Source organism: Cytobacillus spongiae (assembly GCF_021390075.1).
This window is the reverse complement of record NZ_CP089997.1, coordinates 2,190,485-2,248,155: the sequence shown is the minus strand read 5'-3', so window position 1 is coordinate 2,248,155 and position 57,671 is coordinate 2,190,485. Positions and strand designations below refer to the sequence as shown.

The window sequence follows — 57,671 nt, the reverse complement described above, 5'->3', positions numbered from 1 at the left end:
CAAACATTGGCCACAAGTGCAGAAAATGAAAAAATCTCGCTTACCGCAATTGTCTTAAAGGCAGATCATAAAAAAGGAATCTATCAAGATACCCAGCTCCTTTTGGAATATGGCTTTGCCCGCTTCCAAACAAGCTTGCTAGAGCCGTCTGAAGTTAAGCATAATAAATACTACTTACCAAACGAAACTTTTATTACAGAGGATCTCCAAGAGGGCCGTCAAACCGTTCTTGATAACGGGGAATTACTCATTGAAACAGGTTCTGGTGAGACCATTCAGACCATACAGCTTGAGAAGCACGAAAGAGAACCCGTCGAATCGAAGGTAGAGCAGACAAAACAGGAGCATGAGGAAGACCATGCAACCGTCATTTACGGCGCAGCTGTTTTTGTGTTAGCCGGATTGTTAGTTGGCATGAAAAATAAAATATTCAAATACCTTAGAAGGTGACAAAAGCAAGGCGGTTAAAGGTGAATGATGAGGGGACTTGGAATTCACATAGAATAGACTTTGCCGTAAACGCGAAAAGCCAAGAATCATGAGATTCTTGGCTTTTCATTTACTTGATTCTTGATGTAAGAAGGAGCATAAGAAAAGAGATCCCCACCATTGATATGGCCCATAGCCAAGCTAAATTCATTTCCCCTGATTCCAGTGCCACATAGATAGCAGTTGGGATCGTCTGTGTCTTACCAGGGAGATTCCCAGCAAACATTAAGGTAGCGCCAAATTCTCCTAACGCTCTAGCAAAGCTTAATATTCCACCAGCTATAAGTGCTTTTCCAGCTAAAGGAAGTGAGATATATACGAACAGCTTCCATTCACTTGCTCCATCCATTCGAGCGGCTTCTTCAATTCCTCTATCCACACTTAAAAATCCGGTCTTTGCCGATTGATACATGAGAGGGAATGCGACAACCGTCGATGCGATAACAGCTGCCGCCATCGTAAACATGATGGATTGATGAAATAATAGATCGATCCACTTCCCAATAACCCCATTTTTTCCGAATAAGACAATAAGTAAAAAACCTACCACTGTTGGAGGCAAGACGAGGGGAAGTAATAACAGATTCTCAAGCAATAGCTTCCCTTTGAAATTCTTGATCGCCATCCAGCGAGCTATAAGCGTGCCAAAAAGGATGACAATGAATACGGATATACTAGCTATTTCAATTGATAAACGAATAGGTGACCAAAAATCATGACTCATTAAACATCATTCCAATACGAGAAATCCAGATTTCTTAAAGATGGTTGCGGCTTCTTCGGTTTGTAGATAATTGGCAAATGCCTTTGCCTCATCATAATGCTTCGATTCTTTCATGACTCCAACAGGGTAGATAATTGGCTCATGTAGGGAGCTATCGATCCTATCCACAATTGTGACCTTTTTTGATTCAATGGCATCCGTTCCATATACAAATCCTGCTTCCACATTACCTGTTTCTACATATGTTAGAACCTGTCTTACGTCTTTGGTCATGACGATCTGCTTTTCAATCTTGTCCCAAATATTTGTAGCTTGTAATGCTTGCATCGCATATTGGCCAGCTGGGACAGATGCAGGAGTGCCAATGGCGACTTTAAGTGAGCTATACTTTGGAATCTCCTTTAGAGAAGTGAGCTTTGTATGTAAATCTCTTGGAATAATAAGCACTAGTTCATTTTTCAGTAGATCCTTATGGTCGTTTGGGAGGATCACTCCCTTTTGCACGAGCTCATCTAGCTTGTCTTCTGCTGCGGAAAAAAATAAGTCTACCGGTGCACCTTGAATGATTTGCTGCTGTAACGACCCGGAGCCACCGAAATTATACACAATATCAATTTGGTGATTCTCTTTTTCATAATGCTCTTCAATTTCGGACAGTGAACCTTGTAAGCTGGCAGCAGCAGAAATGGTTATTTGAACTTTTTCATTCTTTTCGTTGTCCGTAGTGGAGCACCCGCTCATTAAGGACAGGAAAGAAATAAGCAATAATATTAATAGCCTTTGAATCACAATAATCCTCCACTCATTTGTATAACCTAATAATCAAATTATATCGGAATCTAAAGGGTTAGGACAGTAACAATTTTCACAACCTTGTGACAGGAATGGTCGTGCACGATGACCGTATAAAGTGCATTGATTTTTCGAAAAATAAAGAGGGAGGTGTTCGAATGAAGAAACGAAAGAAAGATCCTTCAACAATTGGGTTAAACTCTCCTCAAGTGGAAGGACAAGGCACAACTACTACAGAGTTCGATGGAAAAAGCGCTTCATCCGCACGTAGGAAAACGAAGAAACAAGACGTATAATGGAGCACTCTCCTTAAGGGAAATTCAACATTTTTCTCGTAGATACCGAGGCAAGATGGGACCGAGTGAACGAGCTTGGTCCTTTTGTAATCACTTGTAATAAAGGATTACCTGCGGGTGTACCCTAGCAAATCGCCAATTATGAAAAAAGACTATGAGCAAACTCATATTTCTACGAGATTGTCCATAGTCTATAAAAAGTGTGTGATTCTATGCTTGATACATTGCTGCAATTTGCTTTTGTAGCTCACCATTTTCTAGATACTCATCATATGTCATTTCTTTGTCGACTAGACCTGATGGTGTAATCTCCATAATTCTATTCGCAATCGTTTGAACAAATTGATGGTCATGTGACGCGAAAATCATCGAGCCTTTGTAATTAATTAATCCGTTGTTTAATGCGGTGATGGACTCTAAGTCTAAATGGTTTGTTGGTTCATCTAATAGAAGAACATTCGCACCGCTTAGCATCATTTTAGAAAGCATACAACGAACTTTCTCTCCTCCAGAAAGAACACTGGATTTTTTCATTACTTCTTCACCAGAGAATAACATACGACCTAAGAAACCTCTTAAGAAGCTTTCACTATCATCCTTAGGAGAAAACTGACGTAACCAATCTACTAATGTTAAGTCACTATTTTCAAAGAACTCCGAGTTGTCCTTTGGAAAATACGCTTGAGAAGTAGTGACACCCCATTTAAATGAACCACTATCTGGCTCTAATTCCCCTGTAAGGATTTTGAATAGAGTCGTCTTTGCTAATTCGTTTGTTCCTACTAATGCAATTTTGTCATCCTTGTTCATTGTGAAACTAATGTTGTCTAGTACTTGAACGCCTTCAATCGTCTTAGAAATTCCTTCCACTCTTAATAAGTCATTTCCAATTTCACGATCAGGAGAAAAAGCTACATATGGATAACGTCTAGAAGAAGGACGAATGTCATCTAATGTGATTTTATCAAGTGACTTTTTACGAGAAGTTGCTTGCTTCGACTTGGATGCATTTGCACTAAAACGAGCTATAAAGTTTTGTAGCTCTTTAATTTTTTCTTCTTTTTTACGGTTCGCATCCTGTGCCATTCTTTGAGCTAACTGGCTAGATTCGTACCAGAAATCATAGTTCCCAACATAGACTTGAATTTTTCCAAAGTCTAAGTCTGCGATATGCGTACATACTTTGTTTAAGAAGTATCGATCATGGGATACAACAATTACAGTGTTTTCAAAGTTAATTAAGAATTCCTCTAACCATTGAATAGCTTTCATATCCAAATGGTTCGTAGGCTCATCAAGTAACAAGACGTCAGGCTTTCCAAAAAGAGCTTGAGCAAGTAGAACTTTCACTTTCTCTCCACCACTTAAGTCAGCCATTTTCTTCGAATGAAGCTCTTCTTCAATCCCTAATCCTTTTAAAAGGATAGCAGCTTCAGATTCAGCTTCCCATCCATTCAATTCAGCAAATTCACCTTCAAGCTCTGCAGCGCGCATCCCATCCTCATCGGAGAAGTCAGCCTTCATATAGATGGCATCCTTTTCCTGCATGACTTCCCAAAGGCGAGAATGTCCCATAATGACTACACTAAGAACTTCAATTTCTTCGTATTCAAAATGGTTCTGCTTTAAGACTGCTAAACGTTCACCAGGTCCTAAATGAACAGAGCCTTGCTGAGCTTCAATTTCACCAGATAAAATTTTCAGGAAAGTGGACTTACCAGCACCATTCGCCCCAATTAAGCCGTAACAATTTCCTGGTGTGAATTTAATATTTACATCTTCAAACAGCTTTCGATCACCATATCTTAAGCCAACATTCGTTACCGTTATCATCTAATTAATAGCCTCCAAAAAAACAATATCTAAGAAATTATAACATTTTCTAGCTCGTGGAGCGAATTTTTTCAGTAGGAGGTTCATCACTAATGAAAAGTGTCCAGAATTTGTCCATTTCTTCCACACTTCCAATTGAACACTGTACAAAAAATGAACAGGTACTTGCTTATACATATGGGAATACATGCTCTTTCAAACTGGCATCAATCTTGCACCAAATTGGGAACTAATATGGAGGACTGGTTAATAGAATAAGACGAAGGGAAAGGAGCAGTGGGAAAAGCCAAGGGGAAGGATGTTTGGGTTCAAAGGTAGATGAAGACCAAGATGATTGATTTGAATAGGAATTTTCATAGTCATCATAGGCCCGATGAAGACCAAAACAGCAAAGACGAGAGGGGAAAATAGCCATCATAAACTGGATGAAGACCAATACAGTTTGGAAAATAAAGAAAAAGAGTCATCATAAGCTCGATGAAGACCAACAAAGCCAAGAAAATAAAGAAAAAGAGTCATCATACGATGAAGGCCAAAACAGCTAGAAACACCCTCATCATAACCTCATTGAAGATCCAAAAAGCTACTAAAATTATTCAACTGGACATCGTAAATAAACCTACAAACGAATATACTCACAGAAAACAGAGATTTTTTAGGAGGGGAAGCAATTCATGGAAGCGGTTATTGAAAAACAGCCGAAGCCAAGGAAGAATTGGCTAAAAATCCTTATTGGGGGGTTCATTCTTTTAGTTACAATTGCATTTATCATTTTTACGAGTTTAAATGCATATACAGCGAGGTCATTACCGAAGATTGCCGGTGAAATAAAGCTAGATGGACTGCAGGACCATGTGACCGTTCTTCGTGATGTGCACGGTGTTCCGCATATTCAAGCTGCAAATGATCAGGATCTATACATCGCGCAGGGTTATGTACAAGCGCAGGATCGCTTGTTTCAAATGGATTTGAGCAGAAGACAAGCATCTGGCACATTGAGTGAAGTAATTGGTGAAGCAACGGTGGACAATGATAAATATTTTCGCACACTCGGCTTAAGAAGAGCGGCTGAAGCTTCCTTTACACAATATTCGCCTGAGGCTAAACAGGTTTTAGAATGGTTTGCATTCGGTATTAACACTTATATTCAAGAGCTAAAGCAAACAGGAAGGTGGCCAGTGGAGTTTACTTTACTTGGCTATGAGCCTGATGAATGGTCGCCAATTGATTCCTTAACAATCGGAAAGTATATGGCATTTGACTTAGGGGGACACTGGCAGGATCAAGCGTTTCGGTATTATCTTTTACAAACATTCCCTCTAAACAAGGCATATGAGCTCTTTCCTTCTTACCCGAAAGATGCTCCAACCATTATTAGCAAGCAAGAGCTCGATATTGAAAACAGTTTTGTCCATGCAGTCATTCCACATGAATTTAACGGGAGCAACAACTGGGTAGTAAGCGGTGAGAAATCTGAATCTGGAAAGCCTTTATTAGCAGATGACCCCCATCTATCGTTAGCGACCCCATCCATTTGGTATCAAAGCCACCTAGAGTCTCCAAACGTAAATGTAAGCGGTGTTATTTTTGCTGGCATTCCAGGGATTATTCTTGGCCATAACGAACATATTGCATGGGGTGTCACAAATACAGGCCCAGATGTTCAGGATTTGTATATTGAAAAAAGAAATCCAGAGAACCCGGAAGAATTTCTTTATAATGATCAATGGGAACAAGCTTCCATTATTCAAGAGCCGATTACCGTAAAAGGGGGTAAAAAGATAGACTATGAGGTGATAATTACCCGTCATGGGCCTGTTATCTCAGACTTTGCTGAAGAAATGGGAGAAGAGACAGTTCTTTCATTACAATGGACGGCATTGGAACCATCAAATGAGCTTGAAGCGGTTTTAAACATGAATCAAGCGGCAAACTGGAATGAATTTGAAAAAGCGTTAGAAAAATTCCACACTCCAGCACAAAATTTTGTTTTTGCTTCAAATGATGGAACGATTGCGTACAAAGCGAACGGCCATATTCCAATTCGAAAAAAAGGAGATGGCTTGCTTCCTGTACCTGGTTGGACAGATGAATATGGCTGGGAAGGGTTTATTCCTTATGATGAGCTTCCTAGAATCGTGAATCCAGCAGAAGGTTTTATTTCAACGGCTAATAATAAAGTCATTGGAGATGATTATCCATATCATATTAGTCATAACTGGGCTCAGCCTTTTCGCCAAATGCGCATTCAAGAAGTACTGAGTTCGAAGGAGATTTTTTCAGTGGAAGATATGATGGAATTACAGATGGACCCAATGAATTTGCAAGCGAGGGAGTTTGTTCCATTATTCATTGAGCATTTACCAAAGTCACTTTCAGAAAAGGAACGAAAAGCGATCGAAGTGCTTTCGGAATGGAATTATCTAGATTCTCCTGACGAAAGTGCACCTATTATTTTTCACATATGGATGAAGAACATTAAGGAAGTTCTCTTTGAAAATGAAATTTCACCAGAAATGATGGACTTATTTAATGGACAAAAACAAGCAGTAGATCAGTTGATTCGAAGGGCAGCTGAAGGGGAAGCAAGCGAATGGATGAGTGAAAAAGGCGGGCTTTCTGAGGTTCTAGCAGAATCGCTAATTAGAGCGATTAAGGAGATTACAGAAGTTCAAGGGAAGAATATAGAGAACTGGCAGTGGGGCGAATACCACCAAATTCAGTTTTCCCATCCATTATCTGTGCAAAAACCACTAAACTACTTATTTAATAGAAAGAAAGCGATGCCAGTAGGTGGAAGTAGTGTAACCGTGCAGGCAGCAGCATTTCGAGAGGATGGAACGGTCAATCATGGAGGTTCCTGGAGGTTTGTGATTGATACAGCTGATTTATCGTTAGGATATCACCTAGTTGGTCCTGGTCAATCAGGCCACGTCCAAAGTAAATGGTATCAGGATCAAATGGATGACTGGGTGAATGGAGATTATCACGAAACGAAGCTAAATGAATCAGATGGATTTAAACTCATACTAAAGCCATTAGCTAACTGACTCTAATAAAAATTTTAAATTTTTCTATAGTAAAAGGGACCGAAAAAGTATTCGGTCCCTTATGGAAGAAGAGACACAAGATACCCAGTGTCTCTTTTTCTATCAATCTCTGTATTTGACCCAATGCGTTCCACTTATGACCGAACGATTTCTTTAACAGGCTGACAAGAATCGCGTTCGATTAATTCGGTTGGAATGGTTATTCTTTTCGCAGGCAAAGTGGGGTCTTTTATTTTTTCAATTAGACAATTGGATGCAACTAACCCTAAATCGTAAATATTAATATCTACAGATGTCAGTGGGGGCTTGGAATGCTCCGATAAGGTTAAGTTGTTAAAGCTGATTACAGATATATCGTCTGGAACCTTAATATTCAGCTTTTCTAAATGGCTAATCATCTCATATGCCATCAAGTCATCCTGCGTAACAAGCGCTGTTGGAGGAGAGGGAAGGGACATCAGAAACTCGATAGCCTCTTTTCCGCTTTCCTTTAACATTCTTTCTTCTACATAATACTGCTTATCAAATGTTAAGCCTGCTTCTTCAAGCGCCATTTTATATCCATTCAAACGGTCATTGGTTACGACAAAGCCAAGATTGCCACCAATAAAGGCAATCCGTTCATGCCCTAGCTCAATTAGATAATTCGTAACTCTTTTCGTCGTGTTGATATTATCGTTGTCGACATGCGTGATTCCTTTATCATTGCAATAGGGTGTACCTACAATGGTGAAAGGGAAGTCGGCATCATATAAGAAATGCAACGCACGGTCGTTTATTCGAGAGTACAGGAGAATGATTCCATCCACTCGTTTTCCATTCACCATGGAAATGACCTCTTCAAAGATTTCATCTTCCGTAGTTCCGGTTGTTAAGTACAGACCATATTTGTGATCATGGGCACTTGTGCTAATTCCTCTTAGAACCTCAGGAAAAAAGGGGTTTTGGAATGAAAAGAAAGCCGAATTAGGCATCACGACACCAATTGTTTGTGAGCTTCTCGCTGCGAGGCTTCTAGCTTGCAAATTGGGGTGATAACCTAATTCTTTCATTACTTCCCGAACGCGTTTCTTCGTTTTCTCACTAATTCTAGGATGATTAGCAATTACTCTGGAAACTGTGGATGGTGCAACATTGGCCTGTTTAGCGACGTCTTTTATTGTAATCACCATTGTTTCCTCCATCTTGAATTCGTAAAAACGGTCTGAAAGGAGCTATTTAACGGCCCCTTCAGACACACCTTTAATAATTTGACGCTGTGCGAAGAAATAGAAGATGATAACTGGTAAAATCGCTATTGTTAAACCAGCAAGTGCTAAATGCCACTGCTTCGTATATTCTCCAAAGAAGAAGAACATCTTAAGTGGAATTGTCTGCATGCCTTCTTGGTTAACAACTAATGATGGAAGTAAGTAATCGTTCCAAATCCAAATGGTGTTTAGAATCGCTACAGTTACAGTTATCGGTTTTAACATTGGGAAGATGATGTACCAAAATACCTGAAACTTATTCGCTCCATCAATAATGGCTGCTTCATCAAGCGATTTTGGAATACTGTTTAACGTACCATGGTATAAGAAAATCGATAAACTACTTCCAAAGCCTAAGTACATGAAGATCAAGCCCGCACGATTTAACATTTCCGCTTGACCGAAGATTGAAATCAACGGAATCATAACCGATTGGAAGGGAACAAGCATTGCTGCTACAAAGACAAAGAATAATACGGTACTTACTTTACCTTTTGCACGTGAAAGGGCATAAGCAGCCATTGATGAAAAGAAAATAATGACAGCTACACTTATTACGGTAATAAGAATAGAGTTAAAGAATGTTTTCATAAAATCTAGCTGCTCGAAAGCGGTACGATAATTTTCTAGATTAAAGGTCTCAGGTAAGCGTAATGTATCTGAAAATATCTCTTTCTTGGTTTTAAAAGAGTTAACGATCATAAGGTAAAAAGGAGAGAGCCATAAAAGGGCAAGGATGATGCCGAGTATTTCTAGTGGAAACCTTTTTTTTCTGCCCATTACATTTCTACCTCCCTTTTCTTATTAATATATACTTGTGTTAACGAAATGACAGTAACAATAATGAAGAAGATAACCGCTTTTGCTGACGCATAGGCCATATCATTATTAGAGAAAGCCGTTTTGAAAATTTCCATTGCCACCATCTGTGTGGAATCGTATGGACCACCGGCTGTAAGTGATAAGTTCTGGTCATAAAGCTTAAATGTATTCGATAGTGTTAAGAATAAACTAACTGTAAAGGCAGGTGCTACTAATGGGAAAATGATGTAACGGAATCGTTGAAAAGTGCTTGCACCGTCAATTTCCGCAGCCTCTAATAATTCAGTAGGAAGTCCTTCTAAATAAGCAATATAGATAACCATGATATAACCAGCTAATTGCCAGCTCATCAGAATCGTTAATCCCCAGAAGCCAGTTTCAGTCGTAGATAACCAGCCTTGAAGACTTTCAATCCCAAATAATTTTCCAATTCCATCAAATACTTTCATGAAGATAAATTGCCAGATGAATCCTAGAATTAATCCACCGATTAAGTTAGGCATAAAGAATACAGTTCTTAAGAAATTGCTTGTCTTTAATTTAGCAGTAACAAGAAGTGCAAGTGAAAGACCAATAAAATTAATTAAGATAATGGATACAATTGAAAACAATGTTGTAAATTTAAGTGAGTCTAAGAATTTTTTGTCTTGGAATAAGTCAATATAGTGCTGTAGCCCAACAAATTCGCCTGCTTCTATTCCATTCCAGTTTGTAAAAGAGTAGTACACCCCAAACAGTAATGGAATAATAACAACCAATGTAAGTGCTATGAGGGTGGGGGCTAAAAATAACCAGTAGGATAAGTCACGTGTTCGCATGTTGATACCTCCCGAATTCCCAATCTTAAAAATGGTGAAAATATTCACAAATAAGGAAGAAAAACAAAGTAGCGGAGGGCTACTTTGTTTTTCTGTTTAGTTAGAATCTTACTTTCTTTCTTTTTCCCACTCGGATTTCGCTAATTCAATTACTTCATCCCAGCTAGCTTCGTCGCTTAGGTATTTTTGAATCTCAACACCTAATACGTTCTGTCCCCAACCAGTTGGGTAGCCCATGAATACCCAGCCCATTGTCTTACCGTCTTGAGAATATTCGTATACAGCTTTAGAAATAGGATCAGAAATTTTGTCTACATCATAATCTTTATAAGCAGGAATGAATTTGAAGTCTTCTAGAACTTTTTGCTTACCTTCGTCAGTAGTGTATAACCAATCTAAGAAAGCTTTTGCTTCTTTTACAACTGCTTCGTCTTTATTGCTGTTAACTCCCCAATACATAGGAACACCAACAGGAATGACATCACCTTTAAAACCTTCAACTGGGATCGGAAGTAGACCTACGTTATTGTTTGCCATTTCTTCATCAATTCCAGCGATGGAACCATAAACCCAGTTACCTTGTTGGATAATCGCAACTTTACCAAGAGAGAATAACTCTTCTACTTGTTTTGAATAATCAAGGCTCACTGTTGGTTGAGCAGAGAAATCATTTTGAAGATCTAAAACCTTTTTAAATGCATCTGCATATTTAAATTCTAAAGCAGGTGCTTCAAAAGCGTTAAGAACATTGCTGTCAAATTCTGGAGCAATAAATGCGTTAGATAAGTGTAACCCAGTTACCCAAGTTTCTTTACCAGGTAGAGCAAATACAGCTTCAAGACCTAAATCAGCTTTTTTCGAATCAAGCGTCTTTACCGCTGCTTCTAAGCTTGCAAAGTCTTTAATATCATCAGGATTGATTCCTGCTTTTTCAAAGATTTCTTTATTATAAATTAGTCCATAACCTTCTTGGTTGTATGGTAGACCTAAGACTTTATCTTCTTTTGTTACGCCATCAAGCGTTCCTTCTAGTGCTTGAGCAGCGGATTCTGTATCTGAAAGATCAGCTAATTTATCTTTCCAATCTTCCACATCTTGTGGTCCACCCACATTATAAATAGCAGGCTCGTTACCAGATGCAAACTTAGATTTTAATGCAGCACCATAATCTTCACCGCCACCGACAGTAGTGATATTGATGTCAACATTGCCGTGTTCTTTTTCATATTCTTCAGCTAGCGTTTCGAATTGATCCTTAAATTCAACTTTGAATTGGAAGATATCAAGTGTTACTTTATCCTTGCTGTCTTTTTCGCCGCCATCACCTGATGAACATCCAGCTAGAATGGCACTTGAAAGTACTACTGACGTAAGAATGCCAGAGAATAACTTATTCTTTTTCATGTGAAAAGCCCCCTAAATAGTTTTAATTATTTTTTAACAGAGAAAACGTTTGCACAAAATAGTTTACTGATTCAATAGCAAACTATGTTTACTATGTAAGATTTTAATATATTCTCTTTTAGAAACTCACTCCCCCTTTTGGTAAAATCTATCGAGTTGTGTGAAACCGTTTGCATAACTCGTAACTAAATATTATCATATCTGAAATTTATGTACAATAAAAAATTTGAAGAAATTATTTAACTTCCATATAATCCAGAATACAATTGATATAAAAAAAAATGTCCATCCTTATCTGAAGTTTAGTGAGAAGTTCATAAAAAATACGATGGGAATGAGGATCATAGGTTAGATTCGAGAGAGGATAGGGTATATAGATTCTATCAATTAAAAATGTGTGATTTGAAAAAAAATTGATAAAAGTGATTTTGTTCATATTTATTTCATATTTGTGGTGTACAATGATTGTAATAGCAGAGAGAAGGAGTTTTTTATATGCCTAAAAAACAATTAGTTGACCTAGTAGCTCGCTTGAAAAAGTCTGGAATTAACGTAAGCTTTACCAAGCCGAAAGAGAACTATTTCGCTTCATTAAAGCAAAATAAAAATGCATATTCTTCTTCTAATTAAGTAGAACTGTCATTCAAATAAACATCCTATTCAGTAAACAGATATTGAATCAAAAAGGCGATGAATTTGCCATCTATCGTTCCAGGCTATAGATAAACTTAAGTATTGTAGAGTTTAACTATAGCCTTTTTATTTGTTTCAACAATTCACCGAACCCGTTACATTGTAACGGTTCATCAATTACTTCCTGTCATTTTTTACACAATCTACACCTTTCAAATCGTTTGTCTCCATTATAGACCAAAGTTGTGAGCGGAAGGGGCATGACGCATGGGGGATATGAGTGATAGCTAAGACCCCGCAAGCGGAAACAAAGGATACCTCCGGCAAGCAAGCGCCTGTAGCAGAAATCATCTAACATAAATAACAAAAGGGACCGAGAATAACATCTCGATCCCTTTTTTCATTTCTTTTAATCAATTTCCTTCATTATATTAGCAAAGGCATCATCTTTATCGAACTCTTCTCCCATTGGGAACTTTTTAAGATACTTATTATCTTCACTTAATAAGTAGACGAAGGTACTGTGAACATAAAATCCATCGCCTGGGTCCCTATATTGAAACTGGAATGTATTAGCTAATTCTCTAATCTCTGCTTGGTCTTGTTTTAGGTTGTCATGATCTCCAGTTAGGAGCAACCAATTGCCATCATCCTCAATATCAAAGGTATCCATATATCTTTTGAGCACCTCTGGAGTGTCGCGATAAGGGTCAATAGAAACCGTAATAAACTGAACGTTTTTTCCAAAAACGCCCTCTTTTTCAAGATCTCTTTTTAACATATTCATTTTATTCGTTGTCGTTGGACAGATATCCGGGCAATGGGTATACAAAAACTCCAAGACCTTTAGTTTCTTTTCAGACTTCGAGAAATCATATACTTCATTATTCATTGTTACAAGCGTCGTTCCTTCTGGAATAGTGGCCGTTTTATCTCTGATGATAAAGTAACCGATTCCTGAGGAGATTCCAAGAACTAAGATGATTATGGATGTTAGATAAATTTTCTTCATTTCGTTCCCTCCCATATTAAAGATAATGAAAATGGCTGAAAAATCCTATGGATATTATGTGAACAATTCAAGTAACGTTAATAATTTAATAATAATGTAAAGTTATAATAGATAGGCATTTGACTAATTTTGAATAAGACAAGATGAACAACCATACATTTGGCCTTTCCTTGAATATGATGCTAAGGAATTAAACTTTAAGGAGGAATTCTAAATGAGTGCAGGTTGCGGATACGGTTCAGGATTTGCGTTAATTGTTGTTCTGTTCATTTTATTAATTATTGTTGGTGCTGCATACGTTGGTGGCGGTTTCGGCTATTAATTAGCTGAAATGAGTGCTTTTTCAGCATTCTCTTTTAAGTATGTAATAGAAAGCTTGAGAAGAAGCAGGAGACATTCTGCTTCTTTTCTTTTTTTGAATGACTGTTTTCGTATACAGTGTTGCTTTTGAAACATGGGTAATTTTCCGCCAGGATGCTCGCATGGCACAAGGCGTGCGGCGAGTATCATCGGCTTCGCCTGTTGGATCTCAACTGTCCTACTGCTACCAGTGGCATTTCGCGTCCTCCCGCTCCAAACGATAGCCTTCGTTTATAGACGGGAATCTTCCCTCGTATATAACACCAATCTGTTAGAATATCACCTTATTAAGGGAGAATGGCTGTCTTTCAAAAAAAAAGGGGGGGAGGGAACCTGTTCTTCGATCGCATTAATCAATATTACATAATTCAATCGGGCAGTTTTCACAATCTATTTCTTTCTTTAAATAAGCAAGGTTATGGATGATAAGGTGTTTTCGATCCATTGAAATAATGCCTTCATTTTTTAAAACAGTAAGCATTCGACTGATACTTTCTCGAGCCGTTCCACAGAAATTTGCCAGGTCTTGATTCGTTAATGGTACAGTAATAAAAATTCCATCTTCTCTTTTTACTCCATAGCTATTACAAAGTCTAATAATGGTTGAATATAAGGCCCCTTTTTTTCCATTAAGTACAAGGTCTCGAAATTTGGTCATAGTTTTTCTCATATGATCATTCATCCATACTAAAAATTGAAAAGAAACCGCACTATTTTGAAAGAGAGTTGCTTCTAGGTCACAAATATTAATAACAGCTACTTGGCAATTTTCGATCGCCTTTGCGTTGAAAATGTAACTAGGATTCTCGGTGAATAGTGTTAATTCCCCAACAATATCATTTACTTGGCATAAACGTAAGTATAGCTCGTTTCCTTCAGCGTTCATTTTTGACACTTGTATTTTCCCTGAAAGTACGATGTATAATTCCTTCGCTTCTTGTCCCTCTTGAAATAAGTACTGACCTTTATGAATTTCTATTATTCTATTAGCAGATTTTAATAATAAATCGATTTCGTAATTCAAAGGTAGCTGATTAATCGCTTCCATGACTATTTCCTCCTTTCTATTTTGGACTATTCCGACCTAAACAAACAAAGGATGCCTACTCAGCAATCATGTCAGTGCCATCTTAAAGAATAAGAGCCCCCTAAGTCCATAGGTATTAGAAAAAAATTTAGATGATTATGTGACAATTTCCTATTTATAGATGATAAATCCCTATTTTAGTAGATATTGGATAAATGTTATAGGCAGAAGAGTGGAGGAAGTTAGGATAGTAGGAAGAATCATAAGAATTTTGTTTATTTAAATTATTGTGAATTTGTGAACGATTTTCCATTTGTGGAATTCATCACAGAATAAAGGGATGGAAGCGTTTACGATAGGGGTATCATCTCTAATGAAAGAAGGCTGGTTCATTGAAAGGCATCGGGTTTCTTAAAGTACTAGCTGGAGGTCTCGTAGCATATGAGCTCTTAAACTTAATGAATACAGGAAATAAAGCCGTGTTAAGGCCACCTGGTGCAGCAGATGAGGATGAATTTCTCGCTTTATGTGTAAGGTGCGGAAAGTGCATACAAGCATGTCCCTATCATTCAGTTCAAATGGGGAATGAGCAGCTTGGTTTAGGCATCGGCACGCCATATATCCATGCTCGAGAAAACCCATGCCGGTTATGTGCAGATTTTCCTTGCGTACAGGTTTGCCCTACAGAGGCATTATCAAATGTCTCGGATGTGTACGATGTGGAGATGGGGAGTGCAGTAATCGATCAAGAAGCATGTATTGCCTATCAAGGAACGCGCTGTGAAGTTTGTTATCGTGAGTGTCCGTTAATTGATGAAGCGATTCAATTAAATATTTACATAAAACCGGATGATCCGACCCATGCCGTCTTTGCACCCATTATCAATAAACAGAAATGTGTGGGCTGCGGGATATGTGAGGAGCGTTGTGTGGTCGATCATCCAGTTGCGATTCGCGTTAAGCCTAGAGAGATAAAAGGGTTATTTTAGTTTGGATGTTGGATGATTATTGTCATCCAGTTCAATAGATTTCATTTTCTTCATTAAGATGGGAGGAAAGTAAGCGATGGATTTAACAAGAAGATCGTTGTTAAAAGCGACCGCTATATCGATGACGATGGCTGTTGCTGGATGTAAAAAGAAGGAAGCTACACCTGCAACAGGTAGTATGAATCAGCAACCTGAAACGGCTGAACCAGACGAATGGAAATCAACAGTATGTCGTTTTTGTGGTACCGGGTGTGGAGTGTTAGTAGGGATTAAAGATGGAAAAGTCGTAGCAACAAAAGGAGACCCTGATAACCGTTCAAGTAAAGGCTTGAATTGTATTAAAGGATTTTACGTAGGGAAAATCTTATTTGGAGAAGACCGTTTAACCAAGCCTTTGATACGAGAGGATCAATCAAAGAAAGGCACAATGGAAGGATTTAGAGAAGCATCATGGGAAGAAGCGTTAGATCTTGTCGCAAGCAAGCTGATAGAAGCCAATAAAAAAGACCCAAAGTCGATTGCATTTTGGGGTTCGGGACAGCAAACCATTATGGAAGGATATGCTTCCGTAAAGCTATGGAAAGCCGGATTGTTAAATAATAATATTGATCCAAATGCTAGGCTTTGTATGGCAAGTGCAGTTGCGGGTTTTATGACCACCTTTCAATCGGATGAACCAATGGGCTCCTATCGGGATCTAGATGAAGCAGATGTATTTGTAACATGGGGAGCAAATATGGCAGAAATGCACCCTGTCTTGTACTCTCGCTTAACTGCGAGAAAGCTAAGCACGGCTGGAGTAAAGCATTATGACTTAACAACAAGACGTTCGCGTACATCTGAAACGGCTGATTTCGTATACGAGTTTAGACCACAAACCGATCTAGCCATTGCAAATGCGATAGCAAACTATTTAATCCAAAATAACTTATACGATCAACAATTTGCTGAAGAACATTTACAATTTAAAGCCGGCACGGAGAATTTAGGTCATACCTACGATGATCAATATGAAGCATCAGAAGTTGGAAAAGTTGCGGATCAGGTATGGAATATTTCTTTTGATGAATTTAAAAAAATGGTCAGTTTCTATACATTTGCAAAGGCTGAAGAAATTTCAGGGGTTGCAGCTAGTGATATTGAACAGCTTGCTAAGGAATTTGCTGATCCAAACAAGAAGATTATGTCCCTTTGGACGATGGGAATGAATCAGCATACCCGAGGCACATGGATCAACAACCTTGTTTACAACATTCACTTATTGGCTGGGAAAATTAGCAAGCCTGGAAACGGACCTTTCTCATTAACTGGACAACCGAGTGCATGTGGAACTGCTCGGGAGGTAGGAGTCTTTTCTCATCGTTTACCTGCGGATCTAGTAGTGAATAACCCTGAACATAGGCGATATTCAGAGCTGATTTGGAATTTGCCGAAGGGGTATTTAGAGCCAATTGAGAAGCCTGGTTATCATACAGTAAAAATGTTCCGTGAATTAGGGAACGGAAATGTGAAGTTTTTATGGAGCATGTCAAATAACTGGGGTCAAACGATGCCCAAATTAAATCGATTCCGAGGAAATGATGAAAATGGAAAAGGTGTAATTGATGGGTTTATCGTTGTTTCTGAGGTATATCCAACCCGTTCTACTGAAATGGCAGATGTTGTTTTCCCTGCTGCCATGTGGGTGGAAAGAGAAGGTCAGTTTGGTAATGCCGAGCGCAGGACGAATGTGTTTGAAAAATGTACAGAACCGCCAGGAGAAGCAAAGTGGGATCTTTGGGCAATCGTTCAAATTGCGAAAAGAGTTTTAGCGGATAAACAGATAGGAAATCAGCCTGCTTTTGATGTGTTATTCGGTTCGATTTGGGACTATGAAAATAACGATTTAATCAAAGATGAGCATGAAGTTAATAAGCTGCTTTGGGAGGAATATCGAGCATTTTCGAATCCCCATGAGAGTAAAAACGTTGAAATTCAAGAGCTTGGAAAAAAACTGAAATTGAAAGCAAAGCAAATGGCACCATACGATGAATACTTTAAGCAACACGGAATATGCTGGCCAGTCCGAAATGTAAATGGTAAATGGATTGAAACGAGCTGGCGCTATGCATATGGGAAGCAGGAGGAAGGCTATGATCAGTATGGAGTTGAGGAATTTGGCCAGGTAGGGAAATACATGGATATAGATTTCTATAAATCTGCTGATCATCGTCCAAGTGTGATCCATCGTCCTTTTGAGGATGCAGCAGAAATACCCGATCAAGAATATCCATTTTGGCTTTGTACGGGCCGTGTGTTAGAGCATTGGCATAGCGGTTCAATGACAAGAAGAGTGCCAGAGCTGCACAGAGCCGTTCCAGAAGCACTTTGTGAGATCCATCCCGAAGATGCAGAGAAAATGGGCGTTCAAACGGGCGATATGGTGAAAATTATCTCAAGGCGCGGTGAAGTGTTAGTTAAAGCAACAACAAAAGGAAGAGGAAATCCGCCTAAGGGGCTTGTGTATGTTCCATTTTTTGCAGAAGAAATATTAATCAATTTAGTTACACTAGATTGCTATTGTCCAATTTCTAAGCAACCTGATTATAAAAAATGCGCAGTTAAAGTGGTTAAAGCATAAGGACGGGGGTGTAGGTGAATGAAGAAGGAACTGTTATTTGTATTCGTATTTTTCCTTATCGTTAGCGTTGCTATAGGAACTCAACAGCTTCAGAATATTAACACAAATCATTCGAGTCCAATTGAGAAAGCATCCGCGATTGCTATTCCACAGCTTTCAGAGGAAGGGAGAGAGAAATCAGCCACGATGGTATTACTTGGAGCTCCACCTATGCAACCAGGAGACCATATTGATAGATGGAATTCAGAGCTTCATCATGAAAGCTGTATGAGCTGCCATGGGAACGCTTCAACAGGTGCTCCTATTCCACCTGAGAATCACTACTATGAAAATAATCGAAATGAGGCTGTATTCCGAGATAATTGCATTCAATGTCATGCTACCCAAAATGATAACAAGCCTGCATTTAATAGCGAAGAATAATCGATGAAGTCCCCTTGTGGAAATGTTAAGGGGAAAGTCAACTTTAGAATAACGCAACCAACTGAGTAAAAAGAAAGAGGGAAGATAATGGTTATATCTGGTATTTTCATTGAATCTATTCAAGGATTAGCCACTCAAACGGCAAAAGACTTGGAAGCCTTTAAGGGAGTAGAAGTCCATCATATTGAAGATGAATACAAAATTGTGCTCACATTAGAGGCTCCCTCTGTAAATGAAAGTTATGAAATTGCAGAACAATTTAAGCAAGTAGCTGGTGTATTAACCATTTGTCTAGTCTATACAAATTTTGAAAACGATCCTTTCTATCAAGAGGCAGTTGTTCCCATATGAACGAAAAGGTAACAAGAAGGAAGTTCTTTGCTTTACATGTAGATGCTTCCGTAAGTTTTCTAGGAAACTTTTTGGCGCAGCAAATCGATACAGATCCATCTATATTTCGGCCTCCAGGTGCACGTGATGAAATTGAGTTTCTAACCATGTGCGATCGATGTGGTAAATGTGAGCAAGTGTGTCCAGAGAAGAGCATTAAATTGTTTACTGCCTCAGATGGAGCAAAACTGTGGAATACACCTTACTTGAATCCAAACGAATCACCATGTACTTTTTGCAGTAAATGCTTGGAGGTTTGTTCAACAGATGCATTAACTCATGCGCAATTCAGTTCACACCCACGAGTGGGGCTTGCTGTTGTTAACAAGAGATTTTGTCTAACTGAAAAGGATGTTATGTGTGATTACTGTGCTCGAGCTTGTCCGCAAAACGCAATAGCCATTCGTAATGAAAAACCGGTCATAGATACGAATGAATGTAATGGATGTGGACTATGTGTTTCTAGCTGTATGGTTTATCCGAAAGGAATCAACATCAATTCGTGTAAAGAGAATCTAAATTAATGTTAAGGAACATAGGAATTCCCCAAATTAGGACGTATGATCTTTGGATCACGTAAGTTACAAGAGTTTGAAAGGTGTTGTTACGATCACAAAGGAAAAAGGGTTACTTATAAAATAGTATATTTACTAGATATGAAGGAAGCAAAGCAATAGATTAAAAGGGTGAAGATGATGGCCCAAAAAAGACAGTTTTCAAAAAAGTGGACAATCGCGAGGCGGGCTGTTCAACTTCTCGTGATTGTACTGTTTCTTTCTCCCGTTATCGTAGCTGAAATTGAAGGAGAGCCCTTCTTCTTTGGTTCTTTGGCCTCCTCTTCTTTCCTAGGAATCGTTTTATCTGACCCATTTGCAGCGTTGCAAATTATTGCCGCTTCTAAAATCATTCATTGGACCTATCTTGGCGGGGCGTGTATTATTTTTATCTTTTATACGGTAATTAGGGGAAGAGTATTTTGTAGTTGGGTATGTCCTGTAAATACGCTTTTAGAAGGAGTTGATAAGATCCGTTCGTACGTCCCATTGCCGGATCAACCGATGAACAGGCGACTAAAGGTATATCTTGCTGCTGTGATCTTAATTCTCTCCTTTTTTACTGGTGTACCCGTTTTTGAGTTGATTTCTCCCATCGCTATCCTAATGAGGAATCTTCTTTTCATCATAGGAATTGGTGGCTGGTTTCTGCTAGCCATTCTTATAATGGAGGTTTTCATATCTAGAAGAGGCTGGTGTCGATCACTTTGTCCATTGGGTGGCTTCTATCAATCGATCGGTCGATTTGGAAGGTTTCAAGTTCAAATTAATCACGAACAGTGTACGGGTTGTGATGTCTGTCGGGCAGTATGTCTAGCAGACCCAATCATATTAGAACCAGCCATAACAAGGGAAAGTGAATTTGTTATTGCAGGGGATTGTAGTCTTTGTGGAGAATGTGTCGATCATTGTCCTTTTCAAGCAATCACTATAGAAAAAAAGAAGAATCGTTTATTTACTGATGTGAAGGTTGATTTGACAAATTTTCAAAAAGAGAATAGGATATAATTAATTAAAGGGAATAAAAGGAGTATGTTTTATGTTAGGTGTCGTTCTTAACTAATCCGTTAATTTCATACGGTCATTCCAAGAGTTGCTTTTCACATTTGTTCGAAAAATGAATCGGTGAAGGCTTATTTAGTTATACACTTGGATTGAATGTTAAGAACAATTATCATAGCTAAAACCGTACTTCAGAAAAATTTGTGCGTAGTAGCTGTGTTCATTGAACACAGCTTTTTCTATTTTTCTGACGACATTTTTATGCAATTTTAAGCCGTGATGAACTTTGTTCAGCTCGGCTTTTTTTAGTGCTGTTGACTAAGGTGAAGCAGCAGCAAGCAAATATCCCTTTAATTAGTTCAAAACGAATGAAAGATTCCATCGATTGGCTGTTTGTAGAAGCTTATTTGAATGTATCACCAGGTGCATACAGCTAATGAGATAAGTCAATATTTTATACTATAAAAAGGAGGAACTGAAGTTGAAAACAGATACAACTCAAGTTCTTGGATTTGACCAAATAAAAGAAGAAATTGCCACATATGCATTAACGGATTCAGGAAAGGATCGCGTGCTACAACTACGAATCTCTACAAACCGTAAGCAAATTGAAGCGTGGCAGGATGAGGTTAATGAAGCAGTAATGATTCTAGAGAAAAGTGCAAGTGTTCCATTGCATGGGTTAAATGGGATCCAGCTATTATTGGGTATGTTAAACAAAGGTGTGCCCATACGGCCAGATCAATTCTTGCTATTACATGATTTTCTTGATTGTTGCGGGAAAATGAGAAGGTATATGAAGGATAAGGAATACATGGCACCGAGAGTTTCATCCTATGTGTATTCTATTGAAGAATTGCCAAGTCTCGCTGACGAAATTAATCGTTGTATTCGCAATGGGCAAGTGGATGATTATGCTAGCAAGGAGCTTCTGAAGGTTAGAAAGCAAATCGCGATCCAAGAGGAACGCTTGAAGGAAAAGCTAAACCAAATCATTCGCTCTAATAAATACAAAACCTATCTACAAGAGGCTGTTATCAGTCAGCGGAATGGAAGATATGTTATTCCGGTGAAGATCGAATATAAAAATAAACTAAAAGGGTCTGTTCTCGATCGATCTGCCTCTGGATCTACTTTATATATTGAGCCGGAAGATATTACCGCTCAGCAAGAGCAGTTAGACTGGTTACTTGCAGAGGAAGAATTAGAGGTAGAAAAAATTCTACTTTATTTAACGGGCTTAGTGGAAGGGAAAGAAAGGGAGCTTCATCTCGCTGTTGAAACGATGATTCATTATGATTTTCTATTCGCTAAGGCAAAGTATAGTCGTTCAATTGAAGGACAGCCAGTGAATGTAAATGAATCACACTTTGTACATTTGATACAAGCAAAACACCCCCTTTTAGGTGCGAATGCCGTTCCTCTTACAATCAAACTGGGTCAAGACGGACAGCATGCATTAATTATCACAGGCCCAAATACAGGTGGTAAAACAGTCACCATCAAAACGGTTGGATTATTAACGATGATGGTTCAAGCAGGACTCCATATTCCTGTCGAAAAGGGAAGTGAAATTAGTATCTTTCAACATATTTTAGTAGATATTGGAGACGGCCAAAGTATTGAACAGAATTTAAGTACCTTTAGCTCTCGAATTACCAATATCATAGAAATTTTAAAAGAAACAAATGATCGAAGTCTTGTGTTATTAGATGAGCTTGGATCAGGTACAGACCCAGGAGAAGGAATGGGGCTAGCTACTGCCATATTAGAACAGCTTTATCAGAAAGGGGCTACACTTCTAGCTACTACACACTATAGTGAAATTAAAGGGTTTGCTGAAGATACAGATGGTTTTATGAATGGGTCGATGGAGTTCGACCTAGAAACGCTTAAGCCGACCTATCGATTATTGATCGGAAAAGGTGGAGAAAGCCAAGCATTTGCCATTGCATTAAAGTTAGGTGTTCACCCACAAATCATTGAAAGAGCCCATCAAATAACGTATAAAACAAAGAAAACATTTGCAATGGAAGAAGCAGATTATTATCAAAGAAAGGAGGCGGAAAAGCAACTAGCCAATAATCGATACGTCAAAAGGTCTCGAGATCCGAAGGAAATCAAAACCATACTTCAGCACTTCTCACAAGGAGATAATGTTCAAATTACGATAACCGGTGAGTATGGAATTATCTATCAAGGACCTGATGAAACGGGAAATTATATCGTACAAGTAAAGGGTGAAAAACAACTCTATAACCAAAAACGCTTAAAAATGTATATTCAGGCTAAAGAATTGTATCCAGAGGATTACGATTTTGATGTCATTTTTGAATCAAAAGAAAATCGAAAAATCCGTCATCAAATGGGACGAAAGCATGTAAGTGAAACAATCGTGGAGGAAGAGGGAAACAAATAGGAAATAACGAAGCTTCAATTTCAATGCTAAAAACCATTCATCTTGTGGATTTGGAGCGAACGGATAATCGGTTCGCTTCAAATCCATAGGATAAAAAAGTTTACATAACAATATTATTATAAACTAATTTCTGATAATACGAGAGAGAATGCAATTCCAACAGAAGCAATGAAGCCAATAACTGGGCCTCCTTCCTCGAATGCTTCTGGAAGCATTGTAGAGCATACCATAGCAATCAAACCTCCAGCACCAAACGCACCGATTGCAGCGATTAATGTTTTAGGACTATCTTTTAAGAAGGTAAATCCAATTACCGAGCAAATGGAGGAGAGAACGACAACACTAAACCAAAGAAAAAGAACTTTTTTCTTCGAATAACCGTCTTTCCTTAATCCAATTGTACTTGACAAAGATTCAGGGAAATTACTAATAAAGATGGCTAAGATAAATAGCCAATTTATTTGGTAGTTATGTAATAAACTAATCCCTATAATAATGGATTCAGGAATGGCATCCATTAGAGTTCCGAAATAAATCGCTAATCCAGAATGACCAGCAGGATTTTTTTGTGATCGCTTTCGACTACTCCCGCCTTTTTTATACAAGAAAAGTTCCAAAAGAGTAAAGACAAAAGCGCCTGCTAGAAAAGAAGAAATCGCAATGGGAATCCCGCTTGCTTTGACCGCTTCAAGGAGTAGCTCAAAAGTGGATGCCCCAAGTAATACACCTGTACCAAATGCCATAATATATGCAATGATTTTTTTCGGGATGGAATAGTAGATGCCAACGATGGAGCCGATAAAAAGGGAAAAGCTAGCTACTGCTCCCCAAAGTGCAGCTTGTACCATGAGAATCACTCCCTTGGTGAGAATTTTTACCGATGTAGTTTACCCAGAATCTTGACTAATCATCATAAGTATCCTTGATTAGGAGTAAATGATATTTCGATTGACGAAAATAGATATATCTCCTTTGAACGAAAGATGGTAGAATGGAGAGTGTTACATTATTTGGGAGGATACATCATGAATACGGAAGTTAAAAAAAATATAATCACTCTTAAAGGTTATTATTTATTTGTGTTTTTAGGAATGGGAAGCCTATTCCCATTATTAAGTGTTTATTTAAGTGAAGTGGAAAATTTAAATGGCTATCAAATTGGGACGATTATGTCTGTAAGTCCGATTGTGATGATCTTCTTCCAACCGCTATGGGGAATGATTTCAGATCGAACGAATGCACCGATTAAAGTACTGGCATTAACTACATTAATGGCTGGAATTTTCGCTTTAGGCTATGTTTCATTTAGTGGCTATACGATGTTTTTAATCGTGGCGATTATGGTAGCGGTTTTTCAAAGTGCTATCGTGCCTGTTTCTGACAGTATTTCATTAAAGTATACAAGTAAAGTCCGAGTGAATTATGGAAGCATAAGACTATACGGATCACTAGGGTTTGGATTAGCGGTATTTTTTATGGGGAGAGCTTCTGAGTGGGATCCTAAAGTAATTTTTTATGCATTTTTCGCTTTTTTAACAGTTGCTAGCCTACTTGCCTGGAGATTGCCAAAAGAACAAGCTAAGCCAAATAAGAACCTTTTAGGTGGGGTTAAGGAAGTTCTATTACAAAAGAGATTTCTTCTATTCTTAGGAATTACCTTTTTATTATTCGGCCCAAATTTAGCAAATAATGTGTATTTTGGTCTGTTTATAGAAGATAGCGGAGGAACGTATACGGGAATTGGAATCGCCTTTTTAATTGCCGTTCTCTCTGAAATTCCATTTATGAGAGTAGCTGGTGCTTGGATTCAACGGCTAGGGTTATTACAAATTACCGTAATTGCAGGGTGTGCTTCACTTGTAAGATGGGGATTTTATTTCACTGAGCCTAGTCTCTGGATTGTCTATGCATCTTCAGTTATCCAAGGATTTTCAATTGGATTATTTATTCCTGCAGGCTTACAATATATCCGTGATATCACCCCTCCACATATCACCGCTACAGCTGTTACGTTGTATTCAGCTATAGGAAACGGACTAGGCAATTGGTTTAGTACGTTCTTTGGAGGAATACTTTACGAAAATAACAATATTTATATGGTCTATCTTTTCTTTGCTGTCTTGGCCTTTATAGGGATACTACTAAATATATGGCTTATAAAGGAAGAGAAACGAGCATCAGTCAAGGCCGTTATCTCAAATTAACAACCATTCGTCGAGGATTATATCTTCGGCGATTTTTTTATGTAAATTTAGTTGATGGGAGGGGCTGAGCTGATTCTCCTTAGAATTTGTAAAAGGACACATCAATAGGTGAAATTGGCTGCCCATTCTTTCAAAAAATGGTTGTCCTAGTTAAATATCCGCAAGCGCCCTCAACGATTGTCCATATTCATTCCTTGGCATTCGCATAGAATGTAAGTGAAATACAAGTTGGGGGTGATTAAAGTGTCTTATTATCAACAGTGTTTCAAAGGCGTTGGAAAATACGCCACGATTCGCACAAATGATGGGGGAGTCCATCGGGGAGTCATTCACAGGGTAACACCATCAAAAGTATATATTCGTCCTCTAGGTGGACAGCGAAGAAATTATGGTGGGTTTGGTTATGGGTACGGTTATGGCTATGGATATAGAGGATTTGGACCTGGTTATGGGATTGCTTTAGGAGCAATTATCGGTTTAGCAGTTGGTGCAGCATTCTTCTGGTAGTTTCTTTTAACAATCGGTAAAGAGCCCATTCCAATCAACTCGTCCCAACATACGATATTTATATGTGTTAGTGGGGAGGTGGAAAAATGGGTGCAGGTGCTGGATGCGGCGGCTACGGCGGTGGATTTGCTTTAATCGTCGTATTATTCATTCTTCTCATCATTGTAGGTTCTGCTTATATTGGTTGGGGTTACTAAAAATTTTGGAAATAGAATAAAAAGGAGGTGATACTATGGGCTACGGTTACGGATGTGGTGGCTACGGTGGTGGCTATGGAAATACTTTTGTATTAATCGTTGTTCTGTTCATCCTTTTAATCATTGTAGGTGCTGCTTGGTACTAATTACGAAAGAACCTGCCAGAAATTGTGAGGCAGGTTCTTTACATGTGGATCCCTTTACTGAGAAATTTTTTTGGCTAGAAGCATTTTCACCTCGTTATAGGAAAGCCCTGATTTTGCATTTAACTGCTTAACCTCATCAATATCGGTTCCAACAATCGTTCGTTTTGTGGAATCTTTTTTCATTTTCTTATCACCCTCTCTAGCATATTGTCTGTAACAAAGGTATAATTCAGACAAGGCAATCTTGATAATTTCCGTTAAAATTGAAAAATATTAGTAAATCCATTTTAATTTGGTGAAAATTGCCCATACTAATAAAAAAAGGGGGCGGCTTTCATGTTTTTTAACCGAAAAAATCAAGAAGATAAATTAGAGAATATTATGGTGGATACAGAAGTATATTCCTGTAACCATGATGACTGTAATGGATGGATGAGAAAAGATTTCGCTTCTGATGATCTGAAGTGTCCAATATGTGGGCACGAAACAACGATGGAAGTTCGAGAACTCCCTAAGATTTAAATAAAGACAACAAAGGAAAAAAGCTAGCTCAGTTGAGTTAGCTTTTTTTATGGTTCATTTCTTGAAGTCCTTACTTTAATTATTGAATGAACACGATTTATACCGAATCCTTTTAAACAATTACTCCAAAGTGGTATCCGTATATAGCTGCTCAAATGCTTGCTCTGCGTCTTGTTCTGATGAAAATAACGCATCATCATCCTCAATTACATGAAATGTTTCATTTAAGAATAATGCAACTGCATTCGGATCTTTTGGGTGCTGCACAATTTCAGCTGCGCGAATATTAGAAACTGTCGGTGTATGGGGATTATTATAAATAACAAAAACTTCATCTCCAGCTTTTATTTCTCTAGGGTCAATTGTATTCATCATGTATATCTCCTTTACAAATTCTCATTTTGCTGTTTTATTTCTTCTCCAGCAAGAATCGTGTTTGCAATCTTTATTTCTTCATTTACATTTACTGAATCACCTGGATTTTGCTTTGTGTTATTTTCAATTGAAGTTGTCACTTCTTTTTCTATTGGAGCGGTTGTTACATAGTTATTCGTACGAATTTTCAAACACAAATCACCTCATTACCCAAGATGTTATTCCTATTTAAATGTTTCTCTATTTGTTACGTACTTATTCACAACCATATTTGTAGCTCTGTACTACAACAACAAACCCTAGGAAAAGAAAGAGCCAGGAGCATCTAACTCCTGGCTTTATATTTGGACTATTCAACTTTCTTTGATAAACAGCGATCACATTCCATTAAATAGGATTCTGCTTGCTCCTCTACATGTTGACCACACTCAGGACATACCTTCTTTGGTAAACTACGGAAAAACTCAACTGGACTCTTCATCATTTTGTATTCCTCCTTTTTATATTACAGTTACTATTGTTATCTTCTGTTATAGTACAGTATACACCGTTCTCTCTAAAATGTGTAGTCTTTTTTTGAAAAAATTTTTAGAATTTTGAAAATAGTCAACTGTCTTGTTCATACTAAATGTAAAGATTTCGGAATAAGTCTTTTCACACACTTAAGTTTCCATTACAATCATATGAGAAACATTTGTTAATAGGAGGGGATTAACATTATGGAAGAGCTATTGATATCGTACAATCCAATCCTGATTATTGTCGCCATTTTGTTAAACATCATGGCTTCTTACACAGCTTTAGATATGTTTACGTTAATGAAATCAAATGAAAAGAATAATCGCTTCTTGTTTATTGGTGGGACATTCTCTTTAGGTATAGGCATTTGGATCATGAATTTTATCGGGATGCTTGCGATTAATATGACAGGAGCAGGGACGTATCAAATTCCAATAACTCTACTTTCGATGTTAATCGGAATTTGCTTTACGGGAGTAGCGTTTTATTTAGTAACGGGGCGAACGATTACTATTAATCAGCTCCTTATTGGAAGCTTTTTCTTAACATTAGCTGTTTTTTCTGTTCATGTGATTGGAATGTATGCCATGAATATGGGAATTCACTTTAATAGGGTTATTCTATTTATTTCTCTAGTCCTAATCTTCTTCTCATTCTTGTTTGCATTATGGATGTTATTCTATTCGAAAAATTTCACTGTAACGAACCAAATATGGTTAAAACCTTTAAGTTCAATAATTATTACCGGCGCAGTTGTCGAAGGGTATTTTTTATTGAATAAAGCCTCTTCGTTTTATATCGAGGATCCTAGCTCTTTAGGGGGCGAGACTCAAGACGGCTTCCTCAATTACCTAGTTGTTTTCGTTTCGCTACTTATTTTAGCGGGATTAATTGGATCAAGTACCTTTATCAGTAAAAAGTTAGCTGTAAGTGATACGAACTTAAAAGATATCACCTCTGCTTTAGATGCCTCTTCAATTGTGGCGATTACAGATCCTAAAGGGATTATCACCTATGTGAATGATAAATTCGTTGAAATCTCTAAATACGAAGAACATGAATTAATTGGGGAGGATCACAGAATATTAAATTCTGGCACCCATTCGAAGGAATTTTTTAAAAATTTATGGAAAACGATTGGACAAGGCGAGATATGGAAAGGTGAAGTCCAAAACCGTGCAAAAGATGGAAGTCTTTATTGGGTAGATACGACAATTGTTCCTTTCTTAAATAAGAAGGGGAAGCCATATCAATACGTATCCATTCGCTCAGATATCACTCCAAGGAAAGAAGCGCTCCTTCATTTAAAAAAGTCACTTAAAGCAAATAGTGATATTAATTTTGCCTTAGATCAATCGTCTATAGTTGCATTTACAGATGAAAAGGGAATTATTACCAGTGTAAATGAGAAATTTTGTGAAATCTCTAAGTATGAAGAGCATGAGCTCATCGGGCAATCGCATAGCCTCTTAAATTCAGGTCTTCATTCGAAAGAATTCTTCAAAGATCTTTGGAAAACGATTGGCTCTGGATCGGTTTGGAAGGGTGAAATTCGAAACCGTGCAAAAGATGGAAATTATTATTGGGTAGATACGACAATTGTTCCGTTTTTAAATGAGAGCGGGAAGCCGTACCAATATCTTGCGATTCGAAACGATATAACCGAAAAGAAGAAAACGGAAGAAATCCTCCATCGTCAAGACAAGCTAGCTGCTGTTGGACAATTAGCTGCAGGAGTAGCCCATGAAATTCGGAACCCGCTGACCTCGATGAGAGGCTATGCAGAGTTTCTATCGGAAGATGAAGCCGATCCACAGAGAAAGGAATTTATCGAAATTATCTTAGATGAAATTAATCGTGTGAATACCATTGTGGAGGACTTTATGGTGTTGGCAAAACCTAAAGCAGCCCAATTAGAAGAAAAAAATATCATTCCGATTATCAAGAATGTCCTTTCTTTATTAGAATTTGAAGCAAGAAAGAAGAAGGTAGCTCTCCACTACGAATGCCCTTTAGACATTATTCAAATTGAATGTGACGAGGACCGATTGAAGCAAGTATTCTTGAATTTCGTTAAAAATGGGATTGAAGCAATGCCAAACGGCGGTGATTTAACTGTAAAAATCACGTTGAGAGACGGGCAGTGTCAAGTATCCATTCAAGATACTGGCGTGGGTATTCCTGAAGAAAAGCTGAAGAAAATAGGAGAACCTTTTTATACGACTAAAAAGGATGGGAATGGTTTAGGCTTAATGGTTAGCTTTAAAATCATAGAAAGCCATAATGGAAAAGTATACATTGAAAGTGAGCTAAATAAAGGGACAGTCTTCAACATTGTGTTACCTTCCAAGCTAGCATAGAGAACCCCCCATCCAGTTGGATGCGGGGGGTTCTTTATGCATTTAATTTATTTATATAGCGTTCTGGGACGTTTTGTAGAAATTCAATCGTATGATTATTAAAATGATCCGGTTGATCAATATTACATACGTGGCCAGCATCCTCAATAGTGACTAAGTGCAGGTTCTCATTTTTTGATACGAGGTTTTCAACACCTGGGAGGAAAAGGTAATCCTCTCTTCCCATGATAAAAAGAGTGGGAATTTGGAAAAAATCCGCTTGCAGCTTTCGCAAATATGGATTTATCGACCTTGTTAAATTAAACCAGCGGATAAATTCCTTTTGGCACATTTTTTTCGCTTGCTCGACAAATGCTGAGCGGGATTCCAAATGATTGCTTTTGGGCATAATAATCCAAGCAAATAATCGATATAACATCATGTAGGGCAGAATAAACCTGCCAAGCTTACCGATTGCCAACAAAAAATTGGTTCGTAAATTGAGCTTTATTATGGCTCCACCTAGCACCATTGAATGAATGCGTTCTGGATGCTTTCGAGCAATGGTTTGAATCACAATTGTTCCAAGAGATATCCCGATAAAATGGGTTTTTTTAATGGAGAGATGGTTAAGAACTTTAACCACTTCCTCTGAAACTTGATCAAACGTGTCACCCTTTTTCCACGTTCCTTTTTGCGATTTTCCATGTCCTCGTAAATCAATAAGAAGGACATTGAAATGTTTTTTAAACTCTTTTAACTGTTTAAACCAAACGGAAGAGCTACCACCCGCTCCGTGTATAAATGTCACCCATATTGTTGAATCATTATGTTCAAAAGTTCGATAGTATAGCAATTGAAGTAATACCTCTCTTTAAAAAATTCTAATAAAGAAATTGTAAACGATTTATTACTAGATAGCTAGATATTCTTACTAGAATAGGAGTGAGAGCAAGAAAAACGATGAGTGAGGTTTCGGTGTATGGAGTATGAAGTTGTGAAGAGTTTGGACAGGGAAGCGAGGGGATTTGTGGTGAAAGGAGACCGAAGAGGGTGCAACTTCGGACAGAAGCGAGGGATTTCTAGAGAAAGGAGTCCGAAGTGAGCACAACTTCGGACAGGGAAACGGGATTTTCTGTGAACGGAGTTCGAAGTGGGTACAACTTCGGACAGGGAAACGGGATTTTTCAGTGAACGGAGTTCGAAGTGGGTACAACTTCGGACAGGGAAACGGGATCTTCAGTGATCAGAGTCCGAAGTGAGCCTAACTTCGGACAGGTAAGAGGGATTTCCGGAGAAAGGAGTCCGAAGTGGGCCCAACTTCGGACAGGGAAAAGGGATTTTCAGTGAACGGAGTCCAAAGTGAGCCCAACATCGGACAGGGAAAAGGGATTTTCGGTAGTGTAAATTATTTTGTGTAAATGATTGAACATGTGCTTGATAGTCAACAATAATCTTACCTACTAGGGGGATAGGGCAATGCTGGGGAGCAACCCGAGCACCAAGTGGGGTTCTGTACAAAAGGAAGAGAGGATTTTCCTCTCTTTTTCCCTTTTGGGAGAACCTAAAGCGATAAACCCTTAAGGCATTGCCCTAATACGTAGGAATGCTAGGACAGAACTTATTTCCCAAGCCGACCAGCGAACATGATTTCAAACTGTTGCCTACATTCCATCCACCCTGGTACAGGTACAGTCCATCGGTCTGTCACCCCCATAGTGGCCAGAAAAACAATCTTACGTAAAGAATTATCTGTTGGATAAGCTGTTTTGGTTTTCGTAACTTTTCTTAACTGCCTATGGAAAGCTTCAATAGTATTCGTTGTATAAATCAGTTTTCTTATCTCTACTGGATAGGAGAAATAAGTAGTTAACTCCAACCAATTTGTTTCCCATGATTTAATAATTGCAGGATACTTCTGTCCCCACTGTTCTTTGAAATCTTGAAAAGCACTTTCAGCTTTTTCTAAAGTAACCGCTTTATAAACTAACTTTAAATCAGCCATAAGTTCTTTGCGGTATTTCATAGGGACACCTTTTACATTGTTTCGTAATTGATGAATAATACATGACTGTATATCTGTCTTTGGGAACGTAGCGCTAATCGCCTCAGAAAAGCCTGAAAGCCCGTCCTTACAAACAATAAGAATGTCTTCAACTCCTCTGCTTTTAAGATCCTGGCAGACATTCAGCCAGAAGCTAGCGCTCTCATCCTCACCAATCCAGATTCCAAGTATATCCTTAATACCATCGGTATTAATCCCTAATACCGTGTATGCGGCTTTACTAACAATTCGATTTTCATGCTTTACCTTAAAATGAATAGCGTCTAAAAACACGATAGGATAAACAGGTTCTAGTAGACGAGACTGCCACTCATAGACCAGGGGTAAAATCTTATCTGTGACTTTACTGACCAAACTTGGTGAAACATTGACTCCGTAGATATCTTTCATGTGTTGCTCGATATCTCGAGTAGACATTCCCTTAGAATAGAGAGCAATAATTTGATCTTCAAGTCCATTGATAGAAGTTTCATACTTCTTGATAATCTGTGGCTCATATTCACCTTTTCGATCCCTAGGTATACTAAGAGGAGTCTCTCCAAGCTTTGTTTTAATCGACTTTTTACTATATCCATTACGACTATTTCCTGTATTATTCCCAGAAGAATCATGCTTGGAATAACCTAGATGTTCCTCAATTTCAGCCTCAAATACCTGTTGAAGTGTTTCTCTAAACAATTCTTTCATCATCATATGAATATCATCAACAGTTTGGCATTGACTAGCTAATTCTCTTACAGTTAGATCTCGAAAACTTTGCATAAACGACCATCTCCTTTAATGGAAAGTATATCCATTTACACAAAATTTTATACGCTCTCGGATTTTCAGTGAACGGAGTCCGAAGTGAGCCCAACATCGGACAGGGAAAAGGGATTTTCAGTGAACGGAGTTCGAAGTGGGTACAACTTCGGACAGGGAAACGGGATCTTCAGTGAACATAGTCCGAAGTGAGCCCAACATCGGACAGGGAAAAGGGATCTTCAGTGAACAGAGTCCGAAGTGAGCACAACTTCGGACAGAAGCGAGGGATTTCCAGAGAACAGAGTCCGAAGTGAGCACAACTTCGGATAGGGAAACGGGTTTACCAATGAACCAAGTCAGAACCGGCCACCAGTTCGGACACAAAAGCAAGCATTTCCATAAAAGGTGTCCGAACCCACCAGCTGTTCAGACACGAAAACACAATCAGCACCAATCCGAGGTCGATCAACCCTTTATTTTTCTTGCTTTTCCTCCCATGATATAAAGAATCGGTGAACAGGTTGGGTGATTTTTAAGAGGTTGGTTTCCAGCTTCTCGATTATGTGGGCTGCTCGTTCATATAGGATGCCCTTGAGGTTATCGAGCTGACGGCTTACTTTTTCAGTTGTTGCTTCTTGCTGATCTAATCGTTCCATGACGGTTTGATGGAAGACTTCTTGAGTTTGAAATGATTGTGCGATTTGCTCATTAATGGCTCCCTGTTTGTCAAATTGCGAAAAGACTTCTTTTGCGCCGGATTCGTACATTTCCAATTGGCTAGATAATTTACGGAGGGCATCATCTTGAAAAGCGAGTTGATCAAGAATGGCTTCACTCATTAATTTTTCTTTTACCTGTGTGTCATGCAACATTTGCCCATTCTCTTCTAATTGATCTAATTGCTGCATGACTTCGCCTAACGTAGACTCCTGTTCCTTTATGGCTACCATTACCCGTTCCATTAAGTTGACTTCCTGTTCCTGAAGCATTTCAACAAGTTGATGAAATTGGACATCTTGCTTGACTTTTGTTTCTTCTACACGATCAATCATCTGTGAAAAAGAGCTAACTAGCTTATTGCTCAATTCATCTTGCTTCTCCATATACTCTTGAAGAAAATGGGAACGGAAGGATTCCTGATTGTTGCTCATATTATTCTTCGGAAGAGATATCAACCGATTTGAAGGGTCATTATGGTTCAAATTCATTTCATACACTCCTCATTAAAGTAGAGTGTAGGGCAGTTTTCATTATTGTATGTAGATTCACCCTCGTTCGGTACATAATATAACTATTGGAAAGGGTGGGCTCATAGATGGATATTTTATCTTTTGAGGATCAGGAAAACGTAACAATGTATGTAAGAAAGAAGGAACTTCATTTTTGGCTTCATTTTTCATCCTTTCATTGTCATTGGAGAGGGCAAGTATTAACAGAATATAAGGATATAACCGAATTTGAAAAAGAAGCTTTAGCAAATGAAATTCAAGCATTTGACCACATTCAATCGAAGTTTCTCATGTATTTGCCTACTGTTAATGAAGGTGGTCATCATGCCGAGATTAAACTCCCTAAAGCCTTTATGAAATTAATCTATGAGGAATTAGCTACGTTTAAAGACTATTGCGAAGACCATCAAGACATGGAATATATTGAATTGATATTGATGTATCAAGATTTCTTATCACCGATTGTCGAATCCTTAAATGAACCTGATAAGGCAGAATAGAGAAAGGTTTTGCTTTTTTTCCGCATGATTGATAAAAAACGAGTATAATACAACTAAGATAATACGTTAACCGGGAGAGTGTACATTGAGAAGTTTTTTAGAAGCAAAGCAACAAGAAATGCTTGAGATGTTAGAAGAAATGGTGAATATGGACAGCGGGTCCTATGATAAGCAAGGTGTCGATCGAGTTGGTACTTTGTTAGCGAAGTCTTATGACGAATTAGGTTTTCGAATCGAGGTATATAAGCAAACGGAGCTGGGAGATCACCTTCTAATAAAGCATCGAAATGCCAAACAGCCTAAAATAATTATTATTGCCCATATGGATACGGTTTTTCCGAAGGGAACCGTAGAAGAAAGACCGTTCTCAATCAAAGGAGATCAAGCGTTTGGGCCGGGAGTCATTGATATGAAGGGCAGTCACATCACGCTATTCTATGCAATCCGTGCCTTGCTCCAATCAAAATCAAAAGCATGTGAAAATATTATGCTCCTATTTAATAGTGACGAAGAAATTGGATCCCCAACCTCAAGAGAGATGATTGAGAAAGAGGCGATTGATAAAGACTTTGCCTTGATCATGGAGCCTGCAAGGAGAGATGGTTCCCTAGTCACAGCCCGAAGAGGGAAAGGGAATTACACATTAACAGTCAAGGGGAAAGCTGCACATTCTGGGATAGAGCCAGAAAAGGGCCGGAGTGCGATTGAAGAATTAGCTCATAAAGTGATTCAGCTACATGAATTAACGGATCATGAAAAAGGAATTAGTGTAAATGTAGGCTTAATTGAAGGAGGTTCAGCGGCGAATACGGTGTCAGATAATGCCATTGCACACGTTGATGTGCGTATATCAGAGCTTGCTCAAGTGGAGGAATTAGAAGAGGAGCTTGAAAAAATCTGTTCGTCAACTGAAGTTCCTGGAACTGAAATTGAATTAGAAGGGGAAATGAATCGACCTCCGATGGAGAAAAATGAACAGACGGTATCATTGCTAGAATTAATTGAATCGGTTGGAAAGGAAATTGGTGTTGATATTTCTGACACTTCTACAGGCGGAGGATCGGATGCTTCTTTTACGGCTGCATTAGGAATACCAACAATCGATGGATTAGGTCCAGTCGGTGGATTTCCGCATAGTGAAAAGGAATATTTAGAGATACCTTCACTGGTGGACAGAGCGTTGCTTTTAGCAAAGACGATTGAAGTATTATCAGATCGACCATAAATCAGGGAAAGCCCTGACTTATGGGTTATCTGATTTATTCAGCAGGAGATGCTTCCACAGCTATTAAATAAGCATCAAGTATAGCTTGTTTTTCATGCGGGTCCGTTACACCAGAGATGAACTGGTGATTGGCACCATCTACTTTGACGAGAAACGTATCATGTGTAGCTGTTAACAAAGCATACGATTGATCGTTCATTTCAAACAAGGCTTCTATCTCATAATCTCTTTCATTTCCGTATTCATCCTCAATGGTGACTAAATCTCTTTCTTTCATTTCCGATACCCTCCTTTACACCGTAGTGTACCCCGCAGGAAAGAATCTATGTTTTCTTAATAGCTGATTCATTATCTTCTATCCTTCCAAATTAGAAATTACCTATTTTATCAAGAATGGAGGCACCTATGTCAAAAGAATTACATGTGATTACATCTGGAAAACAACCAATGGAAGAAGTTGTATCAATTGCCGGAAACATTCATCCGTATATAGATTATTTACATATTAGAGAAAAGGAATATTCTGCTTCACAATTAGTTGAGATGATTGAAGAATTGATACGAATTGGAATACCTCGTTCAAAGCTGATTGTAAATGATCGAGTGGATGTGGCGGTGGCCATAAATGTAGCTGGAGTTCAGCTTGGTTATCGAAGCATTTCTACTCACTTAGTGAAAAAGAAGTTTCCCACTCTTTACGTCGGAGCTTCCATACATTCAGTAGAAGAAGCACTAGCGCGTGAAAAGGACGGGGCAGACTATCTGATCTATGGCCATATATTTCCAAGTGCATCCAAACCAGGTTTAGCTCCACGTGGAATAAAACAACTAGAACAATTGGTTCAATCCGTTCAAACTCCAGTTATTGCATTAGGTGGAATTCAGTTTGAGAACGTTATAGAAGTTCTGTCAGCAGATGTAGCAGGGGTTGCAGTAATGTCTTATATTTGGGAAGCAAAGGACCCAATTTTTCAAGTAAAAAAGTTAGTTGAGAAAATCAAAGAGTATGACCATAAAGTACACATGCGATAAACGATGGAGAGCTTGAAATCATACATAGCTCTCTTTTTGCTTACCTACAAATTCGATCAGGTGTGAAAAAATGGAGGGACTTAAGAACTAACAAGCAAAATCCCCTATAAATTTACTTATTTTTCAAATATTAGAACTTTTGTAATTTGTTTCGTTCCGCGAAGAAAACTCTTGCAAAAAATATGAAAAGTAGGTAAATTTAAAATTGTCAGTAAATATTGCTCTAGCGAGATAATATTCTAAAGGGGAGTCAAATCTTACCTCAAAAAGAAAAAGGAGAGGGAAAAATGAAGAAACTATTATCTTTATTATTTTTATCGTTATTACTTGTTGCATTAGCTGCATGTTCAAGTGATTCAGCATCAAGTGATAACAAAGAAAGCAAGGAAGAAGAGAAAACAGAAGAAAAAGAAGCAACAGAACAAGTAGATGGGCAGAAAGCAGTTCGCTCTGCGCTACTTAGTTATCAAGGGGAAGTAACAAAGCTTATTCGTAGCACAGAAGCAGGGTTATCGACTGAAGGAGCAGATCAAGTAGAAGTAGCAACAAAGTTTGGAACAGATCTTGCAACAGTTTCAATCCCAGCTGAACTAGCTGACCATCAAGCTGATTTAGAGGCTTCTGTTGAAAGCTTAAAGCAATACTATGCAAAAAAAGCAGAACTTTTAAAGGCTGGTTCTGAAGATCTTGCAGAGGCTGACAAATTAAAAGAAGAATATGTAACTAGTGTAACAAAAGTATTTGAAGCAGTAGAATTAACACCACCATTATTTAAGAGCTTATTCTAAGAGCGTACTGAGAGCTCTATGATAATAAAATTATGGGTCCAGATATGGGAGCGATAGCTTAACGTCTTCCAAAAATAAGCCCATTATGAAAATCCAAATGCTCTTGTGGAACAGAAAAATATAAACCAAAAGGGATATGAAATCAAATATGATTTTAATCCCTTTTTACTTTTTTACACACATCTATTTCAAATGATTCAAAGCTGGTTAGTGATCATATCATTCCAGAAACATATTAGTTGTTCTGAAAGAAAAATGGGTTTCTTTCTCCAACAACATAAACGAAACTCTCTCTTGAAGATGAACTCCCTTTCGTTAACCAACACTATTTGGAAATGTTGCCATCTTCCTTTTCATTTAACTTTTTTAGTAATGCAATAATTTCTCCATTTTGTTCAACTTGTTTTTTAGCAGATGCTTTTAGGTTTATTAATATAGTAAAAAGCCACCTAACGAATAAAATTAATGGTAAAAGTAATAAAAATGGGATAATTGCGGTAAAAATTGTTGTCATCTCATTCATCTCCTTCCTAATATAATTAATCCTCAAAATGAAATTATTTCCAAGTAATACCATATAAGTAAATGATTTGACTCATTGAATGGAAATAATTTGAATGTAATACATGAAATGAAGTGTGTATTCCATAACTAAATTTGTTATTTAGATCCGTTTTTGTCTATTTCAAAAAAACCAATTCTATGAAACATCCGTACAAACACTCTATAATATAGGAATACACTAAATTAGATTTGAGGGGTTATCATGATCGATTTACGAAGTGATACAGTTACTAAACCAACAGAGGAAATGAGAAGAGCTGCGTATCAAGCTGAAGTTGGCGATGATGTATATGGTGAAGATCCATCGGTTCGAAAATTAGAAGAAACAGCTGCTGAATTACTTGGAAAAGAAGCGACTTTATATGTAACGAGCGGAACACAAGGGAATCAAATTGCAGTGTTAACTCATTGTCAGCGTGGGAATGAAATTATCTTAGAGTCAGATAGTCATATTTTTTATTACGAGACTGGAGCAGTGGCAGCATTCGCCGGTGTGCAAACGAGAACGATAAATGGAAACCGTGGAGCAATGAAACCAATTGATGTTCAGAATGCGATTCGCCCGGCAGATCAACACTTCCCAGAAACGGGGTTGATTTGTTTAGAGAATACGCATAACCGAGCAGGTGGCGCTGTATTGGCCCTATCTTATATGGAGGAAATCTATCAAATTGGTCAATCCCATCATATCCCTATTCACTTGGATGGTGCTCGGCTGTTTCATGCGGCAATAGCGGCTCAATCGCCACTTTCAGCATTTGCTAACTATACGGATACCCTTCAAGTTTGTTTATCGAAAGGACTTGGTGCACCTGTCGGCTCCATTTTAGCAGGGGACAATGAGTTTATTGCAAAGGCTAGGAAGTGGAGAAAGCGACTTGGTGGAGGTTTGAGACAGGTTGGCATGATAGCAGCTCCAGCATTAATTGCTCTAACAACGATGCGAGATAGATTAGCTGAAGACCATGAACATGCCCAATTGCTTGCAAATGAATTAAGGCAAATAAATGGTCTTGCAGTCGTTAATCAAGTGGACACAAACATCGTCATTATTGATGTTCAAGCGCTAAACATTACATCTGAGGATTTTGTTAAGAAACTAAAGGAAGAAGGGGTGCTGGCAGTTACATTTGGTCCAACTGCTGTCCGATTTGTCACACATTACGATGTTTCCACTGAACAGATCAACGAGGCCATCCTAGCCATAGCAAAAGTATCTAAAACGTTTAATTAGGAGTCAGCTTAGAGAATCAATTGCTTTCCACTATTTTCATTTGGTTAAGGAAATTTCACAAAAACAAAAGGAACTGAGTACGTAGGCCCAATCCCTTTTTGTTGCCATCCTGAGCCACTCCATTCTTTTGGGGGGCTCTTTCTATTTAAGGTCTTAGCTTATTCAAGGCATTTTTCATCCGTGTAAACGGACATTTGGATAGTGATGAATCATCATCTCTTAGAAAATACTGCTTCCACTCGAAATTATCTTCTTGCCCATACCACTTGAGTTCAGGATGTGCCTCAATAGAATCATATGCCTCTAAGCGCTGACGAATCATCTTCTTCATTCGCTTAGCAGATGATGAGTTTTCATTAAATTTCTCCAGTACCCACCTTGGGGTAATAGCTAGCATAAAATATGGGAACGTACGGCTCTTCCTGTTTTCATGGGAAGGGGTTGCACAGTACATAAAATATTGTTCCCCATTAAAACAGTACTCCCATGCATTGTTCTCGGGGTTTTCAGGTATATGATTCGGCCATTCATTCTCGTCCTTTTCACTAACCTTCGTTAATAATGACCAAAAACGCTTTTCATAATCAATGACGGATTGTTGTTCAATTCCTTGAAAAAAGACAATTAATGACGCGTAATTTCCTATGTCACGCATCTCCAGACCAAACTCCTTGAGTAAATCTGCTAATTCGTCTACGGCAGTTTCACTTTCAAGTTCTGAGACAAATCCATATTTTAAATGATTTTGTGAAAATCCAACGGTTGCCGGAATACATGGAAAAGGCTGTTGTTTGTTCGATAATTTTTCAGAAAATGCTTGGAACGCAAACTTTTCCCAGTCTGTAAGAACACTTGGATTTCCCTCAATCTGCTTTTTATCAAAAAGCAAAGACACTTTCATCTCCTCCATTCGTAATAGGATATTAAATGGAAGAGATATGGGTGACTGTCCTAGTTCTCAAAAAGGAGGACAAAGGCTTGATACCCGAAGTAGAGTCCAAAGCCAATTAGTGTAATTCCTGAAACAACTGAAATGAAGACAAGTACATTCTTTGTAAGAACTTTACGAAAACCTGAAGCAATCGTTGCCATGACAAAATCCCAAAGTAGAAGTCCAAGTAAAATAGCTGAGCTATACATAATCAATTGTTCAAGGGGATACTTCGATGCAGTATTCGCTAGAACCGAACCATAGATTCCCAGCCAAAATAAGATCGTTAACGGATTCGTAATGGACATGAAGAAACCCGTAACAAATGTCTTAATAATGGATTCACTTCGATTTCGCTCATCAGCAGATAAACTTCCTGAAGAAAGAATACTCTCAATCCCAGTGTAAATTAAAACAAATAAGCCAAATGTATATAAGAATATTTTTACAATTGGATATTCGATCAGATGGACCATACCAAAATAAACCATTAGCATGTAAACGATATCCGCAGTGACAGAGCCAAGGCCAATCATCCACGCATGCCAAAATCCATTCTTTATTCCGCGATCTAATTGAGCCGCATTAATTGGACCAATTGGTGCTGCAAGGGAGATCCCTAAAAACATATAACTAAAAAAAATACTCACTTTCCTCACCACCCTATTTGAATTTATATAAAAATGTATTCAAAAGTGACAGCTCGTACTACATATTTATGCTGCATAACACACAAACTGGTATAGGAGACTTAAAAAATGACAAGTGTCTTGCCATCAAACTTACATGTATCAATAAATTTGGAAAAGAAACTGGGAGGAAAGATGATGTCACTTGAATGGTTTGATCGAGTAATTGGCGAATTACAGGATAATATCGAGTCGATATGCCATAAATATGATCAACAGGGGCATATGACCGTTGAACGGGCTGCAAAGCATCCTCGAATTGAATTTTTTATTGAATCGGAAGAATTTGACCGAGATTATTTCTGTTCCCTTCACTTTGATCCTTATAATGAGGAGTTTTATATTGAATCCTTTGATGTCGATCTAGGTTATACAACTAGATTAATCTTGCTAGATATTGAAGATATCATTGATGCTGTTCATGAAAGCCTGCATGACCTTGTAGACTTTGAGGAAGTAAACGCTCTTGAACTTGATGATGAAGAAGAGGAAGTAGATGAACTAGATGATTTTATGTTCGAAGAGATCGATGTTGATTGGCAAACTTCTGAAGTAACTGCCTATACGAATCATGAAGACGTGGAAGTGACCTATCAATTTGGCATCGTTCAAGAAACAGGTGATGGCGTATTAAGACGACTAAACCGAATCAGAACGGCGGAAGATGAGCTAATTGAAGATGAATCGAACTTTATTTTTAGTAAAGAGGAAGCGACTACAATTATTACGATGATCGCTGGCAATATGGAATCATTAAAGGAAATGTCTGAAAATTAAAGCGTGTAGAAAGGCTGTGTAGGGTTCGATCCTACACAGCTTTTTTATATTGATTTCCAGTAATTTGCTAGCATGATGTGTGTGGAATAGTAGAAAATACGATTGGACAGAGCATGGGAGGATTTATGATGAAAAAGATAATGGCCTATTTTTCAGTTTTTCTACTATTTTTTATGATTGCAAATCAAGTGAGTGCTAAAGCGCCATCTATTACAATTGAAATTAAAACGAATTCAGCCTCTACTTACACAACGAAGAATGAGCTTTCCCACAAGAGCTTTTCAAAGCTGTTGAAAAACATGGACGATGATAAAATAGAGATCCTGCCGAATTCGGATACATACATTACGTATCAGAAGCAGAAATTTCTGTTAGATGACCAAATAGGTTTAGTTCATATCCAAAGGGGTGAGAGGGTTCAATTGTCAGAACCTGTATGGGGAATCATTCTTAAAGAAGTGAATCGGTTAAAAAAACAGCATTACGGTTCATATAAAAGCTGGGATGAAGTAAATAAGTTACTCCCCCGCTATTCCAAGTTTGAGATTATTGATTTAGAAACGGGTAAACGGTTTAAGGTTCAGCGAAGGGCAGGTAATTACCATGCCGATGTACAACCACTTACCCATGATGAAACAAAAACAATGAAGGAAATTTATAATGGGAAATGGAGCTGGAGGAGGAGAGCGATTCTGATTCCAATTGGAAAAGAGAAGATCGCTGCGTCTATGCATGGGATGCCTCATGGTGGAGGCGCATTAGTAAATGGGTTTCCTGGCCACTTTTGTATCCATTTTAAAGATAGCATCACTCATCGATCTGAGAGCATGGATTTATCTCATAAGCTGATGGCATTGAAGGCTGCAAACAAGCTTGATGGTTTTTACTCGAAGCTTGATCCGTATGAATTAGCTGATGTATTTGTTGCTTCGCTTAATCAAAAGGATCAGCAACTTGTTAGACATACGGTTTGGGAGGAAGACATTCAGTCGTTTCGGCTACAAGAAAAACTAATAAACAGAATCGAATTGATAAAAATAGAGCAAATGCACAGAAGCCATTCGTTTGATAATGAGTTTGTGCGGGAGATTCCAGTGAAGATTCAATATGCTGTTACAAATAAAAGGGAACAAAAGGCAAACGTAACGATTCTCGTCTCAAGGTCCTCATTACAAGAGCCATGGAAGGTTCATTTAGAAGAATTTTCTAGCCAGCTCAATTAATGAGGTGAATGGGCCAATTATTTTATATAAAATTTGAAGACAAAAAGGGAGCGAGAACACTTTCTCGTTCCCTTTTTATGATTTGAATACGGTCACTTTGTAATGAGAAGGTGATTTCTACATGGACCCTAATTCTAGAAAATAACTATCAGTAACATGAATATTATCACGAACTTTTAAACGTACGTATCAATTCGTCGATTTATACCGGTAATCATGATATATTTATACTTTTACAGGCTCAGAAACTTAACGTTCTAAGCCTTTTTATTTGACGAAAATTATATAAGAGGAAGAGGTCCGTGACATCTACTTTATCATATTTGAAAGAATGGCAAAAAGCATTGCAGCAAGAAATCATCTATTTAAAAAAATACGGAAGTACGAAATACCGAATCAAGAATGGGCGCCTGCTAGCGAATGATGGGACGTTTCAATATTACTTTGATACGTCTCGACCGATCCAAATTCCGATTGGTTCTATCGTTCGAATCGAGTGGGGACTAAAAACAGTAAAGGGACGAATGCTATCATCTGAAGGGAAAGGCATTATTGTCTCATTGGACGAAACGATTGGTGATGATGTCGACGAGATCTTGATTTCTTACGATCCTTGGGAGCTTCTTGAGCAATTACTTGAGCGTTTAGGTGAAATAAAGGAAAGCAAAAAGAAACGAGCCCGTATAAAAAGATTAATGAATCCCCCAAATGAATCGAAGCATCCCCGTGAGAATATTCAATCGAGTGTCCATGAGTTAATCCTTCGGTCGAAATACAACCCGATTACATTTGTATGGGGACCTCCAGGAACCGGGAAAACTTATACATTAGCTCGATTAGTTGCAAATAAGTACTTTAAAAACCAGCGAATATTAGTCGTATCACATAGCAATCAAGCAGTTAATGTGTTAATGGCAGAAATTTATTCGTTTATTCACAAAAAGGGGCGCTTCCGTGAAGGCGATTTGCTTCGGTATGGAAATCATCAAAGTGAGATCGGATTGACGACAGCTCATCTACTTGAAAAGCGATTCCCTGACTTATCCAATCAAAGGGAGGAGTTAGTACATGAAAGGCGAGTCCTTAAACAAGACCTTAGCTCATCCTTTAGCCGGAGGGATTCTGAAACCCTATTAGAGGTAGAAACGAAGCTATCCACTCTCCTCGAAAAAATAAGACAAAAAGAAATTGAATTTGTGAAGGATGCAGATGTGATTGGGACCACTCTTGCAAAAGCGGCAACCGACCCAACCATCTACGAAAAAGAGTATGATTTGGTCGTATTGGACGAAGCTAGTATGGCCTATGTTCCACAAGTGGCATTTGCTAGTTCGATTGGGAAGAGACTAGTCGTATGTGGGGACTTCAAACAGCTCCCGCCAATTGCTGTTTCCCGTCATGAATGGGTCGAAAAATGGCTAAAAAACGATATTTTTACTGCTTCAAGAGTCATAGAATCTCTTGAGCAACATCAGCTTCATCCGAATTTATTTCTACTTAAGGAACAAAGGCGGATGCATCCTCAAATTTCTTCATTTACAAATAAGCATATCTATCATTCGCTTGTCGGTGATCATGAAAGTGTTGTGACGTCGAGGGTACCGATCGCTGAACGAATTCCTTTTCCAAGTCAAGCGGCTATCTTATTAGATACGAGCGGAACTGGGGAGCATTGCATGAGAGAGCGAAGTTCAAATTCGCGAATGAATCCATGGCAGCTCTTATTATCTTTTCAACTCATTCATGAAGCCTATATGGGCGGAAATCGTTCGATTGGCTATGTGACCCCATATAGGGCCCAAGCCGATAGCATGGACCTTTTGCTAGAGGAATTATATAGCAAGGAGCGGAATGAAGGGGATATTGTTTCTGCCACGGTTCATCGTTTTCAAGGAAGTGAAAGAGATGTCATGATTTTTGACACGGTGGAGGGTTATCCAGAAAGTCGAGCAGGAATGCTCTTGATTGGCAAAGAAAGCGAAAGGCTTGTGAATGTGGCGATCACACGAACGAAGGGGAAATTCATACATGTAAGCCATAACGAGTATATCCGTGAGAAAGTGTATCGAAGCCAGACCTTGAGAAAGCTCGTTGAACATCAGCTTGAAATGAATCAAGTGGTAAAGCCTAGCCAAATAGGTACGTGGATTCAACATCAACATCCTCGCCTTACATGGATGCATGCAAAAAAAATAGAGAAGGTAAGTAAGGACGTGGACCAGGCGGTACGGACCATCATCATCTCCATACCGAATGAAGGAATTCTGACAAAGGATTGGTTAAACATACTAAACGGTCGAGGAAAACGTGTGAAATTAACATGTATTTCTTCAAGCCCTCTAACAGGACTAAACGCTGATCATCATATAGCGCAAATGATGTCTTTTCCGTATCTCATCATTGATGACCAGATTCTCTGGCTCGGGGTACCGTTTGAAGCAGCTACCCGTTCAATGCCACCATATGTGGCGGCTAGATTAGACGCAAAGAAATATGTCGAATACTTTAAGTCTCAATTGCCTTTAGAAACATAAATAGAAAGAAAGAAAAAAGACCCCTAAAAAGGGGTCTTTTGCGTATTGAGGCGATCTGACTGTACTCCACATTGTACATTCCCATAAGGGCGTGTCAATCGACTTATTCAATTTAGCTCATCGCTTAGTTAATATAACACGGGCCAAGCGAATATACAAGTATATTTTTAACCCATTACCGTGTGTTTGCTCGGACTTGTCTTTTATTTAGTAAAATAAGGGATTTTTTTCATTTACAATAGATAGTTGATGGTTTATTATTATGTTATACGATATATCGTTACACATAATATAGGTTTGTTGAAGGAAGGGATATTTCTATGCCATATCATGGCGGTCCGATGACAGAAGCGATGTATTACGTGCTATTAGCTCTTATAAGGCCTAATCATGGGTATCAATTGATGCAAGCAATTACGGATGTTTCCAAGGGGAGACTTCAAATGGGCCCTGGGACTTTATATGGTGTTCTTTCAAGGATGCAAAAGGATGGATTGATCTGTTTGGAAGATTCGGATGGGAGAAGGAAGACATATCGAATTACCGCAGAAGGCGAAGTAGCCTTACGAATGGAATATGCCAGATTGAAATCAGTTATAGAAGACAGTGAGATGCTAGAAGAAGGTGACAAGTAATGGGGAAAATGGTTTGGAAATTGCGCCCAAGTGATTATTGGAGAATCGGCGAACATGAAAGCTGGTTCTCCGATTTGGCAGCAAAAGGGTTACATTTAAATAAAATGGGGGTGCTCTTTGTGAAATTTGAAAAGGCTGAACCCAAACAGATGCGGTATCGAATAGATATCTCAATGAACAAAAAGCTAACTGAAGATCAAATCATCATGTATAAAGACAATGGATGGGGATTAGTCACAAGCTACTCTTATTTTCATGTATTTTCTTCTCCGGTTGAATGCAATGCAAATGAACTGCATACAGACCCTGCGGAGCAATCATTTACGATGCAGGAACTAGATAGAAAGCTTACATCAAATACCTTGATTGTGCTATTAGCGATGATCGCTATTATTGCAATGAACGGCTCTCTTTTATTTCTAGAGGGAACGCCTATCATGCAACTCGTAAAAAACGGTGCTCTCCAACAGACCATGTTAACTTTATTTCTTTTGTATACATCCTTCAATACGTTTCAAGCATCTCGTTCGATTAGGAGTTTAAGAAAGAATCTATGGGAGGGTAAGCCAATTAACCACCAAGCCCGCTTTAAGAGGCGTTCCCATGTGCATTCCATACTTTCAATCATCCTTGTAATAATCATTGGGTTCAGTGCAGCCATTCCGTTCACACAAATTTTTATACATGATACAAAAACACTTCCCATCAAAAATAGTAGTCTGAAAGTGGTGAGATTGACGGACATTGAAAATAATCCAAACTTAGTACGAGAGTCCCCAACATATGTAAGAGACGGTGTTGATTGGGGCAATCGTTATACCATTAATTGGAGCCCATTAGCACCTAGTCAATATGAAACCGATGAGAGCGGTCTTGTTCCTGGTGAAATGTGGAATGACAAGAGCGGCGAATATACCCCTAGCATATCTACGGAGGTATTTCAATTAATCCATAAAGGTTTAGCTGATCCGTTAGTGAACGACCTAGCTAAATGGTATGCTTTTGATGAAAACGGAGAGTATTTTGAAGAAAAAGATCATTCTAAATTAGACCGGCTTATGGTCTATGAAATGGATGAAACCAAAAAAATAATTGCTTCTAAGGAAAAAAAGGTTTATTACGTATATTATTTTGGAAACTCTGGCTTAGATACAGTAATTGAACAAACGGTTATAAAAATCAATCAATAAAAAATGGTGCCTACAAAAGTAGGCACCATCCCCCTTCCGTCCGTACATGGTTAAGTGTCCCGCAACAAGCGAATGTTCGGAAGGGGTTCTATAATAGTAACATAGGCAATCTTGAAAGTAAATAAGTCACAACTTGTCTTCATTTTTTGAGCTTGAACTTTTATTCTGTGCTTGAATAGTGGTATGATAGACACTGATATTAATGAAGGAGTTGATTTTCATGGCGAAAAAAGGATACATACACATGCAAAATGGGGAAAAAATTGAATTTGAATTATACCCAAATGAAGCGCCAGGAACAGTAGAAAACTTTGAGAAATTGGCAAAAGAGGGCTTTTATAATGGGCTTACGTTCCACAGAGTCATTCCAGGATTCGTAAGTCAAGGCGGATGTCCAAACGGAACAGGAACTGGTGGACCTGGTTATTCCATTAAGTGTGAAACAGTTGGAAACCCTCATAAGCATGAGCCAGGTTCGTTATCCATGGCACATGCAGGTAAAGATACAGGTGGAAGCCAATTCTTTATCGTTCACGAATCACAACCACACCTAAACGGAGTTCACACTGTTTTTGGTAAAGTGACATCTGGTTTAGAAACAGCTAAAGCTATGAGTAATGGCGATGTTATGGAGAAGGTTGAAGTATTCGAGGAATAGCAATCAATTAAAAAGAGCCGATTGGCTCTTTTTTTGGTTTAACCACAAAACTAAGGAAAAAACAAACTCCATATTTATACGAGATCTACTTTTTTTCCGAAGACAATCGCGATAATGAGCAAAATAATGATAATCGATATAAATAATATGGATCGCTTTCGTGACGTATTTGCGCGCTTCATTTCTTCCCATTTGATTGGCCGTATACCTGAAAGTGAAAAAACAATGACCGCAGACAATAAGATAGAGGTGATATTGACGAGTAAGAGTAAGGAAGAACCAAATGCTTCCTCCCAATTTCTTGACCCGAGTGTCATTCCGAACACAACAGTTGGTGGCAATAAGGCGACAGCTACCATAACTCCAACTAATGAACCTGGTAAGCGGTTTAAGATTGATAATGCTCCAGCTGTTCCAGATGCTAAAGCAAGGATAATATCAGAGAAATTCACATGTGTACGCAATAAAAACTCACTATGTGTATCTGGAATTGGAAATAGAAAGCTAAACAAAATCGAAATAAATACAACAATCGTTATTCCAAAAAGAAGGGTTACTAGCGACTGGGATAAAAGCTTGTAATCACCTAATATGGAGCTAAACGCTATGGATATAACGGGTCCAAGCATAGGAGCAATGACCATCGCACCGATAATTACAGCTTCACTATTTTTAATAAACCCAATTGTTACTACAATAGCGGATAGAATGACTAAAAGCGTATATGTTAAAGTGATTTTGCTTGATTTTTCAATGTTAACTAATAGTTCATGACGACTAGCTCGTTGTAATTTATGGAAATCCTCATCAGCAAATTCACCCTTTTGCGGTAAACGCTTAGTGATATAAGATTGAACAGGAATTAAAAAAACCTCAAATCCATCAAGAACTGTTGCAATATTCTCTAAATAATTCAATACTTCTTCCGTATCAATGGAACGAACAAGAATCCGAATATGTACACGATTTTCGATTTCGAGTGAAGTCCAAAGGGAATGGTAGTTGAATTTTTTTAAACCTACATCAACTTTTTCAAGATATTTACTTGGAATATAGGCTTCAATTAATTGCAGCTCCATTACAGCACCTACTTTGGCAACAATTGTATATACATAGAATACCCCAATTTAAAAAAACATATAAAATGAATAAAAATCTGTGGATATCAACCGATATCATTAATATAGTAAAATGCTAGCAGTTGATATCATATTGATAGAAGGTGTCGTAGTGACAAAAGAAAACCGTATTCAACTAAATGTGAGGGTCCCGAAAGAAACGAGCGAAATGCTTGAAGAAATTGTTGAATTTTATCAAGAAAATACGAAATATGGACGTGTCTATAAAGGAGATGTGTTAGCTGATATCATTGAAAAATCATATGAAATTATGAAAAAGCAAAAATCGGTTCAACAGCGTAAATACTAATTGAATGAGGAGGCTAAGTTCATGAGAGATGTACGATTAGTCGATATATATACCCATCATATTGCTCAAAAGTATGTTACACGCTCTGGTTTGGCCCATGCAATAGCAGTTGCCTATCATGCATTTCAATTAGCCAAAGATCAAGATCTTGATGTTGATATTGCTTCAAAGGCAGGGTTTTTACATGATATAGGCCATTACACTTGGTATAAAAATGGGAAATGGAGCTATAATCAGTATAAGCTAAATGATATCCACGCCATTAAAGGTGCCGAACGAGCTCATAAGCTATTAATTCGACTAGGTGAAGACCCTGTAAAAGCAAAGGAGATTGCGCTCGCCATCCTCTTCCACACAGATTCCTTTTTGCCTGGAGGAGAAATCCTTCGTACGCCATTACAACAAATTGTCAAATTAGCAGATGAAAAAGACGAGGAACCGGGTGGAGCACATCACTACCGAACAATCGACGAGGAAAGAGCATTCAAAAGTTTAGCAGCGTTAGATCGAAAAATCGAAGCAATATACTAAATAACCGTTGAACACTCTTACAAGAATCATCCTTATCTGTTATCGTCCTAAGATCCGAGTCACGTGATCATGTTTTCATTCTATTGAATAGGTGCTCCCGAATGAAATGTCCATTTTTGATTAACTTCATTTTCGTTAAGTTCTAAATGATATACATACTTTCATAGGTTGAATGGAAACCACTTATTAAAGGAGGAGACTATTTTGCCAAAGGGAGTACATACCGATGTGTTAGAACTACCTGTTCAAGCGGTTTGGGATTTTGTGAGTGTGATGGATAAATGGGCACCGCTCGTCCCTGGATACATCGAGCATGAAGTGATCAATGACAGAGAATCTACATGGACATTTGAAGGCGATCTTGGGTTCATGAAGAAAGAGATTTGCATGAAGGTTCATATCACTAGCTGGCAGGAGCCATCGAAAGTGGCATTTGATTTAACGGGCATAAACGAAAATTTTACGGGAGAAGGTTACTTCCGTGCAACACCAATTGGTGAGAACGTGACAGAAATGACTGGCTGCTTAGACATTTCGGCAAAAGGAATGATGGCGCCTGTAGTGAATGGAGTATTAAAGTCATTTGTACCAAATACAGCTACCGAGCTGACTAAAGGAGTTTCAGAGAGGCTAAAAGAGGTACATGGTGTTAAATCTTAGTCAGAGAAAAAGCCCATATGTAGGGCTTTTTCTTATCTATTCAAGCTTTTGAAATTACTTCAAAGTCGATTGAATAGACATGGGCATGCCGTTTGGAGCAGTTAGTGAGTAAATTTTTTCACCGTGCTCCTCAAAGGGACCGTGGACTGCTACGCCATTTGCTTTTACAAAGCTGGCAAATTCATCTGCGTCTTCAACCACCAGCTGCAGCATAGTAGCTTCATTCATGCATTCACTCTTTTGCCAAAATTCAAGCCAGCTATTGCCTGCTTTAAAAACGCCACCTTCGATCTCCTCTGTATGTTCCCATGTGTTAGAGATACCGAGCTTATTTACAAAGAAATCAACCATGTCTATACTTTGTTCTGAAACAGATACATACCGATAACCCAATATCTTCAAATGAATTGCCTCCTAGTTAAGGATATCTTGTAATATAGGATCTTGATCTAGTAACTCTTGTGCTTTCACACGGTACTTTTCTTCATGCAAGTATGTATACCGATGAGGTTTTATGGACGGAGCTATTTCAATAGCTTGCTGGAATTCTTGTTTTTTTAAGTCTAATTCACGAACATAGGCAAAAAAGCCTGTACGTTCAAAGACTTTCGTCATTCGTTCCGCTCGATGCTCCTGAACATTTGCCATAATATACGTAGCGACTCCGACTTGAATCCCATGCATCGCTGGCTTTGCCGATATCTTGTCTAATGCATGGGAAATTAAGTGCTCTGAACCACTAATCGGAGCGCTGTTGCCGCTAATGACCGTGGAGATTCCACCCATTGTTAAGGAACTGATGAGCTCTTTAAGAAAAATGATATGTTTAATATCTTCCATAGGTGTCCGAATGAAACTATTTACTGCCTTTTTGCTAATCATAGAGGCAAACGCATGAACGAAAGATTTCCCATGCTTTTCTTCAAACTCCCAATCATATAAAGCAGTTATATTAGACATTAAATCCCCAGTACCAGCTAAAATAAAGCGATCTGGTGCATGCTGAATGACATCAAGGTCTGCTAATATTCCATAGGGTACTTTAGCTGGAACCGTTGTTTTCTTTCCATTAACAATTAACGAGCAATTGCTGCTTGCAAACCCATCATTTGAAGCAGAGGTAGGAATGCTAATAAACGGGGTTCGTCTTGAAAAGGCCATGTACTTTCCATAATCAATCACTGAACCACCGCCCATCGCAATCACAACTTCATAACGCCCCAATTCAAAAGCTTTATGAATTAAGTCGTCAATCGTTAACGTAGAAGTAAGCTCAATCATCTCAATCTTCATCGGTTGTATGGCCGTTTCAATACTTTTTTTATAAGTAGCAAATGTAAAATCATCAAAAATCATTAACCCATTTTTAAACCCATGCTTTTCTAAAATTTCTTTGAGATGATAAATAACCCCTTTACGTATTTCTAAAATTGCCGGGATGGGGATATTCGTAACAGGTGTGGTCATTTACCGATCAGCCCTTTTTCAATAAAATAGGTTTCGACTTCTTGAAAGCTTTCAACAGGGATAAAGGATATATTTCGCTCATTTAAAAGGTCCTGAAGGCCATTTTTCGCAAAAGTAAGATCGGCATAGACAGCTGGATGGGAGTCAGGTTCACTGTCGCCAGCAAAATAAATGTGCTCATACTGCTCTTTTAACTCTAGAATCACCTTCGATTTATCAATCCCATACCGCTCTGAATAATGCTTATGAGCTGGATCGATGTTCATATGCACATTTTTTTCTTTGAATTTCCCTTCGTTTGAAAACACCTTAATATCTTCAATCCCATATTTCTTTAACACATGATGAATGTAATAATCCGTCCCAGCACTTAGAATAAAGACATCTCCGCCATTTTCCTGCACTTGACGAAAAAAAGGTGGTGCATATTCGTCAATTGGAATGGATAGGATATCTTCAATTATTTGAGCTTCCTCCTGATTGATGGATTGAAAAACAGTTGCAAGAAAGTCTATATCCTTCATTTCTCCTGCTTTCCATTTCTCCATTAACACTTTTCCCTCAGGAAAATATTGTTCAATGACCATATGATAAAAATCCTTCTTCGAAATCGTGCCATCAAAGTCAGATACAAATGCCCACTTTTTCATCTTGATCTCCTCCTAAACAATGAATTAATTTTAGGATGCCCCTACGATAGGAATCTGAAAAGCAAACTCTGATTTAGGAAAAAGGGTGGTCTTTATTTAACCACCCCAATTCATTATTGCTGATCTACAAATTCCTTAACCATTGCAGTTGTAACGAGCTTCCGTGAAGGGACACCGCCTAATTTAGCTAGTTCATTCATTTGACTTGTAACGGAATTAATTTTGTCTGTAGTAAATGGTTTGCCTTCTTTATAAAGCATGATGGCTTCTTCAATCAAAAGCTCACGCTGTTCCTCAAGTAGAGCAAATCTTCGAATGCGATCATTCATTTCGTTTACGTGTTTGGTGATGGCTTTATGTACACTCATTTCTGTTCACTCCTATTTCATATCATACGTACTTATCATATCAACAAAAACGGTTCATGATAAGAGAGAAAGGAAGATATCTTCTTAATTTCTAATAACAGTATGTTAAGATGTTTTTATGCGGATTCTCCTGCCTAGTTGATATTAATGACCGTGAATAGTGAGTCATTTGAATGAATTGTGTTCGTTAACATGATTGCTTTTGAAACAGTCCATTTTTCCCATTTAGGTCACTACTCACTTTCTCTGAGGTGTGTGGGGAGTATCCTCGGCTTTGAAAATGGGATTTCAACTGTCCGACTGCTCCAAACTGCTAGTCTCAAATGAAGAAGGGAAGCTTACCTGGTATAATACAACATTTTTTTAGATAATAGACTTTTAATGATCTCTACTAATAGGACTAGAACGATCGAATAACAAAATTAAAAGGGGTAAAATAGATGGAACGAATTGAGTCAGTTTACCATGTAGCAGTTGAACATACGAAACGAAAGGTATATGAAGATGTAGAGCGCTTTTTTGAGCGACATGAACATTTGCCTTCATTCAAAGAATATATAGAATCGAGAAAGCATTACCTTGAGCAGATTTGGGTGAACGTTTGGCTAAATAAAGTGACAAATGATATTCGCCGCAGTGAAAAGAAAGCGTTTCTATTTGAAAGAGGCTTTGAAATAGAAGGGGTGGACCGCAAGCTCATTAATCATTTATTTCGAAATGAAATGAGAGCGTATGAACCATTTCATGTAATCGAGTGGGTGTTTGAAGACATCGCTGATAACTATGAACTCTGGGAAACACTTTACCAGCAAGCTCGAGAAAATTATTTCATTAAAAAAGAAGCAGAGCTTGTAGCAGAAAGAAAAGATGAAATCAAAACAGAAATCGATAAGGCTGCTCAGCATTTGATACAACATGAGCACGAATCCATATATTTATATATTCGAAATGAAATAGCAAATCAGCTTCAGAAGGATTTCTCGAATAAGAAAAAGTATAAAGAGGTCGATGTTTTGGCTTTAGAAGAGAAGCTAATAGAAATTGGAAGCTTTGAAGTCACTCCTTTTTTGAAAGTCGGCCATTTTTTTGAAGAGTTAACAGGTGAAATTCACAAAACGTCCCACTTCGGAAGAACATACTTTGAATATGAAACCTATTACTTTCCGTATGAACGATTACTGAACCGATACTTGTATAAGTTGATCTCTCGGTTAGTCATGGACAAGCTTCCAGCAGAAGTATTGAACCATTATGAGCAATGGTTTGATGGCCCATTGTCCGAATCTATTGTGAGGAAAATAATGGGGAATACCTTCTCGACTGTAAGAGATTATTATATGGGAAGCATTCAAGAAGAGTATATTGCTGATCTCCTACATGTAGCAGATATACCATTTGACTTGGATGAGCATAGACAACTTTATGCGAGGGATGTAGCCAATCGTGAAAAGAGAGAGGCAGAAGAGCTAGCTGAAATCGAAAGGCAGCGTGAGGAAGAAGCACGAATGCTTGAAGATATTTTTGGTCAGGAATACAACCCTGGTGCAAGGCCAAGCATTCGCTATGTTCTGCATATTGGAGATACGAATACAGGAAAAACGTATCATGCCTTGCAAAAAATGAAGCAGGCAAGCAGTGGCTTATATTTAGCTCCTTTACGGCTTCTAGCTCTTGAAGTTTTTGACCGTTTAAATGCTGATGGAGTGCCTTGTTCATTAAAAACGGGAGAAGAAGAAAAGGAGATTCTACATGCAAAACACATCTCCTCAACCGTTGAAATGTTTCATGAAAAAGAGCATCACGATGTAATCGTAATTGACGAGGCGCAAATGATAACGGATAAGGATCGAGGCTTTTCTTGGTACAAGGCAATCACAAAAGCAAACGCAAATGAAGTACATATTATCGGAAGTCGCAATGCGAAAAGTATGATGATGGAGCTTTTAGGCGATGCTGATATAGAAATTAATGAATACAATCGAGATACCCCTCTGCAAGTCGAAAAAAAGGAATTCAAAATGAAGCATGTCACGAAAGGTGACGCATTGATTTGTTTTTCCCGCAAGAAAGTACTAGAAACGGCGTCTCGTCTTCAGAATTCAGGACATTCAGTTAGTATGATTTATGGAAGCATGCCACCTGAGACAAGAAAAAAGCAAATGCAACAGTTTTTGAAGGGTGAGACGAATGTCATTGTTGCGACTGATGCCATTGGAATGGGCTTAAATTTACCGATCAGACGGATTGTTTTTTTAGAAAATGAGAAATTCGATGGCACGGAACGCCGATTGTTAACATCACAAGAAGTAAAGCAAATTGCAGGGCGCGCTGGCCGGAAAGGAATTTACGAAGTAGGGAAGGTAGCCTTTACGAGTAAAATCCCGAAAATGAAGGAACGTCTTGATCAAATCGATCAACCAGTTCATACCTTTGCGATTGCGCCAACAAGCAGTGTATTCGAGCGGTTCGGTCGCTATTATCGAGATCTAGGTACATTCTTTGAGCTATGGGAGAAGTTCGAACCACCAGCTGGAATTACGAAGGCATCCTTATATGAAGAACGTGAACTCTATGAAATTATCCAAGATACCGAAATTGAAGCTAGGATGAATATGACCGAGCTTTACGGCTTTCTTCATCTTCCGTTTTCTAAAAAGGAATCGCCATTGGTTAAACAGTGGTATGATACATTGCTTGCCCTAATGGATGGATCCGATCTCCCTGAACCGAGAATAAAAACAAGAAGCCTTGAGGAATTAGAGCTTACTTACAAAGCAATCGGTTTACATCTATTGTTTTTATATCGTTTAGAGCGGAAAACAGAGGCGGTCTATTGGGAGCGGTTAAGAGAAGAAATTAGTGACCAAGTTCATGAACGATTGAAAACCGATGTGCGAAAACTAACCAAAACATGTAAGACGTGTGGAAAGAGGCTGGATTGGGATCATTCATTTCCAATATGCGACAGTTGTTTTGCTAAAAAATTCCGCAGAAGTGATCATAAGTACAAAGAGAAAGAGAGGCGCAAATAAAATTCGGATCAGATGGATATTTCTCATTTGTCTACTGTTAGGGAGTACATTCATTCATCCAACGGCATCAGCTAGAACATCCTCATTTGCAGCACAGGTGAACACCTTAATACAAAAGGATTCAAATCTTGCCGGTGCCCTTGTAGGAATAAGTATTCGTTCGGCAGATTCCGGAAAAATCCTTTATGATCGGTTCGGAGATATGCGTTTAGAACCAGCTTCGAGCCTAAAGCTCTTTACGGCAGCAGCCGCATTCTCATCCCTCGGTGAAGAATATACGTTTTCAACGGAGCTTTTATCAGACGGACATACGAAGGGAAAACAGCTAACCGGAAATCTTTATTTGAAAGGGAAAGGAGATCCGACACTTTTACCTACAGATTTTGAATTATTGGCAAAAAAGCTAGCTGAAACAGGAGTAAAAGAAATTCACGGAAGCTTGATTGGGGATGACACTTGGTACGATGATATCCGACACTCTATCGATATGCCGTGGAGCGATGAGCAGATGTATTATGGAGCAGCCGTTTCTGCTCTTACTGCTTCACCTGATCAAGATTACGATGCAGGCACTGTGATTGTAGAAGTGAGTTCAGGTGCAGAAATCGGTGCGGCTCCAAACGTACTTGTATTTCCTCGAACGAGTCACTTGACTATAAGGAATGAGGCAACAACGATCTCTCCTGAGAGTTTAAAGGATCTCCAAATCGAAAGGGATCATGGAGTGAACACGGTAAGAATTTCCGGAACTATTCCCCTTAACGCTAAGCCTGAAAAAGAATGGATAGCTGTATGGGATCCTTCAAGCTATGCGTTAAACCTATTTGAGCAAGCGTTAGCTAATCAAGGAATTGTTCTGACTGGAAAAAGCAAGCTTGGTTCAGCACCTGATGATGGAACGCTGCTTGAAAAAAGGCACTCCATTCCCCTTAAAGAACTGGTCATTCCTTTTTTGAAGTTAAGTAATAATGGACACGGAGAAATACTCGTGAAGGAAATGGGAAAGGTAGACAAAGGAGAAGGAAGCTGGGAAAAAGGTCTAGAAGTGATGAAGGAAAAATTGCAGCAGCTTGGCGTGAATGTGGAAACAACCATTCTCCGCGATGGGTCAGGAATATCCCATGTCAATGCTATTCCACCGAATGAGCTGACAAAGCTACTTTACGTCGTTCAAAACCAGCCTTGGTTCTCAAGTTATTTTGCAGCCTTACCTGTCGCAGGAGTAACAGATAAGCGAATTGGTGGAACACTTCGCTATCGGCTCACAGAAAAAGAAATCGCTGGAACGATCCATGCCAAAACAGGGACCCTTTCAACGGTAAGCACGATTTCCGGTTATTTGCAGTCAAAAAATGGGGAAAAGCTAATATTTTGCATCATGATGAATCAATTATTGGATGAAGACAAAGGGAAAGATTTCGAAGATCAACTATTGAGGTTATTGGTGAACAATGAAGGGCTGCTATAGGAAACAGTCCTTTTTGTTATGAAACGGTGGTTATTTGGTGTATCGATTTGCATAACTCGAAGCAACGAATGAATGGGGCTTAATTTTTGGTTCGAAGCCCATCGACTCAATTCGCCTGACCATTTCATCTACGAAAATCCTTGTCCTATTTTTCTTTCCCGACCCAATATCGATATGCCCTTCCATTTTAAAGGAAGACCCTTGATAGATGAATGGAAGTACGATGTCAATCATCTGATTTTTATGGTCCTCGGTAAACATGGCTACAATTTCCTCTGTTAGACTGGTTTCGTAGGATATTCGTTCATGTAAGTGATTCATCCTGCGAGGAAC

Annotated in this window: 62 protein-coding genes (2 of these 62 running past the window's edge); 35 read left to right on the top strand and 27 right to left on the bottom strand. The window is 38.4% G+C overall.

Going from position 1 to position 57,671, the window contains the following annotated elements:
- On the top strand, window positions 1–450 hold the 3' portion of the coding sequence (locus LS684_RS11345) for a D-alanyl-D-alanine carboxypeptidase family protein (protein ID WP_233806078.1). 684 nt of this gene lie to the left of the window's left edge; the window shows 450 of its 1,134 coding nt (coding positions 685–1,134); the start codon falls outside the window, past its left edge; the stop codon is at window positions 448–450.
- A 109-nt stretch (window positions 451–559) separates the two neighbouring features.
- On the opposite strand, the gene modB is transcribed toward LS684_RS11345, so the two are convergent.
- Both modB and modA read right to left on the bottom strand, forming a co-directional pair.
- Entirely contained in the window at window positions 560–1,213 is a 654-nt protein-coding gene (gene modB, locus LS684_RS11340; RefSeq protein WP_233806077.1) for a molybdate ABC transporter permease subunit, read from the bottom strand.
- 6 nt (window positions 1,214–1,219) lie between these two features.
- Entirely contained in the window at window positions 1,220–1,954 is a 735-nt protein-coding gene (gene modA / locus LS684_RS11335; protein ID WP_233811625.1) for a molybdate ABC transporter substrate-binding protein, read from the bottom strand.
- A gap of 209 nt (window positions 1,955–2,163) precedes the next feature.
- On the opposite strand from modA, the gene LS684_RS11330 reads away from it, so the two are divergent.
- A complete protein-coding gene (locus tag LS684_RS11330; RefSeq protein WP_233806075.1) occupies window positions 2,164–2,301 on the top strand; it encodes a YuzL family protein in 138 nt (45 codons plus the stop codon).
- 210 nt (window positions 2,302–2,511) lie between these two features.
- Here the strand turns inward: LS684_RS11330 and LS684_RS11325 are convergent, their stop codons facing one another.
- A complete protein-coding gene (locus LS684_RS11325; protein WP_233806074.1) occupies window positions 2,512–4,134 on the bottom strand; it encodes an ABC-F family ATP-binding cassette domain-containing protein in 1,623 nt (540 codons plus the stop codon).
- 92 nt (window positions 4,135–4,226) lie between these two features.
- Between LS684_RS11325 and LS684_RS11320 the strand changes: the two genes are divergently transcribed.
- Both LS684_RS11320 and LS684_RS11315 read left to right on the top strand, forming a co-directional pair.
- Window positions 4,227–4,367: a hypothetical protein gene (locus LS684_RS11320; protein WP_233806073.1), complete on the top strand. Its 141-nt coding sequence runs from the start codon at window positions 4,227–4,229 to the stop codon at window positions 4,365–4,367.
- A gap of 441 nt (window positions 4,368–4,808) precedes the next feature.
- Window positions 4,809–7,184 (top strand): penicillin acylase family protein, encoded by a 2,376-nt coding sequence (locus tag LS684_RS11315; protein WP_233806072.1) that lies wholly within the window; start codon window positions 4,809–4,811, stop codon window positions 7,182–7,184.
- A gap of 134 nt (window positions 7,185–7,318) precedes the next feature.
- On the opposite strand, the gene LS684_RS11310 is transcribed toward LS684_RS11315, so the two are convergent.
- The 4 genes from LS684_RS11310 to LS684_RS11295 all read right to left on the bottom strand — a co-directional run bounded on the left by LS684_RS11310 (window position 7,319) and on the right by LS684_RS11295 (window position 11,478).
- Window positions 7,319–8,356 (bottom strand): LacI family DNA-binding transcriptional regulator, encoded by a 1,038-nt coding sequence (locus tag LS684_RS11310; RefSeq protein ID WP_233806071.1) that lies wholly within the window; start codon window positions 8,354–8,356, stop codon window positions 7,319–7,321.
- Between the two features lie 42 nt (window positions 8,357–8,398).
- Window positions 8,399–9,214 carry a carbohydrate ABC transporter permease gene (locus tag LS684_RS11305; protein ID WP_233806070.1) on the bottom strand — a complete coding sequence of 272 codons (816 nt, stop codon included), beginning with the start codon at window positions 9,212–9,214 and terminating at the stop codon, window positions 8,399–8,401.
- The gene (locus tag LS684_RS11300; RefSeq protein ID WP_233806069.1) at window positions 9,214–10,074 is read right to left on the bottom strand and encodes a carbohydrate ABC transporter permease; all 861 of its coding nucleotides are present in this window, start codon (window positions 10,072–10,074) and stop codon (window positions 9,214–9,216) included. The genes LS684_RS11305 and LS684_RS11300 overlap by 1 nt, the downstream gene beginning before the upstream one ends.
- 108 nt (window positions 10,075–10,182) lie before the next feature.
- Complete coding sequence (locus LS684_RS11295) at window positions 10,183–11,478, bottom strand: ABC transporter substrate-binding protein (protein WP_233806067.1); 1,296 nt, start codon at window positions 11,476–11,478, stop codon at window positions 10,183–10,185.
- Between the two features lie 495 nt (window positions 11,479–11,973).
- Between LS684_RS11295 and LS684_RS24110 the strand changes: the two genes are divergently transcribed.
- Window positions 11,974–12,108 (top strand): hypothetical protein, encoded by a 135-nt coding sequence (locus LS684_RS24110; protein ID WP_267930204.1) that lies wholly within the window; start codon window positions 11,974–11,976, stop codon window positions 12,106–12,108.
- 412 nt (window positions 12,109–12,520) lie between these two features.
- Here LS684_RS24110 and LS684_RS11290 read toward each other — a convergent pair whose 3' ends face one another.
- A complete protein-coding gene (locus LS684_RS11290) occupies window positions 12,521–13,123 on the bottom strand; it encodes an SCO family protein (RefSeq protein ID WP_233806065.1) in 603 nt (200 codons plus the stop codon).
- A 214-nt stretch (window positions 13,124–13,337) separates the two neighbouring features.
- Between LS684_RS11290 and LS684_RS11285 the strand changes: the two genes are divergently transcribed.
- Window positions 13,338–13,445, top strand: coding sequence for a YjcZ family sporulation protein (locus LS684_RS11285; RefSeq protein WP_233806063.1), 108 nt, complete (start codon window positions 13,338–13,340; stop codon window positions 13,443–13,445).
- A gap of 387 nt (window positions 13,446–13,832) precedes the next feature.
- On the opposite strand, the gene LS684_RS11280 is transcribed toward LS684_RS11285, so the two are convergent.
- A complete protein-coding gene (locus LS684_RS11280) occupies window positions 13,833–14,531 on the bottom strand; it encodes a Crp/Fnr family transcriptional regulator (protein WP_233806062.1) in 699 nt (232 codons plus the stop codon).
- 371 nt (window positions 14,532–14,902) lie between these two features.
- Between LS684_RS11280 and LS684_RS11275 the strand changes: the two genes are divergently transcribed.
- The 7 genes from LS684_RS11275 (at window position 14,903) to LS684_RS11245 (ending at window position 22,907) form a co-directional block, all read left to right on the top strand.
- Window positions 14,903–15,499, top strand: a complete 597-nt coding sequence (locus LS684_RS11275) for a 4Fe-4S dicluster domain-containing protein (protein ID WP_233806061.1) — start codon at window positions 14,903–14,905, stop codon at window positions 15,497–15,499.
- Between the two features lie 76 nt (window positions 15,500–15,575).
- Complete coding sequence (gene napA, locus LS684_RS11270; RefSeq protein ID WP_233806060.1) at window positions 15,576–18,119, top strand: nitrate reductase catalytic subunit NapA; 2,544 nt, start codon at window positions 15,576–15,578, stop codon at window positions 18,117–18,119.
- 18 nt (window positions 18,120–18,137) lie between these two features.
- Window positions 18,138–18,542 (top strand): nitrate reductase cytochrome c-type subunit, encoded by a 405-nt coding sequence (locus tag LS684_RS11265; RefSeq protein ID WP_233806059.1) that lies wholly within the window; start codon window positions 18,138–18,140, stop codon window positions 18,540–18,542.
- Between the two features lie 87 nt (window positions 18,543–18,629).
- Window positions 18,630–18,893, top strand: coding sequence for a chaperone NapD (locus LS684_RS11260; protein WP_233806058.1), 264 nt, complete (start codon window positions 18,630–18,632; stop codon window positions 18,891–18,893).
- On the top strand, window positions 18,890–19,456 hold the full coding sequence (locus LS684_RS11255) for a 4Fe-4S dicluster domain-containing protein (protein ID WP_233806057.1): 567 nt from the start codon (window positions 18,890–18,892) through the stop codon (window positions 19,454–19,456). Before LS684_RS11260 ends, LS684_RS11255 begins: the two co-directional genes overlap by 4 nt.
- A 168-nt stretch (window positions 19,457–19,624) precedes the next feature.
- A complete protein-coding gene (locus LS684_RS11250) occupies window positions 19,625–20,494 on the top strand; it encodes a NapH/MauN family ferredoxin-type protein (RefSeq protein WP_233806055.1) in 870 nt (289 codons plus the stop codon).
- Window positions 20,495–20,969: 475 nt separating this feature from the next.
- Window positions 20,970–22,907 (top strand): endonuclease MutS2, encoded by a 1,938-nt coding sequence (locus tag LS684_RS11245; RefSeq protein WP_233806053.1) that lies wholly within the window; start codon window positions 20,970–20,972, stop codon window positions 22,905–22,907.
- Window positions 22,908–23,023: 116 nt separating this feature from the next.
- Here the strand turns inward: LS684_RS11245 and LS684_RS11240 are convergent, their stop codons facing one another.
- Complete coding sequence (locus tag LS684_RS11240; protein ID WP_233806051.1) at window positions 23,024–23,755, bottom strand: ZIP family metal transporter; 732 nt, start codon at window positions 23,753–23,755, stop codon at window positions 23,024–23,026.
- A 174-nt stretch (window positions 23,756–23,929) separates the two neighbouring features.
- Here LS684_RS11240 and LS684_RS11235 point away from each other — a divergent pair, with 174 nt between their 5' ends.
- The 4 genes from LS684_RS11235 (at window position 23,930) to LS684_RS11220 (ending at window position 25,961) form a co-directional block, all read left to right on the top strand.
- Window positions 23,930–25,111, top strand: a complete 1,182-nt coding sequence (locus tag LS684_RS11235) for an MFS transporter (RefSeq protein ID WP_233811624.1) — start codon at window positions 23,930–23,932, stop codon at window positions 25,109–25,111.
- Window positions 25,112–25,354: 243 nt separating this feature from the next.
- Entirely contained in the window at window positions 25,355–25,618 is a 264-nt protein-coding gene (locus LS684_RS11230) for a hypothetical protein (RefSeq protein WP_432418767.1), read from the top strand.
- A gap of 86 nt (window positions 25,619–25,704) precedes the next feature.
- A complete protein-coding gene (locus LS684_RS11225) occupies window positions 25,705–25,815 on the top strand; it encodes a YjcZ family sporulation protein (protein WP_233806049.1) in 111 nt (36 codons plus the stop codon).
- Between the two features lie 35 nt (window positions 25,816–25,850).
- Window positions 25,851–25,961, top strand: a complete 111-nt coding sequence (locus LS684_RS11220) for a YjcZ family sporulation protein (RefSeq protein WP_233806047.1) — start codon at window positions 25,851–25,853, stop codon at window positions 25,959–25,961.
- Window positions 25,962–26,015: 54 nt separating this feature from the next.
- Here LS684_RS11220 and LS684_RS24105 read toward each other — a convergent pair whose 3' ends face one another.
- A complete protein-coding gene (locus LS684_RS24105) occupies window positions 26,016–26,144 on the bottom strand; it encodes a hypothetical protein (RefSeq protein ID WP_267930200.1) in 129 nt (42 codons plus the stop codon).
- A gap of 153 nt (window positions 26,145–26,297) precedes the next feature.
- Between LS684_RS24105 and LS684_RS11215 the strand changes: the two genes are divergently transcribed.
- Window positions 26,298–26,483, top strand: coding sequence for a cold-inducible protein YdjO-related protein (locus LS684_RS11215; protein WP_233806045.1), 186 nt, complete (start codon window positions 26,298–26,300; stop codon window positions 26,481–26,483).
- Window positions 26,484–26,603: 120 nt separating this feature from the next.
- Here the strand turns inward: LS684_RS11215 and LS684_RS11210 are convergent, their stop codons facing one another.
- The 3 genes from LS684_RS11210 to yhfH form a co-directional block, all read right to left on the bottom strand.
- Window positions 26,604–26,858: a transcriptional regulator SplA domain-containing protein gene (locus LS684_RS11210; protein WP_233806043.1), complete on the bottom strand. Its 255-nt coding sequence runs from the start codon at window positions 26,856–26,858 to the stop codon at window positions 26,604–26,606.
- A gap of 11 nt (window positions 26,859–26,869) precedes the next feature.
- On the bottom strand, window positions 26,870–27,049 hold the full coding sequence (locus LS684_RS11205) for a hypothetical protein (protein WP_233806041.1): 180 nt from the start codon (window positions 27,047–27,049) through the stop codon (window positions 26,870–26,872).
- 158 nt (window positions 27,050–27,207) lie between these two features.
- Window positions 27,208–27,342 (bottom strand): protein YhfH, encoded by a 135-nt coding sequence (gene yhfH / locus LS684_RS11200; RefSeq protein ID WP_233806039.1) that lies wholly within the window; start codon window positions 27,340–27,342, stop codon window positions 27,208–27,210.
- 235 nt (window positions 27,343–27,577) lie between these two features.
- On the opposite strand from yhfH, the gene LS684_RS11195 reads away from it, so the two are divergent.
- Window positions 27,578–29,737 carry a PAS domain-containing protein gene (locus tag LS684_RS11195; RefSeq protein WP_233806038.1) on the top strand — a complete coding sequence of 720 codons (2,160 nt, stop codon included), beginning with the start codon at window positions 27,578–27,580 and terminating at the stop codon, window positions 29,735–29,737.
- Between the two features lie 34 nt (window positions 29,738–29,771).
- On the opposite strand, the gene LS684_RS11190 is transcribed toward LS684_RS11195, so the two are convergent.
- From LS684_RS11190 to LS684_RS11180, 3 genes are all read right to left on the bottom strand, one after another.
- Window positions 29,772–30,572, bottom strand: coding sequence for an alpha/beta fold hydrolase (locus LS684_RS11190; protein ID WP_233806037.1), 801 nt, complete (start codon window positions 30,570–30,572; stop codon window positions 29,772–29,774).
- Between the two features lie 765 nt (window positions 30,573–31,337).
- On the bottom strand, window positions 31,338–32,543 hold the full coding sequence (locus LS684_RS11185) for an IS256 family transposase (RefSeq protein ID WP_233806036.1): 1,206 nt from the start codon (window positions 32,541–32,543) through the stop codon (window positions 31,338–31,340).
- Between the two features lie 455 nt (window positions 32,544–32,998).
- Window positions 32,999–33,733, bottom strand: a complete 735-nt coding sequence (locus LS684_RS11180) for a hypothetical protein (RefSeq protein ID WP_233806035.1) — start codon at window positions 33,731–33,733, stop codon at window positions 32,999–33,001.
- Window positions 33,734–33,840: 107 nt separating this feature from the next.
- On the opposite strand from LS684_RS11180, the gene LS684_RS11175 reads away from it, so the two are divergent.
- Both LS684_RS11175 and LS684_RS11170 read left to right on the top strand, forming a co-directional pair.
- Complete coding sequence (locus LS684_RS11175; RefSeq protein WP_233806033.1) at window positions 33,841–34,254, top strand: hypothetical protein; 414 nt, start codon at window positions 33,841–33,843, stop codon at window positions 34,252–34,254.
- A gap of 85 nt (window positions 34,255–34,339) precedes the next feature.
- Window positions 34,340–35,479 (top strand): M20 family metallopeptidase, encoded by a 1,140-nt coding sequence (locus LS684_RS11170; RefSeq protein WP_233806031.1) that lies wholly within the window; start codon window positions 34,340–34,342, stop codon window positions 35,477–35,479.
- 34 nt (window positions 35,480–35,513) lie between these two features.
- Here the strand turns inward: LS684_RS11170 and LS684_RS11165 are convergent, their stop codons facing one another.
- The gene (locus tag LS684_RS11165; protein WP_233806029.1) at window positions 35,514–35,756 is read right to left on the bottom strand and encodes a DUF1292 domain-containing protein; all 243 of its coding nucleotides are present in this window, start codon (window positions 35,754–35,756) and stop codon (window positions 35,514–35,516) included.
- Between the two features lie 128 nt (window positions 35,757–35,884).
- On the opposite strand from LS684_RS11165, the gene tenI reads away from it, so the two are divergent.
- Both tenI and LS684_RS11155 read left to right on the top strand, forming a co-directional pair.
- Window positions 35,885–36,511 (top strand): thiazole tautomerase TenI, encoded by a 627-nt coding sequence (gene tenI, locus LS684_RS11160; RefSeq protein ID WP_233806028.1) that lies wholly within the window; start codon window positions 35,885–35,887, stop codon window positions 36,509–36,511.
- Window positions 36,512–36,798: 287 nt separating this feature from the next.
- Window positions 36,799–37,299 (top strand): hypothetical protein, encoded by a 501-nt coding sequence (locus LS684_RS11155; protein ID WP_233806027.1) that lies wholly within the window; start codon window positions 36,799–36,801, stop codon window positions 37,297–37,299.
- A 325-nt stretch (window positions 37,300–37,624) separates the two neighbouring features.
- Here the strand turns inward: LS684_RS11155 and LS684_RS11150 are convergent, their stop codons facing one another.
- Complete coding sequence (locus tag LS684_RS11150; RefSeq protein ID WP_233806026.1) at window positions 37,625–37,813, bottom strand: hypothetical protein; 189 nt, start codon at window positions 37,811–37,813, stop codon at window positions 37,625–37,627.
- Between the two features lie 252 nt (window positions 37,814–38,065).
- On the opposite strand from LS684_RS11150, the gene ltaE reads away from it, so the two are divergent.
- Complete coding sequence (gene ltaE / locus LS684_RS11145) at window positions 38,066–39,097, top strand: low-specificity L-threonine aldolase (RefSeq protein ID WP_233806025.1); 1,032 nt, start codon at window positions 38,066–38,068, stop codon at window positions 39,095–39,097.
- 145 nt (window positions 39,098–39,242) lie between these two features.
- Here the strand turns inward: ltaE and LS684_RS11140 are convergent, their stop codons facing one another.
- Both LS684_RS11140 and LS684_RS11135 read right to left on the bottom strand, forming a co-directional pair.
- A complete protein-coding gene (locus LS684_RS11140; RefSeq protein ID WP_233806024.1) occupies window positions 39,243–39,992 on the bottom strand; it encodes a YqcI/YcgG family protein in 750 nt (249 codons plus the stop codon).
- Window positions 39,993–40,048: 56 nt separating this feature from the next.
- Window positions 40,049–40,678 carry a LysE family transporter gene (locus tag LS684_RS11135; RefSeq protein WP_233806023.1) on the bottom strand — a complete coding sequence of 210 codons (630 nt, stop codon included), beginning with the start codon at window positions 40,676–40,678 and terminating at the stop codon, window positions 40,049–40,051.
- A 177-nt stretch (window positions 40,679–40,855) separates the two neighbouring features.
- On the opposite strand from LS684_RS11135, the gene LS684_RS11130 reads away from it, so the two are divergent.
- The 6 genes from LS684_RS11130 (at window position 40,856) to LS684_RS11105 (ending at window position 47,734) form a co-directional block, all read left to right on the top strand.
- Entirely contained in the window at window positions 40,856–41,494 is a 639-nt protein-coding gene (locus LS684_RS11130; RefSeq protein WP_233811622.1) for a hypothetical protein, read from the top strand.
- 125 nt (window positions 41,495–41,619) lie between these two features.
- Complete coding sequence (locus LS684_RS11125) at window positions 41,620–42,717, top strand: hypothetical protein (RefSeq protein WP_233806022.1); 1,098 nt, start codon at window positions 41,620–41,622, stop codon at window positions 42,715–42,717.
- A gap of 302 nt (window positions 42,718–43,019) precedes the next feature.
- Window positions 43,020–45,251: a DEAD/DEAH box helicase gene (locus tag LS684_RS11120; protein ID WP_233806021.1), complete on the top strand. Its 2,232-nt coding sequence runs from the start codon at window positions 43,020–43,022 to the stop codon at window positions 45,249–45,251.
- A gap of 320 nt (window positions 45,252–45,571) precedes the next feature.
- Complete coding sequence (locus LS684_RS11115; protein WP_233806020.1) at window positions 45,572–45,886, top strand: PadR family transcriptional regulator; 315 nt, start codon at window positions 45,572–45,574, stop codon at window positions 45,884–45,886.
- Entirely contained in the window at window positions 45,886–47,076 is a 1,191-nt protein-coding gene (locus LS684_RS11110) for a DUF2812 domain-containing protein (RefSeq protein WP_233806019.1), read from the top strand. The genes LS684_RS11115 and LS684_RS11110 overlap by 1 nt, the downstream gene beginning before the upstream one ends.
- Before the next feature lie 220 nt (window positions 47,077–47,296).
- Window positions 47,297–47,734 (top strand): peptidylprolyl isomerase, encoded by a 438-nt coding sequence (locus LS684_RS11105; protein ID WP_233806018.1) that lies wholly within the window; start codon window positions 47,297–47,299, stop codon window positions 47,732–47,734.
- Between the two features lie 74 nt (window positions 47,735–47,808).
- Here LS684_RS11105 and LS684_RS11100 read toward each other — a convergent pair whose 3' ends face one another.
- Window positions 47,809–48,813: a TIGR00341 family protein gene (locus LS684_RS11100; RefSeq protein WP_233806017.1), complete on the bottom strand. Its 1,005-nt coding sequence runs from the start codon at window positions 48,811–48,813 to the stop codon at window positions 47,809–47,811.
- Window positions 48,814–48,964: 151 nt separating this feature from the next.
- On the opposite strand from LS684_RS11100, the gene LS684_RS11095 reads away from it, so the two are divergent.
- From LS684_RS11095 to LS684_RS11085, 3 genes are all read left to right on the top strand, one after another.
- Window positions 48,965–49,162: a hypothetical protein gene (locus tag LS684_RS11095; RefSeq protein ID WP_233806016.1), complete on the top strand. Its 198-nt coding sequence runs from the start codon at window positions 48,965–48,967 to the stop codon at window positions 49,160–49,162.
- A gap of 21 nt (window positions 49,163–49,183) precedes the next feature.
- Window positions 49,184–49,693, top strand: a complete 510-nt coding sequence (locus LS684_RS11090) for an HD domain-containing protein (RefSeq protein ID WP_233806014.1) — start codon at window positions 49,184–49,186, stop codon at window positions 49,691–49,693.
- 204 nt (window positions 49,694–49,897) lie between these two features.
- The gene (locus LS684_RS11085) at window positions 49,898–50,353 is read left to right on the top strand and encodes an SRPBCC family protein (RefSeq protein ID WP_233806012.1); all 456 of its coding nucleotides are present in this window, start codon (window positions 49,898–49,900) and stop codon (window positions 50,351–50,353) included.
- 54 nt (window positions 50,354–50,407) lie between these two features.
- Here LS684_RS11085 and LS684_RS11080 read toward each other — a convergent pair whose 3' ends face one another.
- From LS684_RS11080 to LS684_RS11065, 4 genes are all read right to left on the bottom strand, one after another.
- Complete coding sequence (locus tag LS684_RS11080; RefSeq protein WP_233806010.1) at window positions 50,408–50,755, bottom strand: VOC family protein; 348 nt, start codon at window positions 50,753–50,755, stop codon at window positions 50,408–50,410.
- 12 nt (window positions 50,756–50,767) lie between these two features.
- Window positions 50,768–51,820: an iron-containing alcohol dehydrogenase family protein gene (locus tag LS684_RS11075; protein ID WP_233806008.1), complete on the bottom strand. Its 1,053-nt coding sequence runs from the start codon at window positions 51,818–51,820 to the stop codon at window positions 50,768–50,770.
- Entirely contained in the window at window positions 51,817–52,470 is a 654-nt protein-coding gene (locus LS684_RS11070) for an MtnX-like HAD-IB family phosphatase (protein ID WP_233806006.1), read from the bottom strand. The genes LS684_RS11075 and LS684_RS11070 overlap by 4 nt, the downstream gene beginning before the upstream one ends.
- Window positions 52,471–52,583: 113 nt before the next feature.
- A complete protein-coding gene (locus tag LS684_RS11065) occupies window positions 52,584–52,838 on the bottom strand; it encodes a DUF2533 family protein (protein ID WP_233806004.1) in 255 nt (84 codons plus the stop codon).
- A 440-nt stretch (window positions 52,839–53,278) separates the two neighbouring features.
- Here LS684_RS11065 and LS684_RS11060 point away from each other — a divergent pair, with 440 nt between their 5' ends.
- Together LS684_RS11060 and dacB are read left to right on the top strand one after the other, a co-directional pair.
- Window positions 53,279–55,870, top strand: a complete 2,592-nt coding sequence (locus LS684_RS11060; protein WP_233806003.1) for a DEAD/DEAH box helicase — start codon at window positions 53,279–53,281, stop codon at window positions 55,868–55,870.
- Between the two features lies 1 nt (window position 55,871).
- The gene (gene dacB / locus LS684_RS11055) at window positions 55,872–57,338 is read left to right on the top strand and encodes a D-alanyl-D-alanine carboxypeptidase/D-alanyl-D-alanine endopeptidase (RefSeq protein ID WP_489886019.1); all 1,467 of its coding nucleotides are present in this window, start codon (window positions 55,872–55,874) and stop codon (window positions 57,336–57,338) included.
- A 30-nt stretch (window positions 57,339–57,368) separates the two neighbouring features.
- On the opposite strand, the gene LS684_RS11050 is transcribed toward dacB, so the two are convergent.
- Window positions 57,369–57,671, bottom strand: the 3' portion of a protein-coding gene (locus tag LS684_RS11050) for a ribonuclease H-like YkuK family protein (RefSeq protein WP_233811621.1). It continues 180 nt past the right edge of the window; the window shows 303 of its 483 coding nt (coding positions 181–483); the start codon falls outside the window, past its right edge; it ends in the stop codon at window positions 57,369–57,371.

Coding starts and splice junctions, on each gene's coding strand:
- modB (WP_233806077.1), bottom strand. CDS start 1,213: ATGAGTCATGATTTTTGGTCACCTATTCGTTTATCAATTGAAATAGCT.
- modA (WP_233811625.1), bottom strand. CDS start 1,954: ATGAGCGGGTGCTCCACTACGGACAACGAAAAGAATGAAAAAGTTCAA.
- LS684_RS11330 (WP_233806075.1), top strand. CDS start 2,164: ATGAAGAAACGAAAGAAAGATCCTTCAACAATTGGGTTAAACTCTCCT.
- LS684_RS11325 (WP_233806074.1), bottom strand. CDS start 4,134: ATGATAACGGTAACGAATGTTGGCTTAAGATATGGTGATCGAAAGCTG.
- LS684_RS11320 (WP_233806073.1), top strand. CDS start 4,227: ATGAAAAGTGTCCAGAATTTGTCCATTTCTTCCACACTTCCAATTGAA.
- LS684_RS11315 (WP_233806072.1), top strand. CDS start 4,809: ATGGAAGCGGTTATTGAAAAACAGCCGAAGCCAAGGAAGAATTGGCTA.
- LS684_RS11310 (WP_233806071.1), bottom strand. CDS start 8,356: ATGGTGATTACAATAAAAGACGTCGCTAAACAGGCCAATGTTGCACCA.
- LS684_RS11305 (WP_233806070.1), bottom strand. CDS start 9,214: ATGGGCAGAAAAAAAAGGTTTCCACTAGAAATACTCGGCATCATCCTT.
- LS684_RS11300 (WP_233806069.1), bottom strand. CDS start 10,074: ATGCGAACACGTGACTTATCCTACTGGTTATTTTTAGCCCCCACCCTC.
- LS684_RS11295 (WP_233806067.1), bottom strand. CDS start 11,478: ATGAAAAAGAATAAGTTATTCTCTGGCATTCTTACGTCAGTAGTACTT.
- LS684_RS24110 (WP_267930204.1), top strand. CDS start 11,974: ATGCCTAAAAAACAATTAGTTGACCTAGTAGCTCGCTTGAAAAAGTCT.
- LS684_RS11290 (WP_233806065.1), bottom strand. CDS start 13,123: ATGAAGAAAATTTATCTAACATCCATAATCATCTTAGTTCTTGGAATC.
- LS684_RS11285 (WP_233806063.1), top strand. CDS start 13,338: ATGAGTGCAGGTTGCGGATACGGTTCAGGATTTGCGTTAATTGTTGTT.
- LS684_RS11280 (WP_233806062.1), bottom strand. CDS start 14,531: ATGGAAGCGATTAATCAGCTACCTTTGAATTACGAAATCGATTTATTA.
- napA (WP_233806060.1), top strand. CDS start 15,576: ATGGATTTAACAAGAAGATCGTTGTTAAAAGCGACCGCTATATCGATG.
- LS684_RS11265 (WP_233806059.1), top strand. CDS start 18,138: ATGAAGAAGGAACTGTTATTTGTATTCGTATTTTTCCTTATCGTTAGC.
- LS684_RS11260 (WP_233806058.1), top strand. CDS start 18,630: ATGGTTATATCTGGTATTTTCATTGAATCTATTCAAGGATTAGCCACT.
- LS684_RS11255 (WP_233806057.1), top strand. CDS start 18,890: ATGAACGAAAAGGTAACAAGAAGGAAGTTCTTTGCTTTACATGTAGAT.
- LS684_RS11250 (WP_233806055.1), top strand. CDS start 19,625: ATGATGGCCCAAAAAAGACAGTTTTCAAAAAAGTGGACAATCGCGAGG.
- LS684_RS11240 (WP_233806051.1), bottom strand. CDS start 23,755: ATGGTACAAGCTGCACTTTGGGGAGCAGTAGCTAGCTTTTCCCTTTTT.
- LS684_RS11225 (WP_233806049.1), top strand. CDS start 25,705: ATGGGTGCAGGTGCTGGATGCGGCGGCTACGGCGGTGGATTTGCTTTA.
- LS684_RS11220 (WP_233806047.1), top strand. CDS start 25,851: ATGGGCTACGGTTACGGATGTGGTGGCTACGGTGGTGGCTATGGAAAT.
- LS684_RS24105 (WP_267930200.1), bottom strand. CDS start 26,144: ATGAAAAAAGATTCCACAAAACGAACGATTGTTGGAACCGATATTGAT.
- LS684_RS11215 (WP_233806045.1), top strand. CDS start 26,298: ATGTTTTTTAACCGAAAAAATCAAGAAGATAAATTAGAGAATATTATG.
- LS684_RS11210 (WP_233806043.1), bottom strand. CDS start 26,858: ATGATGAATACAATTGACCCTAGAGAAATAAAAGCTGGAGATGAAGTT.
- yhfH (WP_233806039.1), bottom strand. CDS start 27,342: ATGATGAAGAGTCCAGTTGAGTTTTTCCGTAGTTTACCAAAGAAGGTA.
- LS684_RS11195 (WP_233806038.1), top strand. CDS start 27,578: ATGGAAGAGCTATTGATATCGTACAATCCAATCCTGATTATTGTCGCC.
- LS684_RS11185 (WP_233806036.1), bottom strand. CDS start 32,543: ATGCAAAGTTTTCGAGATCTAACTGTAAGAGAATTAGCTAGTCAATGC.
- LS684_RS11180 (WP_233806035.1), bottom strand. CDS start 33,733: ATGAATTTGAACCATAATGACCCTTCAAATCGGTTGATATCTCTTCCG.
- LS684_RS11175 (WP_233806033.1), top strand. CDS start 33,841: ATGGATATTTTATCTTTTGAGGATCAGGAAAACGTAACAATGTATGTA.
- LS684_RS11165 (WP_233806029.1), bottom strand. CDS start 35,756: ATGAAAGAAAGAGATTTAGTCACCATTGAGGATGAATACGGAAATGAA.
- tenI (WP_233806028.1), top strand. CDS start 35,885: ATGTCAAAAGAATTACATGTGATTACATCTGGAAAACAACCAATGGAA.
- LS684_RS11155 (WP_233806027.1), top strand. CDS start 36,799: ATGAAGAAACTATTATCTTTATTATTTTTATCGTTATTACTTGTTGCA.
- LS684_RS11150 (WP_233806026.1), bottom strand. CDS start 37,813: ATGACAACAATTTTTACCGCAATTATCCCATTTTTATTACTTTTACCA.
- ltaE (WP_233806025.1), top strand. CDS start 38,066: ATGATCGATTTACGAAGTGATACAGTTACTAAACCAACAGAGGAAATG.
- LS684_RS11130 (WP_233811622.1), top strand. CDS start 40,856: ATGTCACTTGAATGGTTTGATCGAGTAATTGGCGAATTACAGGATAAT.
- LS684_RS11125 (WP_233806022.1), top strand. CDS start 41,620: ATGATGAAAAAGATAATGGCCTATTTTTCAGTTTTTCTACTATTTTTT.
- LS684_RS11115 (WP_233806020.1), top strand. CDS start 45,572: ATGCCATATCATGGCGGTCCGATGACAGAAGCGATGTATTACGTGCTA.
- LS684_RS11110 (WP_233806019.1), top strand. CDS start 45,886: ATGGGGAAAATGGTTTGGAAATTGCGCCCAAGTGATTATTGGAGAATC.
- LS684_RS11105 (WP_233806018.1), top strand. CDS start 47,297: ATGGCGAAAAAAGGATACATACACATGCAAAATGGGGAAAAAATTGAA.
- LS684_RS11100 (WP_233806017.1), bottom strand. CDS start 48,813: ATGGAGCTGCAATTAATTGAAGCCTATATTCCAAGTAAATATCTTGAA.
- LS684_RS11090 (WP_233806014.1), top strand. CDS start 49,184: ATGAGAGATGTACGATTAGTCGATATATATACCCATCATATTGCTCAA.
- LS684_RS11075 (WP_233806008.1), bottom strand. CDS start 51,820: ATGACCACACCTGTTACGAATATCCCCATCCCGGCAATTTTAGAAATA.
- LS684_RS11070 (WP_233806006.1), bottom strand. CDS start 52,470: ATGAAAAAGTGGGCATTTGTATCTGACTTTGATGGCACGATTTCGAAG.
- LS684_RS11065 (WP_233806004.1), bottom strand. CDS start 52,838: ATGAGTGTACATAAAGCCATCACCAAACACGTAAACGAAATGAATGAT.
- LS684_RS11060 (WP_233806003.1), top strand. CDS start 53,279: ATGGAACGAATTGAGTCAGTTTACCATGTAGCAGTTGAACATACGAAA.